A 57,671-nucleotide genomic window follows, 5' to 3' on the forward strand; every position below is an offset into this window, starting at 1 on the left:
CTTTGGTGAGTAAGTCAGATAATCATTATTAAAACTGCCACCTCCGATAATATTTGCCTGCGTATCATATAAATACCAACCATTCACGTCTAAACGTTGCAGTGCGTCAGCAATAACATAATCATCATTAAACCACTGGGTATCACGTTCGTACGCTGCCACATACATGGTATCCCAAGCGGAGCTATCAAAAACCATTTTTGACAGCGCATCAATCTCTTGCTGAAGTTGAGACTCCACTCGCTGAATATCAATCCTATCGTTTTGCTTTGTCATCGCTTCAAAGGTTGGCAATATCCATAATTGCCTGATGATTGTTTGCGCAAGCAAAATAGCAATACACGCTGCTGTAAAAGCGAGCAATAAGCGTTTTCTTATCCTCGAGCCAATCACCATAAAATACCAAACCAAACTGCAATCTAAAGACGATAGTATTAAAAAGTATAACCTTGTTTAGTAGGTTTGCTTGCTAGCCTTTAATTAATAATCAAATTAAAAGCTCTAGCCACACAAAAATTGTAAGTAGAGAAATTGTAAAACCCTTGTTTGTATCTAAACTTTTAGTATGACGTTTTATTGAGTTACTTTATGAAAGGTATCGTCTTTACCGAGTTTTTAGAAATGGTTGAAAATGAGTTTTCTTTTGAGGTGGCTGACAAAATCATTGAAGAAAACTCACTTCCTTCAAACGGCGCCTACACCAGCGTTGGAAATTACGACAATAAAGAACTGCTAATGTTGGTCAGCTCATTAAGCAGACATATCAATAAACCTGTTAATGAGCTGGTTCATGCCTACGGTAAGTATTTGTTAAAACGCTTTTTTGTTTTGTTTCCACACTTCTTTAATAATGTCGAAAGCACTTTTGACTTCCTTGATACCATCGACCGGCACGTGCATATTGAGGTTAAAAAGCTCTACCACGATGCTGAATTACCAAGTTTTGAAACAAAACGAATTAGCAAGAACGAGATGAAAATGTTTTATCGCTCAGGTAACCCATTTGCTTGTTTAGCTGAGGGCTTGATTGAGGGAGCCTGTGAACATTTTAATGAAGTAATTACAGTTAAAAGCGAGATTGACGAAAACTTCCAATCTGCCATTTTTACCCTAACAAAAGAAGCTTAATGTGGATGAAGAACTCTACAAACGAAGAATAGAACGAGAGCGCAAGGCCAGAAAAGAAGCCGAAGCACTTTTAGAACAGAAGTCCTTAGAGTTATATGAAGCAAATATGACGCTAAAACATGCGGCCGAAAATCTAGAAAAAGAAGTCATCACTCGCACCCAAGATTTAAATAAAGCAAAAGAATTAGCCGATGCCGCCAATCAAGCTAAATCGATGTTTTTAGCAAATATGAGTCATGAAATCCGCACACCTATGAATGCAATTTTAGGTATGGCCCACCTAGCTCTCAATAGCGATTTGACTGACAAACAGTATGATTACGTCGAAAAAATCCAGCTTTCAGCTAAATCGTTGCTTGGTGTTATCAATGACATTCTCGACTTTTCTAAAATAGAAGCCAATAAACTCGAACTTGAAAATAGTGATTTTAATCTAAATGACTTCCTCGCAAATCTAGCAAATCTAGTCAGTAGTTTAATTGAGCAAAATAACACTGAAGTAATCTTTGATATTGATGATGGCATTCCTGAGTTTTTAATCGGTGACACTCTTAGGCTCAATCAAGTTTTATTAAATTTACTGAGTAATGCAATTAAGTTTTCAAATCAGAAAAACGTTATGCTTAAAATGGCGATAGAGTCACAAACAAATAAAAGTATTTGTATTAATTTTCAGGTGATTGATCAAGGTATTGGCATGTCTGAGGAGCAAGTAAATAATGTGTTTAAGCCCTTTTCACAAGCCGATGTTTCTACAACACGTAAGTTTGGTGGTACAGGCCTTGGCCTTGTTATTAGCAAAAAGATCCTCGAGCTTATGGGAGGTAACATTGAGGTTAAAAGCCAATTAAACAAAGGCAGTTGCTTTAGTTTTACAGTGTCATTCGCTAAATCATCCAAACAAAGTACTCACGACACAAACGTTTTTAAACAAAAGCATGCTCTTATTATTGAACAAAGCAACCGCCCTGAAGCAGTTTTACGGAATATGCTCAATACATTAGAAATCAACACCCATACTATTAACTGTAAAGATGAAAGACTGTTAGAAATCAGTATTAGCCATGACTATGACTTTATTTTTTTAGACTGGCATGTTCTAAACTATGAGCAAAATAACATTTTGGAGAACCTCAAACAGCAGCTTTCTATCGACATTACAAAAACCATTATTCTCGCTTCTTATGAAAACCAAGAGGTTAAAAACACCCTTAGTACACTTAATAAAACCGTTGAAGAAATATTATTAAAGCCAATTATTAAAGGAAATCTACTCAAAACGCTTGAGCATGTTATGGGTATCGCCACGAAAAAAGATAACAGTGTAGACAACACATGCTTTAAAAAGTTTGCTGGCTCAAAAATACTGCTTGTTGAAGACAACCCCCTCAACCAACAAGTCGCATCGCAAATACTGCGCTCAAATGGATTTATTGTTGATGTCGCCGAGGATGGCATAGCGGCCATTGAAGCTGTCGAAAAAGACTCTTTCGATTGTATTTTAATGGACTGCCAAATGCCAAAAATGGATGGTTATACCGCTGCTAATAAAATTAAAAAGCAATCAAAGTATGCCCATATTCCTATTATCGCCATGACTGCCAATACTATGGAAGCCGACATAACTAAAGCCAAAGAATCGGGGATGCAAGGTTACATAGCCAAGCCTATAGAAGTACAAAACATGTTTGAAGTAATTGCAGCACATTTAAGCCAAAAACAACCCTAATCAGCGAGCTCTATTAATTTTTGTTCTGCTAACGAGCCGTTTTGCTTACGAAACTCATTGGGGTTTATCCCTACACTGCTTTTAAAAACACGATTAAAAGTAGCAAGCGAAGAAAAACCACTTTCAAGTGCAATACTTAGAATGCTCCAATGACTTGCTTCGTCTTTTAGGAGCAGCATTTGCGCATGCTTTACTCGATACTGATTAATAAATAAATTAAAATTAGTGGCTTTAAAATGATGGCGAATAGCGCGGCTAATTTTATACTCAGGTACTGCTAAAGCTTGTGCAAAGTCAGAAATTTTCAAATTAGTTTGCAAATAAACCTGTTGCTTAATAATAAGTGCTTCTATGCCCTTGGTCAGCTCAGGCTCTATTTCTCTATTTTCTGACGGCTCAATTTTTTTAGTAGCTTGAACTGCCCTTTCAGAGTTCACCTCTTCAATTTCAGCAGATTCAGTTACACAAGGATGGGGACGCTTTTGCAAAAACATCACTAACTGCATTGCAAGTACGATTAACAAGGCGGATGAGGTAATTATAAGTGGCTCAAACTGTTGAAATTCGCTTTCACTAAATAAAAACTTAGGCAGTATGCTGGCATTAAATACTGCTAAAAAGTAACAACTAGCAAAAATAGTTGCCTGCCACTTTTGCGTTCGTGTTTTACCTTTATAGCCTCGTAATGCTTCCCAAAAGGACAGCACCAGAATACTCGAAGATAGCAGCACAGTTATTTCACCCATACCTTGCTTTAAACGCCACATGAATTGGCTATCTGGGAAAATCTGCGCATCAACACTTACCAAATAATGCCAAGTTTGATTAAACATAATCAAACCTGCAATAGTGCTGGCTACAGCAATATGCACCATGGAAAAAGGCTTGTGCTCACGAAACAAAGTGCGTGATATAAGCCAAGACATATTACATGTTGCACAAGTAAATAAACCGATTAAATAGCTGTAAACACCAATACTCGGTGCACTGATTTTTTGCACCCCAACCATGCAAAGCGAACCACAAAAGACAGCAAACAGATAATGAATAAGCTGCTTATCTTTTTTCATGCCATTTAGCAACATTAGCCCCATACAAACAAAAACGAGTAAGTAATAAGGGGAAGTATTTTGCATAACTCTGCATACCTTAAATTGGGAGTTTGATGAATAATTTGCCAATCAGGTAAGTTTACTTTTTCAAAATCAACATGGCAAAAAGAGTTTGTTAGTGAATGTGTCAAACCCTGCATTGGCGGTCATAAATAAACACAATATTTCATTGATCAAATTCCGAATTTGATAAGAAATATTTCTCTAGCCCTTTATATTTGCGGTATTAGCAAAATGTAATGGAATTGATGATGTTTAACAAAAATAGCAAACTTACACCTTTGAAGGCGCTCAAATACAGTAAAAAGCTTTGGTTTATTTGCTTATTACTGGCACAAATTTGCTTTGTGGGTTATCTCATTCTTGGTTATGGAGTGACAAGTATGACCACAGGTCTATCTGGTTGGAATCGACTTAACAACACCGCTTATGTAGCAAATGATACCACGGGGAATTTGATGTATGCAGTGCATGTATTATTTGCTGTAGTGATGATTCTTGGCGGAAGCTTACAGCTTATTGAAAAATTACGTGCAAAATACAAAACCTTTCATCGATATAATGGCCGTGTATTCGTTGTTTTAGCTTGCTGTATTTCATTTGCCGGCATGTATTTAATGATAGTAAGAGGCACCGTTGGTAACACCTTGATGCATGCGCTGACAATGTTTGGCGGCTTAGTGGTTATCATCTCAAGTCTATTTGCAGTGAAAACTGCGCGGGCTCGTAACTTCAATGCGCATAAAACTTGGGCGATACGTTTATATCTCGCTGCTAATGGTGTGTTGTTTTTTAGATTACTGATATTTGCATGGTTTTTAGTATTTGGCAGCTTAGGGGTCGATAGCAAAACATTCACAGGACCTGCCGTGCTTGCCGTTAGTCTTTGCTCTTACCTGATACCTCTTTTCATAGCCGAGCTTGTCCGCTATGCAGAACAAACTAACCATAAATTTATTACAATCGGAACGGCATGTTTGATGGCGTTTATATCTGTCGTGTTCTTAATCGGTTTATTTGGAGTAACGCTGGCAAACTGGTACCCCGCTATCATTGCTTAACCAAGCTTTAAAGCTAAAAAAGCCACCCAAGTAGGTGGCTTTATGATCTGAGTTTACGGCTCTATAAAGTTAATAGAGTTCAAATAACGGGCGACCATTTTCGTCGTACTTCACTTCTAACACACGTGCGTGACGGTTTGGATCATAAAGAGGATCTTTTATAATCTCCTCAAGTGGACGGGTGTCTGTTTTTGGCACCACACTCGGCTCACCCACTGCGTGCTCATAGTCACGAGCATGGTAAATACACAGTGGCGTTTCACCATCTTCAGCAACAGTAAAACAGTTGTGACCCGGACCAAAGATTTTCTTTTCAATATTCGTCTCTAGCACTGGCGTACGTGTTTTAGTCCACGAATTGCGATCAAGTAAATCGCTATTTTCATCTGCTTCCATATAGCCCATGCAGTAGCATGCACCCGTTGCGCTTGCAGAGAAAGCAATGAAGATTTTACCGTTATGTTTTAGAACTGCTGGGCCTTCGTTAACCCAAAAGTCCACGCGCTCCCAATCGTAATCAGGCGTAGTCAGCATAAACTGTGCAGTTTTTAGTTTAATTGGTGATTCCATTTCAGCTAAATAAAGGTTTGATGCAGCAAATTGGCCGCCTGTTTTTTCTGCCCAGCAGAAGTAACGCTTACCGTTATTTTCAAAAATGGTGGCATCTAAAGAAAAGTCAGTGAACGACTTTTCATCACCTTCAGCAGCTTGCATCATGCCAAGTTCAACCCACTCATCATTAAGTGGATCTTGACCTTTACACTCAAGTACATATGGACGTAACGCCCAAATATCATCTTCTTCACTGGCTGCAAAGTAGATATACCACTTGCCATCAAGATAATGAATTTCAGGCGCCCAGATATGACGACTCATTGGTCCGCTGTCGTGTTTAAACCAAATATCAAAGGTTTCAGCATCTTTTAAACCTTCTAATGTCTCAGACTTACGAAGCTCAATACGGTCATAAGTTGGTACAGAACCTGTAAAATAATAAAAACCATCGCTGTGCTTATGCACAAATGGGTCGGCACGCTGCTCTACTAACGGACTGTTTGTTTGTAATGTCATCTTGAAACCTGATAGTTATATTTATAATTTGTATTATTTTATTACTTTTTAGCGAGAACACAAATATAACATTATTTTTAACAGACAGTGAAAAGAAATGTAAGCTGCTCTGTGAGTTTCAATGTACGAGGAATTAAAAAGTATGAACCTAGCTCGTTATCAAACATTTATGGAAAAAGGGGGCTTCCCCCCTTTGTTTGGGATCACTAAAACGAGTCTTTTTTAAAACTCCTCTTAGATTTTTTAGATAAGACGAGATCAACTGCCATTACGTCACCCGATACCTTTTTCACTATTAAAGTGTGTGCTCCAGCTGATAAATCATGTTTTTCAAATATAATACTTTGCACTTGACGGAAGTTATTTTCATCAAAAGTTGAAAACTGTCCTTGATATTGACCATCGATGAGAATCTCAACAGTACCTTGATCAGCAGCTTTTGATGTAGCAAATACAATACTTGAACCTTGGAAATCATAACTAAAGTAAGCACCATTAATCATTGTAATGTGCCTATCTTGCATATACTCACCCATATTGGTTTGGCTCGCGCTGATCCAATATCCACTTTCGCTATAACGTATCCTTGGATCATCATCATTTACCAACTCGAGGCTTGAATAGGTGGTGTCACTTGTTGTGCCAAGTGCATTACCAATAGTCTGAATTTGCACCAGACGATCAGCAATCCAGCTGCCATCGGCATTGATAGCCACATCTAACGTTATCAACCCACCTTCATCAACAATTAGCTTTACTCTGTTAGCTATTTCTGTGTTCGAATACTTTAAGCTGCTCTTTACTTGTCCCCACCCCCCTAAAGAGGTATAGGTAAATCCATGCCACTGCACTTTTGAACCTAAAGCTGTTATGACTTTTTTAGAAGAAGGTGCCTTAGGTAACTCGTTAGTTTTACCTGATGTGTATTGGCTGTGTGGTTCTTTGGGTGCAAAGCTATGCTCATCACCAGCATGAAAACTGATCGTCGCATTTGGATTGCCACTTCGAACAGACTGAGCAAGTTGATCAGCAACGAAATAAGCATTCTTTGCCTCGAGTTTTCGTTTCGATTCATCTGCTTCAAACCAATTATCAAACCACCAGCCAGCGATGTTGGCTCCCCAAGCCTGTGATCTTTCGCTGATAAAACCGGTTATAAACCAATCAGGGTAAGGTGCTTTGGTTTTTGTACCCGTCCACCTATCCCCTAAGTGCGAAGGTATATAAGCAATTAGCTTAATGCCTTTTCGTTTAAGTGCTTTGGCTAAATCCAAAACAAGGTCACGGGTTGGCGTGTAATCAGCCTGATTTGAGTTAACTTGGGTGATACAACCAGGCGCAACTTTTTTGCTTGGGCATGCTGGCGAGTGTAAGTCGTAAATATCACTCGGGGTCGATAAATAACCTCTATTTTGAGTAATCGTAAAAATTACATAGCTATAACCAAGCTTGACTGCTTTATCTGCATAATCGTTGACATCAAAACCATTAACGTAGTGATTCCATTCGTTGTAGTCTGTTATTTTATACCATGCATTATCTAGAGTACCTCCAGCAAGGTAATGATGACTTATCCCCCACTTTGCATCTTTCATCCAGTTAACTTCGCCTGGTAACTGGGATGCACTCGAACTTAAACTGGCAATGACTACTGTAATAACAAATATAACTTTAGAGGAGCGACTTTTCATCACTACTAAACCACATGAAAGCTGACACTTGCACGAGTTTAACCATTTACATTTAATCAACAATAAGCTTGCTCTAGGAAATCGTCATCCAATTCGCTACATCACTCAATAGTAAAAGATTAAGTAGTTGAAAATTAGACATTAAAAAACCTTGTACTATGTGAATTTTCTGATTCGTAGACAAACATTAGATTAGTAAAAATGTTAGCGCTTTAGTTATCAGCTGAACTTCTAAATAATTATGTTGTAGGTGATGAACCTACACTAAAGCCTCCTTCTAGATGCTTTTTTTGGGGTATAAAAAAAGCCGCTACAAATGTAGCGGCTTACTACTAAGCAAATCTTATTTAATCAAAACTATGTTTAATTAAACGAGTGATGATGCCATCTCTTTTTAAACCATAAAACTGATTATTAACATCAAGTAAATGGCCGCTAGACTGAGAAGCGATACTGTCTTGCTCAACAAAATTAGAAAGGTTTAGACGAATGACCTTTGAATCAGTTAAAACCAGCGCAAGATTTTGTGTTTCATCGAAAACAACTTCAATGATATCAGAATCTAACCCAGCAATAGCCATACCATGGGTCATGTCGCTACTGTAAAACACATCACCGCCACGACTTATAACGAACTGACCATTAGGTGTAACCCAAACACGACCATTTATTTCATAATCGCCATGATAAGGGCTGTCTCCCAATGCTTCTATATTCTCACCACTTATGTCAAATTTTTCAAAATCTGACGGGAATGATCCCGTATCGGCAGCGAAAACAGTATTACCAGTTGGGTGTAAATCTAAAACCCCTTTTTGATAAATATCTGTGTAGCTGAATACATTGCCATTAAGCCCGTTAAGTGCGTATATTCTAGTATGTTGCCCTGATCCCGATGAAACAATGAGTTTGTTTTCTTGATTTATAACAAGATCAAATGGGTCAGTTGGCACTGAATAGACATTTATTTTCGCTTGTTCAGCTAAGTCAAAAACAGCAATGTAACCACTTTGCTCTTCTGCAAACCAATACATACTGTGCTCTTGTTTAAGCAAAGATACATAAAGTCGCGAGCTATCTTGAGACACCGTCATATTTTCAGGCATAAAGTCGAACTCAAAATATTTCTCGGTTTCACCTGTTAATAAGTCAACTAAATAAAGTCGCTTAGCTTGTTTATCTGTGACATATAGCTTTTGCCTCACCGAATCAACAGCTGTATCTGTAACTCTAAATTGCAACTCAAACGCTGTGCTATCAGTCACTTGTGTTCCATAGTCAGTGCCTTGAGCTACCTCAATTGTAATCATTTTACTATTGGAAGCACCTGCAGTGTCTTTGACTTGCAGAGTAATATTTTTGCTACCAGAAAGAATATACTTTTTGCTAATGAGAGGATCAGAGCTAAAGCCAGTATCCCATAGATTATCGCCATCAAGGTCCCAGCGATATTGTAAGTTTGCACCATCTTCTGCATCAGTACTTACTGCAGCATTAAATTCAAAGTTATCACTCGTTGTGCCATTTTCTGGTGTATAGGTAAAATCAGCCACTGGCGCCATGTTAGTACCACATATGGAACAAGGATGCTCAACCAAAACCATCGTTGTTACTGCCGACTCTGCACTCAACACTATTACTTGGTCATCATTAACAATCACATCGAATGCATTTTCTACTTCAATACTGCCAGCTTTAAACCACGTAGACAGATTAAAATAAGGCACTTCACCTTTATCAGTAACAATAAAAGCTAGATTTTGTTGAGAGTCAAAATTCAATGCTGTAATCAGCTCATCCCCTTCTTCAAAACCTTCTAGCGTTTGTACGTAAGTCATATTGTCGGTACGGAATACATGACCACCACGGCTAATTAGATAGTTACCATCAGGCGTTATCCAAACACGGCCTCCTATAGTGAAATCACCATGATATGGAGAGTCTCCAACAGAGGTAATGCCAGCTCCACTAATATCAAACTTTTCAAAGTCAGATGGGATAGAGTCAGTATCTGCAGCAAACACATAATTACCCGATGGGTGCAAAGTTAAACGTGCAGCCTGATAAATAGAAGAACTACCAAGAACATCACCATTTTCAGCATCAAACGCATAAATGTAAGTCCATTGTCCAGAGCCTGAAGAAACAATCAGTTTGTTTTGGTCATTTATGACTAGGTCATAAGGGTCAGTTTGAATTTCAAATAAATTGACTTGGCTTTGCTTTTCTAAATCAAACACCGCAATGTAGCCATTTTGTTCTTCACTCCACCAAAATGAACTATGCTCTTGAGTAAGAAGAGCAACATAAAGTAGCTTACCATCAGGTGATAATGTCATTCGCTCCGGCATAAACTCAAATTCGAAGTACTTTTTAGTTTCGCCATCAGCTATGTCTACAACATATAATCGCTTAGCTGATTTATCTGTGACATAAAGCTTTTGTCGAGGTACGTCAGTAATTTTTGCTGTTACATTTAATTGTAATTCGTAAGCAGTGCCATCAGTTATGTCACTGCCCGAATCTTCCCCTTGTGCAACATTAATTTCAACCGTAACACTGTCAACAGCACCAACCGTATCCATTACCTGTAATGTTACGAAATGAGTACCTGCAGTTATGAACTTTTTACTTGTATCAGAGCTCGTCGTAAAATCAGTATCCCATTGACCATCATCATCAAAGTCCCAGCGATATTGTAGCTCAGAGCTCTGTGTGTCATAGCTACTCGAAGCATCAAATTCATATATATCAGTTGTTAAACCAGTATCTGGCGTATAAGTAAAGTGAGCTACAGGAGCTGTATTGCCGATACAATCAGCGCATTGATAAGGAGTCTTAATCACATAAAGAGTGTTATCGCTTTTAGTGACTGAGTATGTGAATTGCTCAGCAAGAAACACCTGCTGAACATCTCCAGGCTGAGTAATCGTTCTGAAAACTTCTAATGACTGAAGATTTAGTAAATATGTATTCCCATTCGAAATGGCAAAAGCAACGTTGTTTTGTTCATCAAACTGAATATCATCAATAGCAAACATTCCGAGCACTTGCGAAACGTGAGTCATATCAGAGATATTAAAAATATTACCCCAACGAGAAAACACGTAGTCTTCTGAAACCCAAAGACGTCCTCCAATACCATAATCACCATGATATGGAGAGTCACCGCGTGAAATGATGCCTTCACCACTAATATCAAATTTCTCAAAGTCACTCGGACTTAAAGCTGTGTCTGCAGAAAAAACATAGTTCTGGCTAGGGTCTAGTCTTAAGTAAGATTGATGATAAATTCCTGCAGACCCCACTTGGAAGCCTGTATCAGCATTGTAAGCAAGGATTGATGTCCATTGATTGGAGCCTGACGAAACAATCACTTTTCCTGAATTTGTCGCTACAATATCAAATGGATCTACGGCAACACTAAAACGTTTTTTTTGCTGGAATTTATTTTGCGATAAGTTATAAACAATAACCTCGCCACTCCCCTCAATTTCTGAGTAATATTCAAAGTCTCGATCAAGTAGCGACAAATAAAGCGTATTATTTGCTATTGCCATTCTTCTTGGCATTTTTTCATACTGCAGTGTTTGAATTACGTTCCCTGTATCAGGGCTAACAATATACAAAGACTTATTAATTTGGTCGGTAATGAATACTCTGTTTGTAACTTTATGATAGAGCATATGAGTAATATTTTTGATCGACGAATCGAGCGCATTACTCATACTCAGTGTCGTATCATTAATATCATCAATACCATCGTTATCATCATCAGTATCAGCATTATCGCCTATGCCATCTAAATCAAAATCTGCACTCTCACTATTATCCCAAGGGAATAAATCAGCCCCATCAGAAACACCGTCGTTATCATCATCTGTATCAGTCGCATTACTGATGCCATCTGCGTCTGAATCAATAACCTTAGAGCTGGATAAAGTGCTCGAAAAGTGGGAAACCGCAAATTCTTTCGTTACAAAATCAGTATCAGAAACGGATACAAAAAGGCCTTTTTGTATTAATAATTGAGCAAATTCCTCAGTTGACAACGTCAGGTCATCATATGAAACACCTGCGCTTTCAAGTTGTTGAACTAGGTCACTATCAAGCGTTATTGAATTTGACGGGTCCTTGTCTTCATCTAAAGATTGCAACAATCGAATTGTATTGAGTACGACTGGAGTGTATAAGTTTTGGCTGTCTAAAACATCTAGTGGCGTGACTAGGCTTGCAGCATTAATTGTAGGAAACTCGATACTCGCAAGGAAAAAAGTAACATTGTCGCTTTCTTGGTATTGGAATTCTCCCGCGCTATTTGTAACACCAGACTCACCTGAACTTGTCGTATAGCTAAGGCCTGCAACAGCCGAATCTAAAAAAACGCCTGTCATTAAGACCGGTTCTGGCGTTGGTGTTGGGTTATCTATTATAGGTTGTTCTGATTTAGAGTCTCCTCCACCACCGCCACCGCCACCGCATCCGGTAAGCAAGGCAACAGAAAAGATCAACGAAAAGAGTATTTTTGAACGAGTTCCATTCATAAAACAATTCCACTTTATGTAATCATTATTGGCTGTTTAGTATACATTTGTTCCTAAAAAAACAAAATACAATTAACATTTATTAACAAATGAAATTTAATTTTATGGGGGTGAAATTTTACAACTCATTCTGTTTTATTGAATGGTTCAAATGTTCTAAAAAATCTATTTCAAATTATCTAACATCATCTGTGCATTATTCACTGCTTTGCTTGTTTCAGACAATCCCACTTTTGTGGCGCCACCCACAAGCCAAATTTGGCCTTTTAACGTGATGGCCCCTAAGCCATGACGAGGCGTTTGCCATTCGAAAGCTTTGCCCCATTGCTGCTTGGTTAAATCATATTTAAAAACCTCACGGTCAACCCCTTTGCTATGTTCACCGCCAAACACATAGATAGCATTATCAATAACTGCCGCTGCATGCCCGGCACGCGCTTTGGGTAATGCTGCATGTGCCTGCCAAATGTCTGTATCTGGTAAGTATTCGAGCATTTCTGTGATTGGCTCGCCACCTACTGTCCTGCCACCAAGCACAAACCACCGGCCGTTTACTTGTGCACTTGCCGCACTGTTTCTCGCTGAAGGTAAAGGTGCCGCTTCTGTAAATGTGAAGCTTTTAGGATCAAAGACTAGATGCGCTCTAACATCTAAACTATGCTGCCATTGTCCATTTTTCTCACTGCTTGGGCTGCGGCCGCCGGCTAAATGTACTTTTCCATTTAACACTGCGCCTACGGTTTCACTTAATGCAAAAGGCAAGCTTGCCACTTTTTGCCATGCTTTAGCGCCTTCATCTAGCATTAACACATCACGGCTATTGGTCCATTGGCCTTGCGCATTAACGAAACCTCCGAAGGCAAATAATCTTTTTTCTACTGCAATTAAATAAGTATGATGACGCCCCTCGGGCAAACTAGGAGCGGATTGCCAACTTAAGTATTCTGGTGACCAAAAATGAACTTTTGCAGTCATCTTACCCGTTGATGCTGGCAGTTCAGTAGAGATACCACCTGCAACCCAAACTTGTTGATTCATTACTGTAGGGTAGATTTCTTGTATAGCCTCAGGAAGCTCAGGTGCTGAAACTTCATTTGCCGATAAAGTATAAGGTAAACAAGTAATAAAAAGCGGTAACAACCGTGTGGCTAAGCGCATATAAATCCTTAATAAGCAGTTAATTAGCTAAAGGTTAAGCCAGCCGTACTTATTAGTACACTGCCAAATAGTCTTACTTATTCTGTCATTGTTGTTATCAGGAATTGGCATTGCTTGACTACCAGCAATAGACAAATCTACTAGCTGAGAAAGAGTAGCAGTCCTCGCTCGTATCTATTCAAATACTTCGTTTTACGGGGCAGTTTTAATTGCTTTCTTAAAGCAACCTGGCTGTTTTCATCCTTTTTACATAAATCAATAAGCGCCGGGTGAATATAAGAATTACGTGCTATCGTTGGCGTATTACCCAAATGGCTCGATACCGTTTCTAGCATGTCGCACAAAGGGAGCTTTTTCTTTGCATTATAAAAAGCTTCGAATGCTAAAACACTTGCACGCCAGGTTCTAAAGTGTTTTGCACTAAACTCCTCTCCCATTACATGCTGAATAAATTGATTAACTTCACGTGAAGTTACGGGAATACATTCACCATCCTCTTTGTATTGAAACAGGTTTTGTCCGGGTAAATCTTGCAACTCTTTAATAATGGTGCTCAAAACACGATCTGTAAGGTTAACCTCTCTCACTTTGCCAGATTTAGCTTTATATTCTAAGCGAATATTTTTCCCTGTTATCTTCGCATGGCGGCGACGTAAGGTTGTCGCTCCAAAACTATTATTTTCTTTCGCGTTTCGTTTAGATCCTATCCTCAAAGAGCCTAAATCCATCAATCTAACAACTGCGGCTAATGTCCTTTGATAGTCAAGTGTATTACCTTCTAAATATTCAGCTAACTTTGCTCTAAGTAAAGGTAATTTATTTCCGAAAAGCTCACACACTTCGAACTTTTTTAGTTCCTGCTGCTCTCTAAAATCTGGATGATAAAGGTATTGTTTTCTTCCCTTTGTATCGTAACCAGTTGCTAAGATATGGCCATTTTCCTCAGGACAAAACCAAACATCTTTGTATGCAGGAGGGAATGCTAGTGCATCTAAACGGGCGATTTCACTTTTATCATTAATCCGCTTACCTGTAGGGTCGTAGTAAAGCCAACATTTAGAGTGACTTTTTCGAGTAATACCGGGCAAATTATCATCAACATAAATTAATTTCACTGCACCTTCTCACTATATAAATAATCATTACTCAAGGCGAGTAGCCCCCGCCTTGAAAGATGAGTTATCGTTGCCAATAACGAAGTTGTGTTAGTGTCTGAAGAAAGTCACATGCCTTGCACGTTTCTAGGTTAATTATGCCGTCGTCTTGGTTTCCATTTAAGCCAACAGCTTTTAACAACTCCATAGAGCTTTCAGTAAAACCAATAAACTTTTTGTGTGAGTACGCATCTGAAACGAAATCTCTCGCCTCTGGAATTTTAATTAACTCTTTAGCACCTTCCTCTGATGTCAGTAAAACAACTGCATCATACAAAACAGAAGGGCCGCCGTTAATAACTTGCTCAGCTCCAAGATGAACACCAGTAGAACTTTTCGCTCCACCTATCTGGGCTGCAATGATTTCAAAGTTCGCACCTTGCTCGTTTAGTTCACTAACTAATGAATTAAATAGCTGATCGTCAAAGCCATCACTAACGAGAATACCGAGCTTCCTTCCCTCAAAAGTATTTAAAGCACTTTTTTGAATACTCAGTGCATCAGATACAGGTAAATCTTGGCGAGTTTTTAGTGCAGCTTCAGCAGGGTCAGGGATTGTTTGCAAGCCCAAACCAGAGGCCACTAATTTAGCTAACTCGCTATCAATATTTAGTAAATGAGACACCACACGCTCCCTAATAGCTAAATGTTCCACTTTTGAAAGTTCAAAAATCAATGCGTCCTGAATATGTGATTGCTCTATCTTAGTTTGACTTATATAAAACTGCCTAGCTTGGCTGTAATGATCGCTGAAGGTTTCTGATCGATACCTTAGCTTGCTACCTTGCGTTTCTTCATCAGAACTTTTAAAGCCATGAACAGGACATTCTCTTGGATTGTTTTCATCACTTTGCCAAGAGTTTGGCTCATAATTTACTCTTCCTTTGGGGTTATGCATTGCCATGTGACCATCCTGGTGAAAGTGGTGCATTGGGCATTTAGGTGCATTAATAGGGATATGAGTGAAATTTGGCCCTCCCAATCGCTTGGTTTGCGTATCTAAATATGAGAAGTTACGCCCTTGTAATAGTGGATCTGGCGTAAAATCGATTCCGGGAACTATGTTCTGTGTGCAAAAAGCAACTTGTTCTGTTTCTGCAAAAAAATTATCAACCACTCTATCTAAAACCATTCGACCAATGATCTTAACGGGTACTTGTTCTTCAGGGATAAGCTTTGTTGCATCAAATACATCAAACTCAAAGTCATCAGCAAAAGCTTGGTCAAATACCTGTACGCCAAGTTCCCACTCAGGGTAATCGCCATTTTGAATTGATTCCCACATATCGCGACGGTGAAAGTCAGGATCTGCTCCATTAATTTTAACAGCTTCATTCCAAACCACTGATTGCATGCCTGATTTAGGTTTCCAATGGAATTTAACGTACTTTTGCTCACCATTTTTATTGATAAACTTAAATGTGTGAACGCCAAATCCTTCTATAAAGCGTAATGAACGTGGAATAGCTCTATCAGACATTGCCCACATGACCATGTGCATAGATTCAGGCGATAAACTAATAAAGTCCCAAAAATTATCATGAGCCGTTTGCGCTTGCGGAAAACCACGATCAGGCTCAGCTTTAGCGCTATGGATCAAGTCTGGAAATTTCATCGCATCTTGGATAAAAAACACAGGAATGTTATTACCAACTAAATCCCAGTTTCCCTCTTTTGTATAAAATTTAACAGCAAACCCGCGCACATCCCTTGCTAAGTCAGGTGAGCCCTTACTACCAGCGACCGTTGAAAACCGAGTAAATACAGGTGTTTTTTCGCCTTTTCGTTGAAATATATCCGCGCATGTCAGCTCTTCAAGTGTTTCGTAAGTTTCAAAGTAACCGTGTGCCCCATAACCTCTAGCATGCACCACCCTCTCAGGAATACGCTCATGATCGAAATGAAACATTTTTTCACGAAAAATATGGTCCTCCATTAATGTTGGACCACGCTTACCTGCTGACAATGAATTTTGATTATCACTAACAGGACAACCTTGTGCTGTAGTCATTGTTGAATACTGATTATTTGCATGTTGATGTAGCTCACCACCATGCCCCTTTTGACCTGAATATTTAAATGACTCCGGCATAAGTTTCCCTTTATTTTAAACTCGTTAAATTGTTATTACGTAAATTTAGGAAAACTAATAAGCAAGTAAAAAGCCAAAATTAAAACAAACAATATCAACAAGTTAAGACGGAATTAAATAACTTGTAATTAAACTTATTACACAACTTGTGTAATTTTTTCTAGCTAAAACAATCTGAACCACCTATTTTAGGTTTACCCTTCCCCCCATAAAAAACACTCAACATTCGGCATTTATTAACTTCGTCTTCTTTGGCAAGCACACAATAAAAGCTCAGATTTCACTAATAAACAGCAATGCGATTGCGTATTACACTTCACTACCGTGAATCTTTATCTTGCATTAATACATAACAGCTATTCCTAACCGCCTCTTTATTGATATATTATAACAAAACATTTAACGATTTTGTTTAATCTAATTAAGGGTCACTACCATGAGCAAACTTCCCGTCACCGTGCTCTCTGGCTTTTTAGGTGCAGGTAAAACCACTGTGCTCAGCCATATTTTGAATAACCGTGAAGAAAAAAAAGTGGCTGTAATCGTCAATGATATGAGCGAAATAAACATCGATGCAGCGACTGTTAAAAACGATGTTTCGCTTAGCCGCGGCGAAGAAAAACTAGTAGAAATGAGCAATGGTTGCATCTGCTGCACACTGCGTGAAGACTTACTCATTGAAGTACGCGCTTTAGCGCAAACAGGCCAATTTGATTATTTGGTTATTGAGTCAACCGGTATTTCAGAACCTCTTCCTGTAGCCGAAACATTTACCTTTGCCGATGAAGATGGCGTATCACTTTCTGATGTTGCTAGGCTTGATACCATGGTCACGGTCGTTGATGCCGTTAACTTTTTAAAAGACTTTAACGAAGCCAAGTTTTTACAAGAAACCAACGAGCACTTAGGCGATGAAGATGAGCGAAGCGTAGCCGACTTACTCATTGATCAAGTTGAATTTGCCGATGTCATTTTAATTAGTAAAACAGACTTAATTAGCGCCGATGAACTTGAGAGTTTAAAAGCCATTTTAAGCTCATTAAATACCTCTGCAGAGCTGATTGCCATTGAAAATGGTCAAGTTGATATCAATGCAATTCTCGGCACAGGCCTGTTTAACTTTGAAAAAGCTCAGCAAGCACCTGGCTGGCTAAAAGAGCTGCGCGGCGAGCATACCCCAGAAACCGAAGAATACGGTATTAGCAGCTTTACTTACGAGGCCCGCCGCCCTTTTCACCCTGAGAAGTTTTATAACTTTATTCATAACAATCAACCCGAAGGCAAATTACTTCGCTCCAAAGGCTATTTTTGGTTAGCCTCTCGACCGCAATTTGCCTGCCAATGGAATCAAGCAGGCGGCATTGCTCGCTATGGTTTTGGCGGCATTTTTTGGAAAGCCTTACCGAAAGATCAGTGGCCAACAGATATCGAATACTTAGATTCAATTAACCAAGTATGGCAAGAACCCTTTGGTGATATGCGCCAAGAGCTGGTTTTTATTGGCCAAAACCTTAATCAAGCAGCGATCACACACGCACTCGATAACTGCTTACTCAGCGACGATGAACTATTAGCAGGCAAAGCGCTTTGGCAAACCTTGCCCGACCCATTTCCTGTTTGGGAGGAAGCATAATGACAGTTTACGCATTTGAACATGATACTGATAACTTACCAACAACAGTAGCAACGGCATTAAGCCCTGTGGTGTTTTCGCATATTTATAAACCAGAGCATAACATTGCAATTTGGCAGCGCAGCTTAGCTGAACAGCTGCAAAAAGAGGTAGCCGAGAGTATTGCAACCAATCCTGATCTCAGTATAAACGCTGTGATCAACGAGGATTCTATTCGAACTGACATTGATAAAGCCCTTGAAAAACTTCCATCAGCGCAGGAGTTAAAAGCTGATTTGGCAAAGTTAGTTGATATGTTTTGTTATTTATTTGAGTTAAAGCGCACCGGATTACGCCTAAGAGTACTTGAACGTGCCATGTGCCCACGTTTTCATGTCGACAGAGTTCCTTGCCGGTTAGTCAGTACATATTATGGTAGTGGTTCACAATGGTTGCAAAATGCAGGACTTGATCGCACTAAACTTGGCGCTGGTCATCAAGGGTTAAGCGATGAAGAATCAGGATTAATGACAGCAAATACTAAAATTCACTCTCTTAATGAGGGTGATGTAGCCCTATTAAAAGGCGAAACTTGGCAAGATAACGAAGGTAAAGGGCTTGTGCACCGCTCACCTGTACTTGCTGCTGGCGAAAAACGGCTACTTGTAACCCTCGACTTTATTGCTTAATACAAGCGTACCAGCTGCGTCTATTAATTCTAATAGGCGCTATTTCACTCAAGAACACGCTATAACTGCACATGGCTTTAAATTAATGAAAAGCATACTGAGCGCACTTGCAATTGCCGATAGAGCAAACATCCTTAGTAACAAAATTAAGACATTCCCTGCACCACCAGCAAAAGTGCCTTTAAAGCTTAAAGGATAGCCATGGAAAACCATTTTTTATCATTTAAATTCAGTTCGAGTGAATGCTTAGCCATCGAGCCCATAAAAACTCCTTTTGTAATAATGCTTAATAGAAGCAACCTTTCTGTTCCTTAAAATCACACACAACCCGACCTTACGAGTAAATACGCTAAGAGCTAATAAGTTAGGTTCCCCTTCGCTAATGATGCATGCTGTATTTAATCAAAAACCAGCTAAGCTTCGTATAACAAAGAAATTAATTTGTGTGAGTTGATATGGAGCGCCTTTTTCAAAATAGCCGGTTTTTAGTCATCATCGCGATTATCACAACAGCAATTTCATCGTTACTTGTTTACATAACCTGTGTGAACATCGTTTTTAATGTTGTTAAAACGACAGTTATATCTTTGCCTGACTCTGCTAAGGGAGGGAAAGAGATGATAGTCGAGCTTTTAAAAATTCTCGACCTATTACTTATCGGTATTACTCTTCAAGTTATTACCATCAGCCTGTACCGGCTATTCATTTCGCCTGCAACCACAAAGAGTAGCCAGTTTTTGGCCGCCTTTCATATCGAAGATTTTCATGATTTAAAAATTACCTTAGTACAGGTAACATCCGTCATTTTAGTGATTCTGTTTTTAGAACACGCCGTTGAATTCGGCGGCACAATAGAAACCCTCTACCTTGGTATTTCTATTGCGATTGTGGTTGCCGCTTCGACCTTTGCATGGCGCTCAATGAAATAACCTTTAGTTTGGAAGCAAGAAAGTTGTTGCTGCAATCAAAGCTTAGTTATAATCGACTTTTCGACTCGATTTTGGTTTTTAAATGAAAAAGCTTTCTAAAGTACAATTAAAACAGCAAGCCCTTGTATTAAATGTTGCCGATACCCTTGAAGAGCAAGGCCGTGCTGAGCTTGAAGGCATGTTGCAATGCTGGTTTGATGTGGAATACCACTTATTCCCAGGCTCATTGCTTTTATGTTTTCAATTTGAAAACCAGCAATCACTCGATGCAGCGACCCCAGAGCTATTAAAATGGCAAAAACGCCTAAGTGGCGCAATGCTGAAAAAAGGTGTGATTTTAAAAGACATGCGCAGGCATTTAGTATTTACCCTAAAAGGCCCAGACGATTAAATGGGATGAGTTAGCAAGAGTGTAGCCGCGATTTTATATCGCGTAGGGATGGTGCTAGGTGCTAGGTGCTAGGTGCTAGGTGCTAGGTGCTAGGTGCTAGGTGCTAGGTGCTAGGTGCTAGGTGCTAACATCATAGCGTTGGTTTTGGGTTGGAATACCCTCCCCTTTGACTTTTTTCGGCGTTAAAACGCCTCCTACACCTCGCATCTTGTCCCTCGAAACTCGCTAACTTATTCCAACACCTGCATACTTAACACCAGATAACAACGCCATATCTTTGTGCCATGTTGCTAGATCATTAGCATTGAACTTAGCTAAAGAGTCATGACCACATGCCCTTGCCATAACCGACATTAACTCAGTTGAAGCTTCAAAAAAGTTCTTCAATTGATTTGCTGACTTTTCAATATTTAAGCGCTGACGTAAATCTTGCTTTTGTGTGGCAATCCCTGCTGGGCAGTTATTGGTATTACACATACGCGCAGCAACACAGCCAATTGCTTGCATTGCACTATTCGAAATCGCCACCCCATCAGCACCAAGGGCAAGCGCCTTTACAAAATCAATCGGCAAGCGTAAGCCGCCTGTTATGATCAAAGTAACATCACTTGCACCTTGTTCATCTAAGTACTTTCTTGCTCTGGCAAGTGCAGGAATAGTTGGTACGCTAATATGATCTCTAAAGATCTCAGGAGCTGCACCCGTGCCACCACCACGACCATCAAGAATGATGTAATCGGCACTTGCATCGAGTGCAAATTGAATATCTTCCTCAATATGATTAGCACTTAGTTTAAATCCGATTGGAATACCACCCGTTACCTCGCGCACTCTGTCAGCAAACTTTTTGAAATCGGCCGCACTGTGTAAATCTTTAAATGTTGGTGGTGAAATCGCCGAAGTACCCGCTTCAATTCCTCTAACCTCAGAGATTTTGCCAACATTTTTGTTGCCCGGTAAATGCCCCCCCGTGCCTGTTTTTGCCCCTTGCCCGCCTTTAAAATGAAAGGCTTGCACGTTTTTTAATTTATCTTCGCTATAACCAAAGCCTGCACTTGCTAACTCATAAAAATAGCGTGAATTGGCTTGCTGCTCTTCAGGAAGCATACCGCCTTCACCTGAGCAAATACCCGTACCAGCAAGTTCAGCTCCTTTCGCTAAGGAAACTTTGGCTTCTTCTGATAAAGCACCAAAACTCATATCAGAAACAAACAGCGGAATAGCCAGTTTTAATGGCTTTTTCGCTCGCGGGCCAACCACAAGCTCAGTATTAACAGCTACATCTTCCATTAAAGGTTGCGTTGCCATTTGTGCGACCATCAACTGTAAGTCATCCCATTTAGGTAATTGATATCGTGGCACCCCCATCGACACCATAGGACCATGATGACCAAGCTTTGATAATCCTTCTCGAGCTAATTGATGAATAAGCTCAACGGTAGGTTCCTCTTTAGTTGCTGTAGCAACTGGCGAATCAGAGGCTTGAATTTGCACGCCCGGCCCTTCTTGACCAACTAGGCTTTGATCAAATTGTTTGTGACTACCATCACAAAATGGCGCATTGGCAGTGTGCTTACATTGGCATAAATAGGCATCGCCCGACTCTTCTGCTGTAAATGCTTTGGGTTTGAAATCGGTTCCGGCATGTGAGCCGTCACAAAATGGCTGGTTTTTAGAACGCCCACAGGCACAAAAGTAATACTCTTGCCCCTGTTCTAAGGTGACTTTTTTCGGCGAAACGGCTGCAATTATAGGTTTGCTCATTATTGTTCCCTCACGGTTGCTATATTACATTGCTATGTTCAAAGTACAGCGATTGAGGTAAGTATTAATTTAAGGCTTACTTGCTTTACAAAGGGTAGTTCAGCTCAGTTAAAAAACGAGCTCGTAAGCGTCTTAGAATTTACTTAGCTATCACTAATCGACTATATAACCGCAACAAGCAGCCAAGATATCAGCCATTTCATATTTTAAGGTAAGAGGCAAATCGGTTTATGAACCATTGTGGGAGTAATTATCACAAAGAGGATAAGAGTCACTTCGCTTCAGAGGAATAATTAAAAACAAATTTGCTGTTTTTATTGGGTTACTCATTCACTTCTCACTCTCTTTTCTTTGTGCAAAAAATATTGAACCACAGAGTACACCGAGGCGCTTCGCGCTACACAGAGAAAAACAGGGTTAAAAAATAATATTCACAAAGAGGATAAGAGACGCTGCGCTTAAGAGGAAGAGCGGTAGAAGCTTTTAGGTTGATTCTTTATCTTCTCGTTCACTTCTCTTTATGCTTAAAGATTTGAACCACAGTACACCGAGGCGCTTCGCGATGCACAGAGAAAAACAGTATTCAATACACGCGAAATAAATTTCACGCCTACGGGTGAGCATTTCAGCTCATCTGTTGGGTTTTGAGTCTGAAAGCTAATAGCTTAAAGCTGCTTTTCCACCCCTGCTTGCTTAACATGCTCAATCAGCTCGGGGAAAAACGCTAAAAACACAGCGTCTAACTGTTGATAATGGCGGGCAATATCTTCAGCGGCTCCTGCAAAGTTGTTGGTAAAACGAATACGTCTGGCGATGTTATCAAGGGCAAGGCTAACCCCATCGAGCGTTTCATATTCTTTAAACCAATCATTGTTTGTAATACTGGTAACAACTTGCTGCATGCGTGAAGGCATCATGGCTTGGCGCGCATTTAAAAGGCCATAACTGTGCTGTTTGAAATCAGCCAATGGTAGGTTATTAAACCGCTGCCAATGCTGAATAAGAAAGTGATCGAACGCCACATCAATTGCAACACTGGCAAAGCGTTTACGCGCTGGCGAAAAATACTGCTTAGCCTCTTTTACAAGTGGATGTGAGTCGGTAAACCTATCAACCAAATAATGATTTTCAAGGCCATTTTTAACCGCATCGGATAACTGCTCTGAATATCGACGTCCACCAAAATCACCCAGCAGATTACCAAAGTGTGAATCTGCCGTCGGTTGTGCTAAATAAAGGTGAGCCAAGTAGTTCAACGCATTCTCAGAATTAAGTCATTTTAGGTATTGTAAAAGAATACTTGTGAAAGGGTCTAGAGATCGAGTTGCAAGTAAACAAATTATAGCCGCAACTTTATCTTGCATAGCAATGGTTTGTAGGTATTTTCTGGCATTGAGCGTTTTAAATAGATCATCGCGCTAAATAAATTTCAGGCCTACAGTAACGTGTTTAACCATAGCGATATGCAGGCACAATCAACTAAAAGCTTAAAGCTCTTTTGTTTTAATCTGACTTCTTACGACTGATATCTAATATCTCCATTTTTGTTCGGCGTTAAAACGCCTCCTACACCTCGCATCTTGTCCCTCGAAACTCGTATCTTTCCCCTTACAACTCGCTAACTTAAGTACTTTAAGTCTGATAACTTTATAAATAGCTCACCTTTATGACTTTAAATTAAAAGCCAACATTACAAGAGCCGAAATGATCGCAGAAAGAGAAATTAGCCGCATAATCAAAATCACAATATTACCAGCACCACCTGCAGTCGTGCCTTTAAAGAACAGCGGGTATTGATAGAATTTTAAAAGATATAACACATCAAAAAGACCCACTCGCATATTATCTAGTGTAACAACCTTGCCATCTTTTTGATGAATTTCACAAGCGTGTAAATTGGCCGTTTTATCGTCCACAATACGGCCACTTCTGCCATGAAAAGTATAATTAAAAACGATTTCTTTGATATCGTCTTTAGTTATATGCAAAATTTTTGAAGCTTTTCCCTTTACTGCTTGCCTATCTATTTCGAGTGAGTCTTTTGATATGCTCATAACCCACTTACGACCAAAGCCAAACTTGTTATAAATCATGATTCGCTTGGTAATAAATACACAAAGGTAACAACTCACACTAGTTACAAAAGCGGATATCGGCTGTATCATTTCTTGTAACACTAGGCTCATTACAGCAATAGCGATAGTCATAAAGAAAAACAAAAACTCAGCTCCACCCGACAACACAGCTAAGCCCGGTATCGACATAAGTTTTGTATTAGAATCAGCCTGCAAAACGGGCTTTTTATAGAAAGTTGAAAACCTAAACCAAACTCGGTCGCTCAGGTTTAAATCAAGGGAGTGCTTCGAAAGTGGCTGATTATAATCCATTATTTAAGTTTCCATTTTTAAAACACAATTCTGCCATTACTTTTCCATTAAGCCAACCTATCTACTTGAAGGTACATTTCCTTTACGTTCAAGCACTAAACTAACTGCCCAACAAAGTTCACCATATTGTGCGCCACAATTGGAAAAACAAGACTGCCAGTACGCTCCCTTAACCACAGCAAAATAAATCCATAACTCCCAGTTAATACGATTCTGAATGCAGACAAATGCCACTCACCATCGATATACATAACCCCATGAACTAGACCAAATAATAAAACTAAAAGTAAGCCTGCAATGTTTATTTGCGAGCCAAAGAAATTAATTCGCGATGAAACAACAGCCAATGAAAAACAAAATAATAAAACACCTCTAAACATTGGCTCTTCATCGAGCCCTGGGATAAGAGCTTGATAGAGTAATGTTTCAAAGTCGTAATTTGGTCCATCGCCTAGGCTAAGCGTTACAATAACTTGCAATGCTATAAACAAACTTAAAACAAGCATTGCTGGCTTTATAGAGCCTTCATTCTGACTAAAAGTAAAACCTGCCTCCTTGATTTTAAAGTCACTTTTAAAAGCGGCTAATGAAACTAAAACTAAAGCCCAAACAGTAATAGCGACTATTTTCCCTGACCAATTCCATTTAAGATCTGAAAAGACTAAATCCAGTGAGATGAGTTCTTTACCTTTGAATAAGGCCAAGAAATAGCAAAATAGAATAAAAAGAGTTCCAAACAACCAAGTTAGGTTTATTGTAACTTTATTGAGTGTTTTTAAAATAAAAACGAGTAATAGAACAACGCCTAGATTGGCGATCATTCCAAAATACATATCTGGCATAACCATCCTTGGTGAGCTTATTAGCTCAAACTTTATTATTGTTTAATTTCTATAATAAACACAAAAACAACCAACTAAACAGATATTTGTTTGTGTTCAAATTCAAACTGAGCATATTTTTAACTTCCCAAAGCAAATGAACTAAAGAGAAATAATTTTCACAAAGAGGATAAGAGACGCTGCGCTTAAGAGGTATTATTAAAAACAAATTTGATGGTTTTCTGGGTTACTCATTCTCTTCTCATTCTCTTCTTTTTGTGCAAAATATATTGAACCACAGAGTACACCGAGGCGCTTCGCGCTACATAGAGAAAAACAGGGTTTGAAAATAATAATCACAAAGAGGATAAGAGACGCTGCGCTTAAGAGGAATTATTAAATACAAATTTGATGGTTTTGCAGGGTTACTCATTCTCTTCTCACTTTCTCCTCTTTGTGCAAAAAATATTGAACCACAGAGTACACCGAGGCGCTTCGCGCTACATAGAGCAAAGCAGAATTGATTACGCGCGAAATAAATTTCACGCCTACGGGTGAGTATTTCACTTTAACTATATGCAGGCACAATCGGGGTCAGAGCTTACAACTTTTTCTCCTTTCCCCTTGTAACTCGCAAACTTGTTGGGTTTCGCTTCGCTCCACCCAACATACGATAAGAACTCCCCTTTATTCCCCTGCAAACTTTAACATTCGCGTTTGGTCGGTAAGCTCAATATCCACCAGTTCGAACGGGGCTTTGGCTGCTTTAGTGACCGCGAAAGGCATCGTGAAACTGCCATAACTATCAATCTGTTTTGCAACTTCAACCGTTGCTAGTTTAATGCGTTCACCTTTATCACCTTTACCAGTTAAGGTTGCACGAATAGCAAAGCGGCCTGATTCAGTCACTTGCACAGGTACTTTAGCTTGGTATTTATTATTGCCAAGCGCTGTTACTTTGGCTTTATCCATACTAATGGTTTGTGAGCTGTGTACAAACGGCATTTTTATTGAGCGTTTTACCGTTTGACCATTCACTTTAGTATTTACACTAGCCTCAAGCTCATAGTAACCATTTACTGCACCTAAGGTTTCAAGTGGGTAATTAAATACGGCTTCACCATTTTCGTAACGCACATCAAGCTTTTCGCCATCTGGGCTTGAAAGTGTTAACTGCACATCGCTATCTTTAAAGCGTTTTTTGCCCATACTGAGCTGCATAGCGACACGTTGTTGATGATCTTTTACTTTAAACTGCGATTTAGCATGCAAAGCATTACTCGAGCCCTTTTCAATCACATGCAGCAAGTAGGTGTCGTTGTCGTTAAGTGCTTGGCTTGTTCTTAACATTGCCTTGCCATTGACCTGACCAAGCTTTAACCCAACACTACCATCGTTAAACCCAGCATTTTCCATTTGCTCTTGTGCAACCATTGTTTGCATTGGCATTTGTCTAAAGTTGTCATCACGTACCGACAGCTTATCAAGCTGTAAGCCATGAGGCTTAAATACTTCACCATTATCAAAACGTGCTTTTGGCGCGATACGAATAAAGTTATCAGCTTGGTTTACAAATACTGGCACACCTCGCTTAAGTTCCTTGCCCGAAACCTTCTGCCAATACTCAACGCTGTCTTTTTCAAGTGTTTGCAGCTGAGCGCCTAACGCAGGTTGAACTTGAGGAAACTGATAAACCGTTTGATCATTTGCTTGTGCTGCTGTGCTTACAAGCATGATTGCAGCTGTAAGTGTGGTTAACTTATTAATCATAGCTAGCTCCTAAATTCGATTTTTAAGCATGTTTGGCAAGCCAAAGCAGTTGCGTCGACTTTGCTGATGACTCAAAGGCTCACTGCCTTGGGTCCGTGATTTATCGGTAAACCACACTACCCCAGCTAACGACTGAGAACTGCAATTTAAAAAGCCATCTGAGCAGCTGTCTAACCAGTTTTGTGTTACTTCAAGACCCACTTGGTTTTGGTAACCACCGCAATAGCTGTCGCTATCCCATACAGCTGATTCAACATCACTGCCCACCACAGTTTCGAATCGAGACGGTAAACTTGGGCGGTTTGGAGTGCCATTCAGCCATTGTGCGTTATACGACGCCATCCAAGATACTTGCTGTTGTTTTACTGCATCGCTGCCGTAGCCCAAAAGCCAACCTAAGCTTTGCTCGAACGAATTACCTGCAATAACCGCATCAGCCAAAGGCGTGCCACCACTTGAAGGTGCCAGTGCAATAGTACGCGTTACTTTGCTAATAATATTTGGATAACGGCTATCCCATGTTGGATTAGATAAAATCCAACGCACCACATTACCGCCATTAGAATGGGTGATCAGGGTTAAATCAGTGATGTTTTTATTATTGATAAATGTAGTGAGCTGCCCAGCTAAACAGCCAGATGCAGCATCTGCCCACATGTACTGATCAAAGTCACAATTAATGACCGTGTAATTACTACTGTTGGGCAAACCTTGGCGAACTGTGTCAACAAAGCTGCCTGTCCAATAGTCATTATACGCATCGCTTTGCTGGCCTGTACCGTGCACAAATGCGACTCCTTGCGCAGCAAAAACATTGTGGCTGATACCCGCTGCCAACATTAAAGCTGGCACTAGTGAGAGTGTTTTTATTTTCATGTGTGTTCCTGTTGATTGTAATCTTATCTATCAGGTTGGAGGAGTGACCTCCGACCAAAAACATAGACCAAACAGGTACGAAAGCAAGAAAATATTTACAATAATTTAACTTTTGGGTGTTTTTTAAGTACAAATTATTAGATTTTAGGAGAAAAAAGTGAGGACAAGACTCGAGTTGCTTTCCCCCTCTACTCTCTCTAACTTGCTAACTTTCAATCTGATAGCTGACGGCTGAAAGCTGATAGCTCTTTTGTTCATCGCGCGAAATAAATTTCACGCCTACAGTGCTAGCAAAATATAAACTCATACATTGCACAATGCTAAATAGTGCCGCTGCACGAAAGTACTATATCCTGCCTTGTTTAAACTTCATACATTGTAAATTAAATGTTAAACAGGAGAATACACAATGAGACGCCTATTGACGATGATTACGCTATGCGCAGGTATGAGCACAACGGCTCTTGCAGCATGCAGAGATAATGTTGTACTTGTACATGGAAATACCGCCTCCCCTTCTAGTTGGAGTAACACAATTAATGAATTAAAACGAAAAGGTTACGCCGACAGTGAAATTTTCACCCCAGATTGGGGATCTAAATCTTGCGCGAGCTGCAACGATCATAATGGCAGTGAAGAAACACCAGTGCGTAACGCCATTCTTACTGCAATCAACCAATCTTGCACAGGTAAGATTGATATTATCGGCCATTCAATGGGTGTAACACTCGCAGCGCAGCAAATTTATAAGTTAGCAATGGCATCAGATGTTGATACCTTTGTAGGTGTTGCAGGTGCCGCACGGGGCCTATTAAGTTGTGGTGTTTACCCATACAACGTGTGGAATAACACTTGTGGCTACTATGGCTTATCGGTTGGTAGCCCGTTATTAAACAGTATTTATGGTGAAGCATTAGGCGACAAAGTGTATTCAATAAAAAGCTACTCTGATCAAATTGTCTGCTCAACAGGCACTTGCTATGTGTATGGTATTCACAGCAGCCGTTTATGGAATGAAAATGCCACCTACACTTATGTACTAGGCCACTTTGGTTTGCAAACTGACACCTATGTTAAACAAGTGAGTTTGATTCAATAGCTGCTAACAGCATATTGTCAGTTCTGGGTTGATAAAGGGGTTAGGTAAAAGAAACACCAAACCCCTTTATGTTTTAATCAAACAAGATGCAAGTAGGTTCAGGAACATTTACTGTACTGTTGGTTCTATACTGAAGTAACCCTGTTGTTTGCTCAATCTTAAATACAGCCACAGTATTAGAATGCTGACCTGCCGCTAATAACCACTTTCCTTCAGGGTCCATATTAATATTACGAGGAAACGCACCACGAACATGTTCTGTTTCAAGTAGTCTTAAAGAGCCAGTTGACTCATCGCTTGCAAATACACTCACAGAATCATGACCGCGATTAGCTGAATACACATATTTACCTGTTGGATGTACCAGAATTTCTGAAGCTGAATTAAAGTCTTCCTGCTCTTTAATTGCTTTGCCTAACGTAGGCACTACAAACTCTCGTTTAGTTTGACCAGTTTGTGCATCATACGTAAAGGTAGAAATGCTTAAATCCAACTCGTTTAATAAATAAATGAACTGGCCATTTTTAGAAAAACGCATATGCCTTGGACCGCCTCCTGCTATTGTATCCGCTTGTCCATGCCCGATTAATTCAGCTGCATTGTCTGCTACACGATAGATCATTACAGCATCCAACCCTAAGTCTGGAACAAAGGCAAATTTTGCATCAGGTGAAAAACCAACCCAATGAGGGTGAGGGTTATTTTGGCGATCTTTAACGACTTTTGAGCCACCAGTATGCTCTATTAACTGACTACGTTTGATAACTTTACCGTCAGCAGCAAGTGCAAATACCGCCACAGAGCCGCCGCCATACTGAGCTGTTAATAAAAAGCGCCCAGAAGGGTGAACAGCGATGTGTGCCCCACTACCGTCACCAATTTCAACATGATTAAGCAAAGCAAGTTTTCCGTTAGTTAGCTTGCTATATGCAGCTACTACAGGCGTTTTGTCTATTGTCGCTGCTGCATATAATACATTCAGAGTTGGGTGATTAGCTAAGAAGCTCGGCTCTTTGATTTTTGCAACAAGAACTGGTTCAGATAACTTTCCTGTTTTTTTATCTAAAACCGAATGATAAATACCATCACCAGATACTGAGCCTGTACCAAAATAAACATCTTGCTTTGCATAACAAGATGAACCAAAAATAATAGACACGCTCATTAATAATTTGATGAGTGTTTTACAGCAGAACATATTTATTCCCTTTTCATAATTTTTTAAGCAACCAGCAAATATTAACAAACAGATGGGGCCAGGTCTTTCTATTTGACTTTACTCTAACTTCTTCGCGCGAAATAAATTTCACGCCTACGGGTGAGCATTTCGCTTTAACTATATGCAGCTACAATCTAACCTAAACCTTATGGCTTAAAGCTCTTTTGTTTTAATCTGATAGCTGACGGCTGATAGCTCCTTTCTCCTTTCCCCTCGCTAACTTATCGAGTTTCGCTGCGCTCTACCCTACACGCTGGTATTAATACCCTTCAAACCTTGTTGCACAACCAATGCCTATGCACTCAACACGGCTGTCGAGTTCTAACAGCTCTAAATTATAGCTTTTGCTAACATCTACCTTTTGTAGTGGATTATTAAAAAGGCTGATATCAACTAAATTTTCATGTTCACGTAAATCAATATTTTTTAGTTTGTTATTCGACAAAAAGAGCACTTGAAGCATGGGGTTTGCTGTTAAATCGATAGTGCTTAAGTGGTTATTACTGGCGTAAAGTGCAGTTAACTTTTTATTATGGCTTATGTCTAAAGAGCTAAGCTGGTTGGCATCTAGGTTTAGTTCGCTAAGCATCTTGAACTTGCTTAAATCTAGGTTTTTTAACTGGTTATTTGCAAGCTCAAGGTTGCGAATACCACTCGGTATATTTACTTTTGTGAGCTTATTGCCCGACAGATTAAGTTGATACAGTTCAGAATTAACAAGCGTCAATTCGCCAGTCAGCTTATTATCATTAAGATCAAGCCATGTAAGTTTACTGTTAGTGCTTACATCAAGCTTTGAAAGCTTATTGCCACTCAGCATTAAAGTCTTTAACTCTTCGTTCTTACTTACATCGATTTTCGCAAGGCTGTTTTGCCTTAAATCAACAAAGAAAAGCTGGCTGTTGTGGCTTATGTCGATTTCGGTCAGCTGGTTTGGCACTTTCTTATCGGCAGGCCTACTTGTAATGCCACCAATTTCACCAACTATGAAGCTATCTCCTTCATTACTGAGGACGAGTTTTATTAAGTTACTAAAATGCTCAAGCCCTTTGGCTGAGGTAATACCGCGATCTCTGCAATGTATTTTTGTCACCTCACCCACCGTTTTATAGCCACTTTCTTGTAAACACGCTAAGAAATTAGCATCTGCAACCACGTTCTCTATTGGTGTATCGTCATTAGCAGAAGCACCAGCAACCCCAAAATTTAACACAAGCAAACAGGCCAAAGCCATGTTAATGCGCGCAAAGTTCCCTTTTAACATTATTTCACCTTCAATTTTAAACAACAAAATCAGATGGTTAAGTAAGAGCTCTCACCATCTAAAATCAAAGAATACATAATACAGGTTATTTGACGATTGTACCCGCAAAGATTACAAAGGTTGATTGCTTATTAAAAAGTAGGGAGCTTAAAAGTTAGTATTCTGATGGAAAGCAAAGCCCACTAATGTGGGCTTGCGAGTTGAACAACTACTTCAGTACATACTCCACTTTGTGAAGCTGACCAGTAAAAGCAAAAGGAGCTTTACCATAGTAGCTTCGTGAAACAGTGGAACCGAGATCTTTTCCGATATCAAGCGTTTCTGTCGCTGAGTAACGAACAGGTGGTACTTTATCTATCTTACCGGTAGCAATCTTCTTACCGTTAACTAAAAGAGTCGCTTGTCCACCATTTGGTGCTTCACCTTGTTGAATATAATCAAGTGTCAAAGTGACCTCACCCGCTGGTAATGGCTCCTTAGATTTTAAGTAATAGTGATCCTCGTTGAAGAAATTCATTACATAGACAGGTTTATTATCTTCAATGTATAGACTATAACCAGCACTACCACCGCCTACAGCTACTAATACACCCTCTGCACCATCTTTAGGCATATTAAACGTTGCAGTAATTGTGTGAGAGCGACCATAAACAGGAGGTGCACTACCCTCTGGCACGCGACTAGTACCTGGTAGATAAGTGAATTTTGATTTCCCTTTGGTCACACTTGGACGTTCAGGGTTGGATGCACGCTCAACAAAACGATCATCAAGTGGATAGACGTTATATTTTTCTGCTTCTTGATCGAAAATAGAGATTAACTTATTAAGTTTATCTGGGTATTTATTCGATAAATCTACCGCCTCAGAAAAGTCTTCTTCAATATTATAAAGCTCCCACTTATCGTTACCAAAGCCAGCTGAGCCACTTAACTCCCATGGCACACCGTGGAAAGAGGCTGCAACCCAACCGTTATGATAAATTGCACGGTGACCACCAGTCTCAAAGTACTGAGTCTTACGCTTACCTTCAGCATTTTTATCATTTAGTGAATACAACATACTTACACCGGCTATTGGAGTCTGCTCTACTCCATTCACTATTTTTGGCTCAGGTATATGTGCAGCATCTAAAATCGTTGGCACGATATCAATCACATGATGAAATTGCGTTCGTAAGCCACCATGCTCTTTAATATAGTTAGGCCATGAAATAACAAGCCCATTTCGCGTACCACCGAAGTGTGAAGGTACTCGTTTCATCCATTGGAATGGTGAAGAGCCAGCCCAAGCCCAACCAACCGGAAAGTGATTTTCGTGAAGAGGCCCACCGAGTTCATCGATTTTTTCAAGTTGCCCTTCAACAGTGTCAGCAATACCATTCTGAGTCATCATATTGTTAAGCGTACCAGTAGCACTACCTTCAGCACTTGGGCCATTATCACCAGCAATAAATATAATCATGGTATTATCTGCATCGGGTAATTGTGAGATAGCATCAAGCAACCGGCCTACGTGATAATCGGTATGTGCAGCAAAACCCGCAAATACTTCTTGGTGTCGACTGAATAGCTTCTTCTCGTTGGCAGACAGAGAATCCCACGCCTTAATTTCTTTAGGTCGTTTTGTCAGCTTGGTATTCTGTGGTACTACACCAAGCGATTTTTGTCGTGCAAGTGTCTCTTCACGGACTTTATCCCAGCCCTGATCAAACTTACCTTTAAATTTATCATTCCACTCCTGCGGCGCATGCAAAGGAGCGTGTGTTGCACCCGTTGCAAAGTACATAAAGAATGGTTTATCACTATCGATAGACTCTTGTTGGCCTATCCAGTTTATAGCATCATCAACAAGATCTTCCGTTAAGTGATACCCTTCTTCCGGTTTTTTAGGTGGCTCAACAGGGGTGGTATTTCTAAATAATTGAGGCTCCCATTGACTTGTTTCGCCGCCTTGAAAACCATAAAAATACTCAAACCCAAGTCCTGTAGGCCAATGATCAAATGGTCCTATAGGGCTTGTCTCCCAATCAGGAGTATTGTGCCATTTACCCCATGCAGCCGTATTGTAGCCATTACTTTTTAATATCTCAGCAACGGTCGCTGTTTCATCGGGCCAAACACTGTGATAACCCGGGTAACCTGTTGAAAGCTCGGTAATCGTGCCTGAAGCAACCTGATGATGGTTTCTACCTGTCAGTAAAGCGGCACGAGTTGGTGAGCAAATCGCGGTAGTGTGAAAGCGATTGAACTTTAAACCTTGATTAGCTAATTCATCGATTGAAGGGGTCGGTATTGGCCCCCCAAAGGTGCTGGGGTGGCCGAAGCCAAAGTCGTCAAGTAAAATCACTACGACATTAGGTGCGCCTTTTGGTGCCTGAATTGGCTGCGGATAATCCTGTTTTGAAGTTTCAAATGTTTTGCCTATTTTTCCTTCAAACTTCCCATTACTTATAGGTATCACTGTTCTATCTATTTCGCTAGCATATGCTTGTGGTAGTCCCGAAAGCAGTAATACTGAAATAATAGCTCCCACTCGACTTAAACGATTCATTCCTTTCTCCTTGAAATATCTGAGCTCGATACAGTTTCTAGTATAGATACTTTTTTTTCTTTTTTTCTTTTTTTGCGAGTGTTTTTTAAACAAAGTAAAAACTGCTGTAATTTGTTTTTAAATCGCATTTTTATATAGCTTTGTGCATTGAAACCATTAGTTAAAAAAACTGAATAATATCCATGTATCATTTTCAAACCCCAAATATTTTGCCTCTGAATTATTGTTGTTATTGAAGATATTACTGCTAACAAACTATTTCGATATTTAGGATATTAATAAGCTCAGCTGAAGATTTAAAAGCTGGTAGCATATTTTCTCAAGGGCCTAACAAAAGAACAGCGTCGAAGTGGCTTGGAGTGTCAAAATAATCATCAAAAAGTCTGAAGTTACGAATATTAAAGTGAAGTAAGAACGCAATTAATCGTGTATCACGCAGGGTTTCTCTTATCTGTATGGCAGATACTTTCTACGAAAAGGCGAGCCATCGCTTCGCCATCTATATTTAGTGAATATTTAACCTAAATTGTGTTTGTATGAACTTGATAACAGAAAGATAACAGCTCCATATATTCGCCAACAAAAAAGCCGTTGCATTGCAGCAACGGCTTTTTGTATTTGAATTAAGTTAAAACTAATTTCAGACTTCTCGATTATTTATAACTCATTACTAGACAAAAACGTTTTAGGTCATCGGCTGTATTAGGTGAATTTCGGAATAAAACCTCTGAAGTATTCAGTTGTGTGATGATATTAGAATACTTATAAAGTGTTTCCATTCTCTGCTTTAGCCATGCATTATGTGTTCAAAGAAACAGAGGCTTTATCGTTAATATATAAGTTAACTTACTTTAAAATCCTAGAATTACGAGTTTGCATTACTCCCTATCAGTTAATCTAATACTCTTTTCATTCTTCAGTTGGCTTGGGTTATATCCAAAGCGCTTTTTGAATGAAAAGGAAAAATGTGACAGGTTTTCAAAACCGAGTTCCAGATAAATATCTGAAGGTTTCTGCTGTTTTTGCTCAATCAAAAAATGCGCTTCATCTAGTCGTTTAGACGTTAACCAAGCCGCTGGTGAGAGCTGAAATATTTCCTTAAAATCGCGTTTAAAGGCAGCTAAGCTCCGTCCGCTAAGATAGGCAAAACGTTCAAGTGTAACGTTAAACTTATAATTCTGCTGCATGAAGGCTTTCAGATCGAGCTTACCGGGTTGCCTGAAATCAAACAAAATACGGCCTAAATCCGGCTGCTGTTGCAGTAAAATCAGTAGTAGCTCTTCACGTTTTAACTCTGCAAAACGCTGGTTGATATTTCCCGCGCCTTGATAGTAAGGGGCTAAAGAATGAATAAAATTCTGCAACAACGAACTAAGTTGGACTTCCACATAAGCCTGCTGCGGCACAACGTGCTCTAAATTAATTGGATACTTATCTGCAAAGCCTTGCAAAAAAGACTGCTCAAAAATTACGACCACTTTTTCAAAATGCCCGTTAATAGGTTGTTTATTGTAACGTATCAGATGATTTTTACGCACGACACAACACTGCCCAGCGTGTAATTGATGGCGATTTTTACCATCAAAACCCGTGAGTACACCCTGCGCTAAGAAAATAAACATATGCTCAGGCACAAACTGCTCTGGGGAAATTTCTGGCCCCAAATAACAAGACTTAATTTCATTCAGTTTCATCATGTTAAAGTAACTTGTAGTGAACCAACGACTGAGCAGCGGCCAACACGGCCTGTTCGTTTGAGCGCGGCTGCCAACCCAACATGGTAAGGGCCTTTTTATTAGACGCCTGTCGACAAACCCCTACCAAAGGTTTAATCGCACGTGCTTTAGGATTGAATAGTGCCACGATCTTTAATAAACAGGTAGGCAATGCTTTGGTTGAAATATTAGTACTATGTTGCGGCATGGCTTTTTTCAAATAATGTGCAATATCCATCAACGACATACTCCCCCCAGCCAGTGCCAGAAAACGTTCCCCTGCCGCCTGCGGTGACAACATGGCTCGTATATGTAAATCCGCTACATCACGCACATCCACTATGCCCATGATAATATCTGGCAACCTCTGCATTTCGCCGCTCATCAGTTGGCGAAGTATTGTATGTCCAGCAGACAGACGTTGATTAATCAAAGGACCAAAAATTCCCATTGGGTTAATTACGGTCAACTCTAACCCTTTCCCCTCGTTATGAATATAATCCCATGCAGCCCGCTCTGCCAAAACTTTGGATTTATTATACGCAGACAAGCCCTTCTGCTTGGGGTTGGTCCAGCTTTGCTCTGTAATTACTTGTCTAGTGTCGGTGTGGCTGTAGCCCACTGCACCAAAATTGGATGTCATCACCACACGTTTAATACCAGCCTGTTTGGCGAATGTTAAAACTCTGAGCGTGCCCTCAACCGCAGGTTTAATAACATCATCTTCTGTATTTGGCTCGCCCATGGGCAACGGTGATGCAACATGCAGCACATAATCACAATCTTGCATTGCACTTAGCCAATTGTTGTCATCTAGCAAGTCAGCTTCTATGAGACGTAAGTTATCTTGGATTTCTAGAATACCTGCATGTTGCAGCGTCTCAAACAATTGGTTTTGACTACCCAAATTGCGCACTGTGGTGTTTACCCGATAGCCCTGCTGCAATAATTGTAATATCGCTTGAGTAGCGACAAATCCAGTGCCACCGGTTACTAATACTGTTTGTTGCATGCTGACCTCATTAAAGTTCAATATCTTACCAAGCCAAACCGTATAGCCTGCGCGGGTATTGTCATTGTAGAGGTATCTAATAATTTGATGGTTTGTTCAAAAGCTCAGTTTTATTTTATCGATTGGCTCACTAAACTAGATACGATAAATCCTCAGCACATGACGCCCGCCTAAGAGATTTAAAATGTTTGCCTAAAGAAGTGGGTTCAGGTCTTGCTTTTTAACTTTACTCAAACCTACTCGCACGAAATAAATTTCACGCCTACGGTAGCGAGTTTAGCTTTAGCGATGTAAAGGCACAATCTAACTTAAAACTTATGACTGAAAGCTGATAACTCCTTTATTCTTTCCCCCTTATAACTCGCTAACCTGTTGGGTTTCGCTTCGCTCTACCCAACCTACAAGCTCCTATGTTATTCGGGGTTAAAACGCCTTCTACAACTCGGCATTTTTGCGAGAATACATTTTATGTAAGTTCAACAGCTTATCTTTTAGCCGCTGTGAATAGGTTACGAAATTTGTCAGCGTACCGGCATCCTTTCTGTTGGTATCAGCAAGTAGCATTAATAATTTTCGCTGCGCCTGATTCAGATGCAGTTGCAATAACCTAGCCGCTTTATCTATTTCGTCATTTTTAGGTTGTTCTAAATTCTCGCTTGTATGAGTAAACAGGGTTAGCGTATCACTTGAAAGCTCGCGAATCATAATCAAAATATCGCTTTCTAATTCAATAAATTGTTCATTCATAATCCGCTTACTTTCAAACAGATCAATGATGGAATCATGAATTTGGAACAAATAATCAAAGCGATTAATTTGCAACATTAACTCTCGTGACTGCTCTTCATCATTGATTTTACTAACAATGGTTGTGAAATAAGTGATGTATTCCTTCTCAACAAAACTGACATATTCCAAGCGTTTTTGTGCAGTATCTTGAATACCTTTGTAGTTGGTCTCTAAGCTCAGCGTGACCTGATTGTAGTTTTCCTTTAAGAAGTTAAGCAGTTGTTGGTTACCTGATTCTAACTTATCGACGACGTGCTGAAACTCTTCATCTTCTTGGTAAGTCGGCAATTCAAGGCGCTCAAAGTCCATTTTTCCTTCACCAAGCAGAAAATCAACAAAGCGCGTAAAAGGGTTAACAAAAACAATAAAAACTAAACTAGCAACCACATTAAAAATAAAGTGGATGTTTGCCAGTGCGACAGCGGGATCAAGCGTAATTTCACTTAACTTATCACCAAACAATAAAATGAAGGGCAAAAACAAAAGCACCCCACCCACATTAAACAACAGGTGGCTCAGCGCTGCTTTCTTAGCTGCGATATCCATACCAAACACCGAGATCATAGCAGTTGCTGTGGTACCAATATTCGCCCCCATTATAATGGGTACCGCGTTCTCAAGCCCCAAAATACCTTGCTGAGTAAAAACAATGGCAAGCCCGGTAGTCACCGAACTCGACTGCACCATAGCAGTAAATACACAGCCCACTAAAATCGCTAAAAGCGGGTTTTGCGGCTGAGTTAAAATCTCAATTAATGCAGGGTTGTTTTGTAATGGTGCAAGTGATGAAGAAATCAGGTTAAGGCTAAAAAACACAAAACCGAAATAGAAAATCGCCTTACCAAAAATAGAAAAGCGATTGCGAGTCAGCGACAGAAAAAAGCCAATTATAATGATCACAGGAGCAAATACCGTCAGCTTAAAAGCCACCAGCTGAGCCGTTATGGTGGTGCCCACATTTGACCCAAAAATAATACCGACACTATTTTTAAACGTTAACACCCCCGCATTTACCAAGCTTATCGTGATCACCGACGTCGCAGAACTCGATTGAATAAAGGCCGTCACCACAGCACCAATTAACACCCCAAAAATAGGAATGTTAGTCGCGCGACTTAACGATTTACGAAAGCGCTCCCCCGATATACTTTCAATTTCCCGAGAAAAGTTCTCAAGCCCAAAAATAAAAAGGATAATGGCGGTTAGCCCAGCCATGGCTATGTTCAGATTTTCCATTCGCTTATAAAGTGCTGATATTGTTAATCAAGATCGATACAAAAAGTATAGATTTGAGTACCTTATAGCGCAATGATCGAAAACAAAGTAACTGGTTTTAGGGTAAGTTGCTAGGAACGAGATTCGAGGTTTAGGAGGCGTTTTAACGCTGAACAAAAACAGAGATATTAGATATCAGTCGTTAGAACTCAGATTAGATTGTGCATGCGCATAGTTAAATTGAAATGCTCATCCGTAGGCGTGAAATTTATTTCGCGCGATGAACTATTAGATTAAGAACACAAGTTAGCTAGGTGCTAGGTGCTAGGTGCTAGGTGCTAGGTGCTAGGTGCTAGGTGCTAGGTGCTAGGTGCTAGGTGCTAACAGCATAGTGTTGGTTTTGGGTTGGTAAAGGGGTTAGGCAAAAAGAAAGAGCTAACTCCTATTTTCTTAAATCATAAAACCAGCAAAAAGACAATCAAGATCGCTCACGATCAATTGCTAACTCCTCAATTTTCTCATACTATCAATTTGTTCACATACAGAGATTAAACATGGCCGATGATATTTTGACCATTCAAGAGGTCGCCACCTACCTAAAGCTAAATGAAAAGACGGCATATCGTCTTGCAAGTGAAGGCAAATTGCCTGGTTTTAAAGTGGGTGGAAGTTGGCGCTTTAAGCGCATAGATTTGGAAAAGTGGATTGAAGAACAAAAACAAAAATAAGGAATGTTATGAAATTTAATGAAGATTCTCGCGTTAAGATTCCAGCTATTTTGCATTTAATGCGTTTAGGCTACCAGTACTTATCACTTAAAGGACAAAGCTGGGATCTAGATACCAATATCTTCCCTGAATTATTTAAAACCGCTATCAGCAAAATTAACCCAGGTATTGAAGAAGCTGAAGCTGGTCGACTATTAGAAGATGTAAAACTACTGCTTGATAATGAAGACCTAGGTAGAGCTTTCTTTGAGCGCCTGTCTGAGCGTTCAAATACCAAGTTGATTGACTTTGAAAACTTTAATAACAACACCTTCCATGTTGTCACCGAGCTAACGTGCCAGAATGGCGATGAAGAGTTCCGCCCAGATATCACGCTGCTAATCAATGGTATGCCGCTTGTGTTTATCGAGGTGAAAAAGCCGAATAACCGCGAAGGTATTTTGGCCGAGCGAGACCGCATCAATAAACGCTTTCAAAACCCTAAATTTAAACGTTTTGCCAACATCACCCAGTTTATGATTTTCTCTAATAACATGGAGTACGATGATGGCGACCCAGAACCAGTTCAAGGTGCTTTTTACGCTAGTAGTTCTTATCACAAGCCAATCTTTAACTATTTCCGCGAAGAAGAAATCTTAAATTTAACCGCCCTGCTAAAGCCTGTGGCGGATGATGACGAGTTAAAAGTTCTAAAAGACAACAATCTGGAAGTAATCCGTAGTAACCCAGAATTTCAAACTAACAAACATCCTGAGCGACCAACCAATCGCATATGTACTTCGTTGTTATCTCGTGAGCGTTTAGCTTTTATTTTACGTTACGCCCTAGTCTATGTAGATGAAACCGACGGACTACAAAAGCATATTATGCGCTACCCGCAGTTATTTGCGACCAAAGCCATTGAGCATAAGCTCAGCGAAGACGTTAAAAAAGGCATTATTTGGCACACCCAAGGTAGTGGTAAAACCGCACTGGCATTTTACAATGTACGTTTTTTAACTGACTACTTCCAACAGCAACAAATCATCCCTAAGTTTTACTTTATTGTTGACCGGATAGACCTGCTAGAACAAGCACAGCGTGAATTCAACGCCCGAGGCTTAACTGTTCATACTATCAACTCACGAGAAGCCTTTAGCCGAGATATAAAAGCGACCCAAGTGATTCATAATCACTCGGGCACACCAGAAATCACGTTAGTAAATATTCAAAAATTTAAAGATGACCCACACGTAGTAAGTACTAAAGACTACAACGTGGCAATACAGCGCGTATACTTTTTAGACGAAGTACACCGCAGCTATAACCCTAAAGGCAGTTTTTTAGCCAACTTAAGTCAGTCAGACAGTAATGCTATTAAAATTGGCTTAACAGGCACCCCGCTATTGGGAGATGACTACAACTCTCGTGCTTTGTTTGGTGAATACATTCACAAGTATTACTACAACGCATCCATTGCCGACGGTTATACTTTGCGCTTAATCCGTGAAGAGATCAGCACACAGTACAAAATTGAATTACAAAAAGCCCTTGAAGAAGCCGAAGTGAAAATGGGCGATGTTGATCGTAAGCTGATATACGCCCACTCAAGTTTTGTTGAACCTATGCTCACTTACATAGTGAACGACTTTGAGAAAAGTCGTGGTGCATTGAATGATACTAGCATTGGTGGGATGGTGATATGCGATAGTTCAGAGCAAGCAAAACTGATGTTCGAAATATTCAATGAGGTTTATGCCGAAACGCCTATTCTTCCGAAAAAAGTGGGCGCCTCAAATAGTCAAATACTCGAAGTCACTGAACCTGCCCCTACTGCTTATACCGAATCAGCAAAACAAGCCCAAAAAGTAAAAAATGCCGCCTTGATCCTGCACGACATCGGCACAAAAGATGAGCGTAAAAACTGGGTAAAAGATTTCAAGGCAGGCAAAATCGACTTTTTGTTTGTGTACAACATGCTACTCACGGGTTTTGACGCCAAGCGCCTGAAAAAGCTCTACCTTGGCCGAGTTATTCGCAAACACAACTTGCTTCAAGCCCTCACGCGTGTAAACCGTACATACAAAGATTTTCGCTATGGTTATGTGGTGGATTTTGCCGATATTCGTAAAGAATTTGATGCCACTAACAAGGCCTATTTCGACGAATTACAGTCGGAACTTGGCGATGAGATGGAGCACTATTCAGACCTGTTTAAATCTCAGGAAGAGATCAAACAAGAAATCGAGCATATCAAAGATGTTTTGTTCCGCTTTGATACTGAGAACATGGAAGAATTCTGCAACCAAATCAGCCAAATACAAGATCGAGATACGGTACTGTCACTCAAGAAAGCCTTAGCCGATGCCCGCAGCTTGTATAACCTCATTCGCCTGCAAGGTGAATATGACTTTCTGGATGAGCTGGATTTTGCCAAGCTCAATGTGCTTTATCGCGAAACCAGTAACCATTTGGACTTACTAAACCTTAAAAACGATTTAGAAAGCGGCCAAGACACCAGTAACCTACTCAACCGCGCGTTAGAAGACGTGATCTTCAAGTTTGTAAAAATCGGCGAAGAAGAACTGGTCCTGGCCGACAAGTTGAAAAATACCTTGCGCCAAACCCGTGAAGCACTAGCAAGCAACTTTGACCAGCAAGATCCACAGTTTATTAGCTTGAAAGAAGAACTAGAGCGCTTGTTTAAGAAGAAAAATCTCAGCGAAGTCACCCAGGACGAAATGGTTGCAAACATTGACGCGCTCAATAAAATTCACGACCGTGTTAAAGAGCTCAACCGCCAAAACAACCAGCTGCGACAAAAGTATCTAGGTGATGCTAAATACACGCGTATTCATAAGCGCTTGCAAGAACGTGGGGATATTTCAGACAGTGAGCGAAAAATATTCGAGGCATTAGCTGGCGTGAAGCAAGATGCCGATGAGCAAGTGCTCAACAACAGCCAAGTATTGGATAACGAAAGTTACTTCGAGCGCCAAATGATGCCGCTGGTAATAGCGCGCTTTATGAAAGAACAAAATATCAAACTTAACGCAGACGCATCTCGTTATATCAACCACCTTGTCGTCGCGGAATATTTAAAAGAATTTAATACCGGCAGCCAAATTTGGTAGTGCCGGTAACACTAATTAGGAAACACAATTACAATGGTTGAATTAGAATTTCAGCAAAAAACCAAAACCCTGATTGATAGCCTAAAAAGCATCTGTGCCAACTATGGTTTAGGGAACGACGGTAACGAATTTAAAATCATTACCCAAACCTTTTTATATAAGTTTTTAAACGACAAGTTCGCCTTTGAAGCGAAAAAGCTCGACGACAACATCGCCAAGGCCAACAAATGGGAAGAAGCACTAGCAGCCATGTCAGAAGATGACCTCGACATGCTGCAATTGCAAATGGGCGGCGATACCGCACGGTTAAAACCGCAGCACTTTATTAGCTACCTGTTTAGCCAGCAAAATGCCCCTGACTTTGCCAAGCTGTTTGACGATACCCTTATCGACATTGCCATTACCAATAATGATGTGTTTGCAGTCAAAACCGATGGCGGCGCAAAAGTGGTGCTGTTTGACCGAATCAGCCAATACATTGCTGACGACTCAAAACGCGATGCCTTCTGCCGCGCGATTATCAATAAACTAGTTGAGTTCAGTTTTGAGCGAATTTTTACGCAAAAATTCGACTTCTACGCAACCATATTTGAATACCTGATCAAAGACTATAACAGCAATTCTGGCGGTAAATACGCCGAGTATTTTACCCCTCATGCAGTAGCACGCATTATGGCGGAAATCTTAGTACCCAAAGAACAGCGTGGTACAGTACGCAATGTCAGTTGTTACGACCCATCGGCAGGTTCGGGCACTTTGTTAATGAACGTCGCTCACGCCATTGGTGAAAATCGCTGTAGCATTTACACGCAAGATATTTCACAAAAATCATCAAACCTGCTGCGTTTAAACCTGATCTTAAATAATTTGGTGCACTCAATCCCGAATGTGATCCAAGGTAATACCGTTTGGCACCCATACCACAAAGACGGTAAAGAGTTAAAACGCTTTGACTATATTGTTTCTAACCCGCCATTTAAGCTCGATTTCAGCGACTTTAGAGATGAGCTAGACAGCAAAGAGAACAAAGAACGCTTTTTTGCTGGTATTCCTAAAACACCAGCTAAAGCCAAAGATAAAATGGCAATTTACTCGCTGTTTTTACAACACATCATTGCTTCGCTTAAACCTAATGGTAAAGCGGCTGTTGTAGTACCTACCGGCTTTATTACTGCGCAATCGGGTATTGATAAAAAAATCCGTGAACATTTGGTGAGAAACAAAATGCTGGCGGGCGTTGTTTCCATGCCATCCAATATATTCGCAACTACCGGCACTAACGTGTCCATTCTATTTATCGACGACAGCAACGATGGCGAAGTAGTACTGGTAGATGCTTCAAACTTGGGCGAAAAAGTCAAAGACGGCAAAACCCAAAAAACCGTATTAACAACAGTTGAAGAACAACAAATTATTGATGTGTTTAATGCCAAAGAAACCATCGAAGATCTTTCGGTAACGGTTAGTTATGACGACATAGAAGCTAAAAATTACTCGTTAAGTGCAGGCCAATACTTTGATGTCAAAATCGAATATGCGGATATTTCCCCAGAGCAGTTTGCAGATAAAATACAGGGCTTTACCAGTAGTTTAGATAACCTGTTTAGCAAGTCACGTGATTTGGAAACTCAGATTAAAAAGCAGTTAGCGGGGTTAAAGTATGAGTGATTTCTTGCAAGTATCAACCCATCAAGCCAGTTTTAATGGAAATACGGTACCGCTTGAAAATTTATGCATTTCTATAACAGATTGCCCTCACTCAACCCCTAAATGGACTGATGATGGTCTCATTGTTTTAAGAAGTAATAATATAAAAGGTGGAGTATTAGACCTTTCAGCTCCATCTTATACAGATCCACTCGCGTTCCAAGAAAGAATTAAGCGAGCTACGCCTGAAGCAGGCGACATCGTAATCACCAGAGAAGCCCCCATGGGAGAAGTATGCTTAATCCCAGATGGCCTAAAATGCTGTCTCGGTCAGCGTATGGTTTTATTAAAAGTCGATCCAACTAAAATATCGAGCCAATATTTGTTATTTGCGCTTCAATCTGAGTTTGTGCAAAAGCAGATTAGAAAAAGTGATAGAACTGGCTCAACTGTCAGCAACCTATGTATCCCTGATCTAAAAGCTTTAGAAATACCGATTCTTTTCAACACGGATGGGATTGCAGCAATACTTAAGTCGATAACAGGAAAAATCGAACTCAATAATCGCATCAACGCCGAGCTGGAAGCTATGGCCAAAACCCTGTATGACTATTGGTTTGTACAGTTCGACTTCCCCGACGCTAACGGCAAACCCTACAAGACCTCCGGCGGAAAAATGGTCTACAACCCAACCCTAAAGCGAGAAATACCTGAGGGGTGGAGCGACTGTATTCTTGGAGACCATGTCACATTTAAGCGGGGAGTTTCATACAGAAGTGGTGATATTCAAGATGAAGGAGTTCCATTTTTAAATTTGAATTCGTTCTCCTTATCAGGTGAATTCAAGCAGACTGGAACTAAATATTTCAATGGCAAGTTTAAGCCAGAGAGCAAGCTTGATGCGGGTGAATTAGTTATTGCAATTACAGACGTAACGAGAAATGCAGATATTATCGGAAAAGCCTTTGTTATACCTGATATTTTTGATGAGAAACCTCTAATTTCTTGTGATGTTGCGTGTGTATCGTCGAAAACTTTTGGGGTGGCTTATCTTGAACAGCTTTTCAATTCGAATAGTTACCATAAGTACATAAAGCACTTTGCTTCTGGAACATTGGTTCTTCATTTAGATTTACAAGGTGTAAAGTGGTTTAAAACTCATCTCCCACCTAAAAATCTACTCGATAATTACAATAAGCATTGTAGTTCACTGTTTAAGCAAAGAGATATCGTATTAAAAGAAAACGTATATCTTGAATCGCTTCGAGACTGGCTTCTCCCTATGCTGATGAACGGCCAGGTAACAGTAAAATAAGGAAATTGGGCGATGTCTATAAGCCAAATCGAGATAAGGAACATCAAAGGCATTTCGCATGAATGCTTTAAAGTGCAATTAAAAGCCTGCAAACCCAATCTTTTAGTTGCGCCCAATGGCTTTGGTAAAAGTTCAATCGCCACAGCATTTTCATCCATGAATACCAAGCGAATCGATCTCGCGGAGAACGACCAACATAAAGGGAACGATACCCTTGCACCTGAGCTGACCATTACCATCTACGGAAAGAAATTTACTGCTGACAGAACCCAAAATCAGATTCGACAACAGTTTGATGTGTTAGTGGTAAATAGTGGACTGACTCCTAAAGCGAAGAAAAATTACGGTCGAAATCCGTCCGCTAGCCTTGAAATCAAGCCTATAACAATTTGTAAAATTCCCCCAAAAGCAGAATTTTCCTATAAACCTACTGATGCTAAAGCCAACTTTGGTCAAAACGGTAAGATTCTTCCTAACATTTATGGCTTATTAAAAGATCCTAGACTTTTGGATGCAATTCAAGGCGTAGATTTATCAAAATTCGCCCAGGTTCGCATTCAGTCAGCAGTTCAAGCTATAGTCGACAAGGTGAACCAACGGAGAGGAAGTACAGCCCTCATATCCCAATGGATATTGGATAACTGCATTCAAGAACTCAGAGATGTGCCAATTTTTAATAGCATATCGGAACGGTTAGTCCAATATGGTTTTGCTGATTCTGAGATTACAGGCTTCTTCGCCGCTTATCAGATAGCCAACCTATACGCGGCCGATTCTAAAGCGTTTACCGCCGCGACAGTCTGGCTACATTACATTACGGTTAAAGCTCGCTATCAAGCCTTATTGTCCAATTTTAAAAGCTCTAATTGGCAATGGGCTAAGGTCGAAGAAATCAAAAAAAAGAAAGAGCTGGCCATTCACTTCCCCAAAGCCCACCAGTTATCGAACGGACAACGAGACATCATCACGCTTGTGGTTCAGCTCCATAAAACCTTGTACGAGGGTAGCAAAAAACCACTCATTTTGGTTATCGATGAGGTGTTTGACTATCTGGATGACGCTAATCTAGTAGCGTTTCAATACTTTGTGACTTCAATTATTGAAGAATACAAAGCACGTAGCCAAGTAATTTACCCTTTAATACTGACACACTTAGACCCCGGTGTATTTTTCGACTTCTGCTTTAACAAACATAAGATCCAGATTAATTACCTATTATCAAAACCGGTTGGCAAGTCTAAGGATATTTTGAGATTGATAGAGTTCAGAGATTCTGTTCAGTATGCAGATATGGTGCAAACGATCAGGGATTTCCTCGACAAGCACTGGTTCCATTTTCATCCTGATGCACATGAGATAACTGATGGCTGGCCCGATTTTCTCCCCAACGAATGGAAAAATTCTAATGCTTTCAAAGATTATTTCAGCAATGAGCTTAACCGCTATTTGGCCAACAAAAACTATGATGCTGTAGCCGTTTGCTTTGCTGTACGGATTGTTATTGAACACCATATTTATTACCTTTTACCAGATGCTGATTGGCAAGAAAAGTTTATTTCGGAACACGGAACTTCCAATAAACTAGACGTGGCCTCAAGTGCTGGAATTGATATTCCTGAAAGCTATTTCTTACTAGGCATAATCTACAACACCAATTTACATTGGAATCAAGGGCGTGATTATGTATCTCCACTGGTATCTAAACTTAACCACCCAACAATTAGACAGTTAATTGCGCATGTAGCATCGGCAGCTAAAAATTAAGGAAACCTAAAATGAGTTATCAAACAGAGTTTACAGGATGGGATTCCCTTACAATAGAAGATCTTCTTGTTGCCTACCGAAAAGCAAAAGCCGACTGTTTCTTCGAAAACACCTTTCCAACAGCAATTAAATTCGCTGAATACGAGCAAGATCTACTCACAAACCTAAAAGCTCTGTTAGGTCAATTGCAAGCCGATGCTGGTTTTGCTGAAAATGTAGAATTACTTGGGGATTTTCGTTTACTGCCCAAGAAGCTATCCACTGAAAGAAAATCAGATTCAGGCGAAAATGGCCACGTTCATTTCTCAAAACCTGATAGAGCGGTTGAAAGCCTGTTTAAAAATTACAATGTAGTGCCTGAGTTTAGAATTGTGGGCGACTTTCCTGTAAATACCCACATTATTTCTGCATTGTGGATCAATATGATTGGTCACAAGTTTGACGCTAAACTCGACGATAGCTGCTACGGCGCCAGACTGAAACGAATTCGTAATGATGAACTGTTTACAGAAGATAATGAAAAGCCATTTCATATCAGCTCTGTAGGCTCATTTGTACCGTATTTTCAACCTTACCAAAAATGGCGTAACGATGGCTTAAAAACAATAAGGGAAGAGTTGGAAAAAGACCGAGATATAATTGCTGTATCTCTGGATTTGAAAAGTTACTACCATTTTATCGATCCGCTAATTACCTCCGCTTCAGCACTTATAGAAGCTCTAGATTTGAACTTATCTGATGAAGAAAAATCCTTCACTAAGCAGCTATCACTATTTCTTAATGAGTGGGCTAGCGGCGCCACCAAATTTGGTAAATCTGTTGGCGGCAAAAAAGCAAAAATAAGCGGTGGGTTAGTCATCGGCCTGACATGTAGCAGAGTCATTTCAAATGCTTTATTGCATAAGTGGGACCGACTTGTTATAGAAAAGCTCTCACCTATTCACTATGGTCGTTACGTTGATGATATGTTCCTTGTGTTGCGCGACACGGGGAAAATCTCAAATAGCCAAGACTTTATGCTTTTATTACAAGAGCGAATGAGTGAAAAGTGCATTACACAAAGTCCCAAAAACAATAAAGTATGGGAAATTAATCAAGGCAATGACGTACAGGGCAACTCCAAAATATCGCTTCAGTCAGACAAACAAAAATTATTTATCCTGCAAGGCCGTGCTGGCTTAGACCTGTTGGATAGTATCGAAAAGGAAATATACGAATTATCTAGTGAGCATCGCCTCATGCCCTCGCCCGACCAATTGGAACATTCAACCGCAGCTAAAGTACTCTCAGCTGCTGGAAGTGTCGGTGAAAATGCAGATACTTTAAGAAGAGCCGATGGATTAACGATCCGTCGTTTGGGTTGGTCACTACAATTGCGTCACGTAGAAACACTGGCTCGGGATTTACCGCCGAATCAATGGAAAGAGCAAAGGGAAGAGTTTTACCAATTTGCTCATAATCATATCTTGCGCGCAGACAATCTATTTGCTCATTTTAATTACTTACCTAGATTGCTTGGATTTGCAATCAGCATGAATGAATGGGAACAAGCTGAACAAATCGCAGTGAAGTCCTATCAAGCTATAGATATACTCGCCAAAGAGGTAGGTAGAGGACAGAAAGTTCGAATCAATGGATGTGACGCTAAAGTCTTGAAAGATCTTTGGGGCTACATTAAAGGCACCTTAACCTGGTTATTTATTGATGCCGCTACACGCTACCATGATCCAAGTAAACTATTCCTTGGGGAACGTTCGAGCAAGAAAAAGCGTCTAGCTAACTTATTCTTAAAACAAATTGTCGAAACACTGAGTAGTTTCGAAGCTCTACTAGAGCTTAGTTTTGATGTGGCTGAATTTGAAAACAAAGCGCCTTTAGTCGCATCAGCAGACCTTGCAAAAGAAGCATATAAGTACATCATAAATAGTCGTTCCGCTGAGCAGTTAGTCGGTAAGCGAAATGCAAAAAAAGAAAAACAAATTCTGGATTTGCTCGGTGATTCTGGGCTCATTGATGTACCTATATTCGAGCAGTTTATAAACTCTACCCGAAAAACGAGACTAGGCAACGTCACTAAAGGACAAAAGAAAAACGATAGCTTCTTGCCGTACCTTTTCCCAACCAGACCATTATCTCCACTGGAAATATCTGAGCTAGCCCCTGAATGTGTCGGTTTACCCTCTGCATCCGGAAAGCCTCCAGTATTTGGACCCTCTGTTACATGGGCAAAATACACGCAAGTACTGCGTGGTGTATGGATAAAGCCAACCCTACTTGCTGCTGAGCAAGATGCTGATGAAAAGCCTTCAACACGCCGAAAGAAATTCATTAATGTAGGTACGGACAGCAAAGACAAGGTGATCGTTGCGCTAACTAATCTTCGCACTGAGGACAACGACTGGGCATCGACAGCATGCAACAAACCAAATTTAAGTCGAAAGCGTTATCAAAAAATTTCTAAATTGGTTAACGATGTTCTGAAATTAAAACCAAAACCTGATTACGTACTTTTTCCTGAACTATCAATTCCACTGAAATGGCTTAACAGTATTGCTGCTAGATTAAGTAGCGCGGGGATAAGTATTATTGCAGGAACAGAGTACCAACACGTTGGAGCTAATAAGATTTACAGTGAGGCCTCAATGGTTTTGGCTGATAACCGTCTCGGTTATCCTACCTTTGTAAAAATTAGACAACCTAAACTTGAGCCAGCTGTTGGTGAGGACAAAGAGCTTACTAGTAAGTTTGGCAAGCAATGGGACTCATTAGGGAAATCACCAAAACCTGTATATATACATAACGGCTTTAATTTTGGTGTTATGGTTTGTTCAGAGTTACAAAACAGTAAAGCAAGAGTTCGCTTCCAAGGGGCCGTTGATGCATTGATGGTGCTTAGTTGGAATAGAGATCTTGATACTTTCGCGTCTCTAATCGAATCTGCGGCTCTAGATGTTCATGCTTATACAATTTTAGTTAACAATCGCAAATATGGTGACAGCCGAGTTCGTTCACCAGCAAAAGAGGGATTTTTGCGTGATATCGCGCGTTTAAGAGGTGGTGATAATGATTTCGTTGTAGCTGCTACGATAGATATCGCAGCCCTTCGGGCTTTTCAAAGCAGAGCTAAACGCTGGCCCGAAAATAACGATAAATTTAAGCCCGTACCTGAAGGCTTTCGATTGGCCAACAACCGAAAAGTACTTCCTCCTAAATAAGACTCTACGAAAACAAAAAAAGCGAACCACTTCTGGTTCGCTTTTTCATTTTTACTGACCTCAGAATTCAACTATCGGTTGCAAACTTCATTCGAGTTGCTGAGGTCGTGCAATTAAGTTGGTTATTTATAGGCGAAATTTTCAAAGAGTTACATAAACTTTATTGTAAATAAGTTGGTTAATTTCTATAAATAAACCAACAACTCCCAAAGCCGTTATTTTAATTAAGTTGGTTAACTTTAAATATTTAATGATATGCATTAAATTTTAATGTCTCAGGAAAAAAAACGCTCAATATCAGTTAAAACAGCTAGTACATTTGCACACCCGAAATAATTCGCAATTCGCCAACAATCAACGTCCATTTTAGTGTTTCAGCAAAATACGTTTTTCTTGGATTACCACCCTTACTTAGCATGTTATTGAATAAGTCTACTTCATCAAGCTCTGCCGCCAACATCAATGGATGTGTATCCTTTAACAGGAGCTGAATGTTCAGCGTTAACATCAGCACCAGCTTCGATCAATTGATTCGCAATCAATCTCATATTTGCAATGTCAATTCACTTGTCTAACTCTCCAGACATAATACTACGTAGTAATTCTAAGATTTGTCGAAATCGAGTTTACACAGCTTCCTAACTAGTTTGTTGATATCTTTATCATTACTATACTTTTTCATAGCATATCGAGATGCGGTTAAACCGCATCTCCCCCATCTTACTTTGTACTTTTTGATGGACCATTAACGCGACCACCACCTGAAGGCTTTCCAGAAGTGCTAGGCCAGTTTCCACCCGGTCCCGGATGCGATGATGGGCCACTACTACTTGATGTTGGTGGACCTGATGGACTTTTTGTAACTGTTAATACAGACATAGTTAATTACATTTTGTTTTTAGGTCCGACATTGGACAGAACAAACTGTAATTAACTATGAAAAAAATTGCGGTAATCTAAGTGGCGAGAAAATTTTTATTTTTAATCCTCAGGTTTTATTAAACTTTCAAGTTTCTGTTTTAGCTTATCAAGTTTGTCTTTATTGATGGATCTATCTTGCTCTAACCCTTTAATATTCATTTTTTCGATAAGACTGGAGTCTTCTCTAAAATTTTTTACTATAAAATGGTCCGCTCTATCTTCAATCACAAAGAAATCAAACAAATATGAAAGTCTTTTAGTATTATCACTTGGCAACAAGTTAATTAATGTTAGAAACAGTTGCTCAGGGGTGTTATCACTTTGTGAGCGCAGCTCCGATAAAACTAATATCTTTAAACACCTGTGAAAAGAATCTTCCTCTAACTTATCTTTAAACAGCTCTAAAAATTTATTTAAATCGATACCTTGAAATAAATTATCTGTTGTTTTTTTAATTGTGTTTATCTCTTCACTACTCATATTATTTAGAGATTCTTCATATAAATGATTAGGTGTAATGCTGTACCAAACTTTTTGTTCAAAATACTCGATTAACTCAACCAAGTGCTTGCTTGTAAAGGGGTTAACTACCATTGCATATAGAATTTCTTCTAAGTGGCCTTCTATGGCAACAAATCTAATTAAATCTCTTACAGAGGAGCCTTCAAAAAAATAAGTGCTATCCCCTTTGTAATGTTCAAGCATTGAAAAAATAAGAGATTTACTTTTTTCTGCCCCACATCTCAAAATGATAGATTTACCAAATCTAATAAATGCTTCTTGCCACCTAGGGTCCCTACATAATAGTTGACCTAGCTCATATGCCTCCTGTTCTTTAAATGCTTTATATGCATGTTGATCACTAATCTCTTGTTCTGAAACACATTCTAATAAAATTCTTTCTAGATAATTAATGTAATCAAGTCTAACTCCAAGATGCTGTTCATTTGTTTGCAAGCTCTGTATCCTATTTGTATTCAGCTCAGAATCAATGCTATCATTTAGATTGAGCATTGCTTGAAACAACCCCTTGAAATTATGGATTACATACTCATTGCTAACATGTCGCTCTATAAGCTTTGTAATTTGTTGATCTAGACTTAGTTGAGAACCATCCTCTAATGTAGCCCTCGGTAGTGACTTACCAAATAGAATCCATTTGTATTGATTTGTGAAGTCAGCAAATAGTGATGAATTTACTTCTCTCAATGTTGTACAATATACTAGTGATTCAAAGTCCACTTCACCAAGTAAACGTTCTTCTGACCAACATTTATCTACTCTACGCATTATCCTTTTTAGCTGTCTAATAGAAACAACCAAGCCTTCGAGCACCATTGGAAGCTTATAAAGGTCTAAATGATATTTACTACCATGTCTTTTTATATAGCTATCAAAGTTATCAAATTGACCTTCACTAATTAAAACTCTTTTTTTATCAAATAATTCTTGTTTACAAAGTTTTGACCATACATATGTCAAGTTTCTAATGGAAGGTTTACCTATTACTTCAACATAGTCTGCTGCTTTACTAATAACTTCTACATACTCTTGAGAGTCACTTCGTATAGCAATAATAAAGTTTATATTTGTTAGAACACTGTCTTTCAAGCGATCAAGCAAAGAAGCTACTTGGTTTAGCCTTACTTCATTTGATGAATGTTCGCCTCTATCAACATCCTGTAAAGTAATCAATAATTGATAGTTGTTTGCTTTCAAAAAGCCATTTAATCGAAGAAACTCTTTTTCTATGTCAATGTGCTTAGAAAGGAAGGCTGTTATTATTTTAAATGTGCCTCCACTTTCTTTCATTGCCGCTAAATAGTGTTGAGGTAAAGCTCTGAACGAACACATTTCTATATGTTCGTTGATATCATCAACGACATTATTCAGTATCATATGAGCTGCGTTCTCTGCTCCCCATGTAGAAATATCACTATGGATCCATTTAGCTACGCTTTCATCATTCAACAAGTTATTAGCTATACACTTTATAACGCTGCTCTTGCCACAGCCAAAAGGGCCACATAATGCTATGTGTTGTGCCAAGTTACTCTCATCTCCTGATGAGTGTTTTCTCAGCAAGTTATCTGAAATTCTTTGAGTATGTATTTTTAAATCTGGTTCTAATTGTTCAATACTTTCAATAATAGAGTCATCTTTAAACCATTGTTTAAAGTCTTCTAATGTTTTGAGTTGCTCTATTTCAATTTTTTCTTTCTGGCTTTTTTCAATATTTTTTTCCATTGGTAGGCCAAAGACGAGTAAGGAAAATACTATAAGAAAATAAATTAATAATGTTTTTAGAAGAATTGGCTCAACAAAAATAGATATGAGAAATAACAGAGTACCAACATTAATTAAAAATATTCTTATAATCTTTTTTTCAGATAATTTATTAAACCCATATTGTTGAAATATTACTGAACATACACCCAGCATTGTTAGTGTGAGACTTTCTATAGACCCCTTCAAAGCTTCGAACTCAGGTAGTTCAAACCCCATCTGAAATATATTTAGTAAAACTAAGCACATTACAATTGAAGTAACCAATGATGGGAATTCTTTAGTCCCTAATAGATTTAAGCGCTTTTGATGAGTTACATACATTCGGTCCAAAAATAGCTTTATTCCTACCCCAGCTAGAAATGAAAATAAAATGTAAAGAATTTCATGTGTCTGGAGAAAGCTTCCAAATTCAGTGTAAATTTTTTGTATTGACTTTAAGCTAGCCAAATACATGACAATCATTGAAGCTACGAGAGCATTTAGAGTAATTGAAACCCAACGGTTTAATGTCGTTCTGTTGTTGTGAGGCACTCAAATATCCATTTGATAAAACGCTTTGTGGTGAAGCGTTGTAATAGGTAGAAATATGTAAAAAGCTTACCCTAAGGCTCTTTAAATTAGAAGTTTTACTCTTATTTTATATGGAGTTAAAGTCAATTTTTCTTTTTAGGCAGCCCCAATTCAAGTGGTGATACACCTTGCTTCAGTAGCATAAACTCCTTTATATTTGCTCTCACAGTTTTGCCATCACCTATAACAACATAAATCGTTCCGCTTTTAGTTTTAAAACTATTAGCTTTCTGATTAAACTCTTGGATTGGTGAGGTACATATATAGTCTTGAGGTTGAAAACGGCCCGTTTTATCTTGCACGACTATTCCCCACAAGTTTTCAGCTAATAACTCATTATCACAAAATGTTTGAATTACATACCAATCTTTAATTTGCACATCCATCACTTTACTCCATTTTCCTAGGCCAATAAATTCGTTTAACCTTCTCAGGTAAATTTGCAGCTAGCCATTCTTTGTCATGGCGATAAAGCCACATATAAGAAGCGCTGTTAGCGTCTCTAAACTGTTTTCTTGTGTGCTGAGGGTTAACCTCAAAATATGATTTAAGTATTGCTCGGTGGTTGCACAGTTCTTTATAGGACCAAATTTTTTTTCTTAGTGGCTTCAGGTACTGATGTTTACGAAGAATCTGCTCCACTGCACCAACTGATATTTCAAACTCTTTTGCTATTTCTGTACAAGTTTCACCTACAACAAGTTTTCGCCAAATGTCACGCTCATCAAAAGAAAATATCTTTGAGGGGCGCTTATCCACTGCAATCTGATTATTAGCTGCAACTTTTTTAATGTAAGTAATGCTTTTGACTGTTTTTGCAGCGATTTTCCTCATGCTTTCTCCATCTTTTAGGCATTTGATGATGAGTGAGTTATCAATGAGTGAGGAAGGACACTGAGATGGCTCTATGGGCGTTTTAGGCTCTTCCTCAGGCAGAGCCTCCATCGCAGCTTTAAAACTTTCCCACGAGCCAAATAAGCAGTGAATTAGAAAGTAGTATTTCAGTGGATGGTATTGGTGATGAGGTTGATAAAATAGATTCGCAGGATAGCTACCGCGCATTAAGCCGCACGCTAGTCGTTTAAAATGGACACAATCTGAAAGCTTTCCTATCTCTTCAATCATCATTGGCACCAGCAATCGCTTTCGGATATTGCCACAGGCCGTCACCATGCCCATTTCCAATAATCGGTTCTTAAGCACGCGCACTAAATCATCTTTTGCAAAAGAAATAGGCTCATCGATAAACGCCAAGGCGATACAGGTAGAAAGGTTGAACTCACTTATACTGGCATCAACAACCTCACTAGTCTCTGGTTGCGCAGCAAAGGAACGTATACGTTTTTCTGAGTGAAGCTTTACGCCATGCAGAGGGCAGCAAGTCACACCTGCCAGTTGATGAATTACATGCCAATACGCAAATCCATGCTGTGCTTCATCATACGTCACGCAGGCAGGGCACGATTTAAGGACAGGTTCCGTTAACAAGCGGTTCGCTACCATGCCATAACGGGAGTACGTGGAGGCAGTATTACCACTGAGTAAATCTGTTTGAAGTTGCTGGAACTGGGCTTGGGTTTGAAAAGGTCGGTAGTAGTTAATCCCGGTCATGAACTGAACGATCCATTGTTCATCCACACAAGAGCTTTGTGCCAGTTTTGCAATATAGGAAGGAAATTCGGTGCTAGCTAATTCGGTTTTTATCTGAAGAGCTTTTAACGATTGGTTGCGAAAGCTCGGATAACCAGAGTAACTATGCGCACGCGCTACCCAGCTAAAAACCGTTTCACCTTTAATTGGTGTGGGGTAATAAACTGGGTAGCTCATAGTTTATTAGCTCATCAAATTCGGGATGTTTTCAATCTCACCAAATAACATCCTTATCATCAGCAAGTGACATATCGGTAACGTGAGTTTGTCCTTGTATGCTAAATACGACACGAATAATTCTCGGAATTTTCGGTTTCCCTGATAACCGTCAAGTATCAGAAGACGCTCATATAGCTCAGGTGCAAAGTGGTTATCCAACGCCCGTTGTGCCTCAGCAATTATTAGGGTGTCCTTGCGTGAAGAAACGTTAGTGAACGTATCTAATCCAATATAGTCCCGATAGGCGCGTTGCAGTCGCTGCAAGTTCAAGTTTGGAAACTCATGTTTGAGCAGCCTTGCGGATGTCCTTAATACCCAATCGATATCATCATCCATGTAACCATCAAGGTTATCGTACCCCATATCGCACTTAGGACAGTTGCTACCATGCGGTAAACCAATACTATTGAGATAGCGCCCAGAATCATGGCATCTATCACAAGCGACAAACAACGGTGTCTGATGCTTAATGCAATAACTCATACCAGCTAATTGATGTTCTATGTGATAGTAAGTTTCACCAATAGTGTCCATATCCTCCTTAACGCACTCCGAGCAATGCCGCCAATGGGCAGCATACTTAACGCGATTGATATTGCTAACAAACAACGGCTTATCGCCAGATTGTGTTAACAGTGTTGCTGGTAAGAATGGAGCGTAATACCGATAAAGGGTGTGTCTTTCTAAAAACGTTTCATAGTCGATGCTAGGCGAAAATGCATCGTAAACATCTCGATATAAGGGCCTCAATACATAATGTGGCACCACCGTCTTATAATCAATTGAGATCGGGTTAGTCGCGTTATCCCATCGCCTAATACCTGAATATTGATGATGTCTAACCATCAAGCTGATGACATGCTCGCCCTCAAACGGATATGCATTGATTTGCGGTTTGCGTACTACACTGCTCATGATTTCACTTCACCCAACTTGGCAGCAATTTCCTGCCGACTTAATCCTGATAAATTTCTAAAATCATCAGCTGGTATCAACGTACTTTTAGCCGCTGGCATATCAATCACTACGCCTTCATCACTCATACCCGGTGGGTTAGGTACATCACTGTCAATACAATACTGTTCAACAACGTCCGCTGTACTCATATCTTCACCCGCTTTTGCAGGGTTAAGCAGCTTGATATGCGGTTTAATCAAATCCTCAAATGTGCTTACTTCACCTTCCCTCAATGCATGAAGTGCGTCCGCCAACAGGTAAAATTGATCGGCATAGACATCACGAATAAGATCTACTGAAATAGTTTCTAATCCAGAGTAAATCGCTTCTTCATAGCAAAGCTTTATCAGACGAATGAATAGTGCGGGAATACCGCAACTATAGAAATTTAACGCTGAGGTTATCTCATTAGTAAACGTGAACGGATTTCGCAGCAAGTG

The 57,671-nt window shown here is 39.7% G+C and carries 41 protein-coding genes (2 of these 41 cut by a window edge); 14 read left to right on the forward strand and 27 right to left on the reverse strand.

Features of this window, described 5'->3' with window-relative positions:
* A protein-coding gene (locus HCZ11_RS07320; protein ID WP_167658058.1) for a diguanylate cyclase crosses the window boundary here: on the reverse strand, nucleotides 1–396 show its 5' end (the start). It extends 1,224 nt beyond the left edge of the window; the window shows 396 of its 1,620 coding nt (coding positions 1–396); it begins with the start codon at nucleotides 394–396; its stop codon lies beyond the left edge, outside the window.
* Between the two features lie 192 nt (nucleotides 397–588).
* Between HCZ11_RS07320 and HCZ11_RS07325 the strand changes: the two genes are divergently transcribed.
* Together HCZ11_RS07325 and HCZ11_RS07330 are read left to right on the forward strand one after the other, a co-directional pair.
* Entirely contained in the window at nucleotides 589–1,128 is a 540-nt protein-coding gene (locus HCZ11_RS07325) for a heme NO-binding domain-containing protein (RefSeq protein ID WP_130050889.1), read from the forward strand.
* Nucleotide 1,129: 1 nt separating this feature from the next.
* Nucleotides 1,130–2,857 (forward strand): response regulator, encoded by a 1,728-nt coding sequence (locus tag HCZ11_RS07330; RefSeq protein ID WP_167658059.1) that lies wholly within the window; start codon nucleotides 1,130–1,132, stop codon nucleotides 2,855–2,857.
* On the opposite strand, the gene HCZ11_RS07335 is transcribed toward HCZ11_RS07330, so the two are convergent.
* Nucleotides 2,854–3,993, reverse strand: coding sequence for an AraC family transcriptional regulator (locus HCZ11_RS07335; protein ID WP_240701305.1), 1,140 nt, complete (start codon nucleotides 3,991–3,993; stop codon nucleotides 2,854–2,856). The genes HCZ11_RS07330 and HCZ11_RS07335 overlap by 4 nt on opposite strands.
* Nucleotides 3,994–4,208: 215 nt before the next feature.
* Here HCZ11_RS07335 and HCZ11_RS07340 point away from each other — a divergent pair, with 215 nt between their 5' ends.
* Nucleotides 4,209–5,030 carry a DUF2306 domain-containing protein gene (locus HCZ11_RS07340; protein WP_254869120.1) on the forward strand — a complete coding sequence of 274 codons (822 nt, stop codon included), beginning with the start codon at nucleotides 4,209–4,211 and terminating at the stop codon, nucleotides 5,028–5,030.
* Between the two features lie 69 nt (nucleotides 5,031–5,099).
* On the opposite strand, the gene HCZ11_RS07345 is transcribed toward HCZ11_RS07340, so the two are convergent.
* The 6 genes from HCZ11_RS07345 to HCZ11_RS07370 all read right to left on the reverse strand — a co-directional run bounded on the left by HCZ11_RS07345 (nucleotide 5,100) and on the right by HCZ11_RS07370 (nucleotide 16,740).
* Entirely contained in the window at nucleotides 5,100–6,101 is a 1,002-nt protein-coding gene (locus HCZ11_RS07345; protein WP_167658061.1) for a glycoside hydrolase family 43 protein, read from the reverse strand.
* A gap of 206 nt (nucleotides 6,102–6,307) precedes the next feature.
* A complete protein-coding gene (locus tag HCZ11_RS07350; RefSeq protein WP_167658062.1) occupies nucleotides 6,308–7,792 on the reverse strand; it encodes an alpha-L-fucosidase in 1,485 nt (494 codons plus the stop codon).
* A gap of 347 nt (nucleotides 7,793–8,139) precedes the next feature.
* The gene (locus tag HCZ11_RS07355; RefSeq protein ID WP_167658063.1) at nucleotides 8,140–12,336 is read right to left on the reverse strand and encodes a PKD domain-containing protein; all 4,197 of its coding nucleotides are present in this window, start codon (nucleotides 12,334–12,336) and stop codon (nucleotides 8,140–8,142) included.
* Nucleotides 12,337–12,501: 165 nt separating this feature from the next.
* A complete protein-coding gene (locus tag HCZ11_RS07360; protein ID WP_167658064.1) occupies nucleotides 12,502–13,494 on the reverse strand; it encodes a kelch repeat-containing protein in 993 nt (330 codons plus the stop codon).
* A 140-nt stretch (nucleotides 13,495–13,634) separates the two neighbouring features.
* Nucleotides 13,635–14,609: a DNA topoisomerase IB gene (locus tag HCZ11_RS07365; RefSeq protein WP_167658065.1), complete on the reverse strand. Its 975-nt coding sequence runs from the start codon at nucleotides 14,607–14,609 to the stop codon at nucleotides 13,635–13,637.
* Between the two features lie 64 nt (nucleotides 14,610–14,673).
* Entirely contained in the window at nucleotides 14,674–16,740 is a 2,067-nt protein-coding gene (locus HCZ11_RS07370) for a catalase (protein ID WP_130050882.1), read from the reverse strand.
* Between the two features lie 436 nt (nucleotides 16,741–17,176).
* Here HCZ11_RS07370 and zigA point away from each other — a divergent pair, with 436 nt between their 5' ends.
* From zigA to HCZ11_RS07390, 4 genes are all read left to right on the forward strand, one after another.
* Complete coding sequence (gene zigA, locus HCZ11_RS07375; RefSeq protein WP_130050881.1) at nucleotides 17,177–18,373, forward strand: zinc metallochaperone GTPase ZigA; 1,197 nt, start codon at nucleotides 17,177–17,179, stop codon at nucleotides 18,371–18,373.
* On the forward strand, nucleotides 18,373–19,041 hold the full coding sequence (locus HCZ11_RS07380; protein ID WP_167658066.1) for a DUF1826 domain-containing protein: 669 nt from the start codon (nucleotides 18,373–18,375) through the stop codon (nucleotides 19,039–19,041). Before zigA ends, HCZ11_RS07380 begins: the two co-directional genes overlap by 1 nt.
* Nucleotides 19,042–19,496: 455 nt before the next feature.
* A complete protein-coding gene (locus HCZ11_RS07385; protein WP_062564998.1) occupies nucleotides 19,497–19,970 on the forward strand; it encodes a YqhA family protein in 474 nt (157 codons plus the stop codon).
* Between the two features lie 82 nt (nucleotides 19,971–20,052).
* On the forward strand, nucleotides 20,053–20,361 hold the full coding sequence (locus HCZ11_RS07390; protein ID WP_130050872.1) for a hypothetical protein: 309 nt from the start codon (nucleotides 20,053–20,055) through the stop codon (nucleotides 20,359–20,361).
* Between the two features lie 225 nt (nucleotides 20,362–20,586).
* Here the strand turns inward: HCZ11_RS07390 and HCZ11_RS07395 are convergent, their stop codons facing one another.
* The 6 genes from HCZ11_RS07395 to HCZ11_RS07420 all read right to left on the reverse strand — a co-directional run bounded on the left by HCZ11_RS07395 (nucleotide 20,587) and on the right by HCZ11_RS07420 (nucleotide 27,979).
* The gene (locus HCZ11_RS07395; RefSeq protein WP_167658067.1) at nucleotides 20,587–22,125 is read right to left on the reverse strand and encodes a glutamate synthase-related protein; all 1,539 of its coding nucleotides are present in this window, start codon (nucleotides 22,123–22,125) and stop codon (nucleotides 20,587–20,589) included.
* A 665-nt stretch (nucleotides 22,126–22,790) separates the two neighbouring features.
* A complete protein-coding gene (locus tag HCZ11_RS07400; RefSeq protein ID WP_167658068.1) occupies nucleotides 22,791–23,381 on the reverse strand; it encodes an ACP phosphodiesterase in 591 nt (196 codons plus the stop codon).
* A 408-nt stretch (nucleotides 23,382–23,789) separates the two neighbouring features.
* Nucleotides 23,790–24,512, reverse strand: a complete 723-nt coding sequence (locus HCZ11_RS07405) for a hypothetical protein (RefSeq protein WP_167658069.1) — start codon at nucleotides 24,510–24,512, stop codon at nucleotides 23,790–23,792.
* Nucleotides 24,513–24,607: 95 nt separating this feature from the next.
* Nucleotides 24,608–25,354 (reverse strand): CPBP family glutamic-type intramembrane protease, encoded by a 747-nt coding sequence (locus tag HCZ11_RS07410; protein WP_167658070.1) that lies wholly within the window; start codon nucleotides 25,352–25,354, stop codon nucleotides 24,608–24,610.
* 666 nt (nucleotides 25,355–26,020) lie between these two features.
* Nucleotides 26,021–27,103: a DUF4785 domain-containing protein gene (locus tag HCZ11_RS07415; RefSeq protein ID WP_167658071.1), complete on the reverse strand. Its 1,083-nt coding sequence runs from the start codon at nucleotides 27,101–27,103 to the stop codon at nucleotides 26,021–26,023.
* Between the two features lie 9 nt (nucleotides 27,104–27,112).
* Entirely contained in the window at nucleotides 27,113–27,979 is an 867-nt protein-coding gene (locus HCZ11_RS07420) for a hypothetical protein (protein WP_167658072.1), read from the reverse strand.
* A gap of 409 nt (nucleotides 27,980–28,388) precedes the next feature.
* Between HCZ11_RS07420 and HCZ11_RS07425 the strand changes: the two genes are divergently transcribed.
* Complete coding sequence (locus HCZ11_RS07425) at nucleotides 28,389–29,078, forward strand: alpha/beta fold hydrolase (protein WP_130050868.1); 690 nt, start codon at nucleotides 28,389–28,391, stop codon at nucleotides 29,076–29,078.
* 73 nt (nucleotides 29,079–29,151) lie between these two features.
* Here the strand turns inward: HCZ11_RS07425 and HCZ11_RS07430 are convergent, their stop codons facing one another.
* The 6 genes from HCZ11_RS07430 to HCZ11_RS07455 all read right to left on the reverse strand — a co-directional run bounded on the left by HCZ11_RS07430 (nucleotide 29,152) and on the right by HCZ11_RS07455 (nucleotide 38,864).
* Nucleotides 29,152–30,276 (reverse strand): lactonase family protein, encoded by a 1,125-nt coding sequence (locus tag HCZ11_RS07430; RefSeq protein WP_167658073.1) that lies wholly within the window; start codon nucleotides 30,274–30,276, stop codon nucleotides 29,152–29,154.
* Nucleotides 30,277–30,556: 280 nt separating this feature from the next.
* Nucleotides 30,557–31,561, reverse strand: coding sequence for a hypothetical protein (locus HCZ11_RS07435; protein ID WP_167658074.1), 1,005 nt, complete (start codon nucleotides 31,559–31,561; stop codon nucleotides 30,557–30,559).
* Nucleotides 31,562–31,769: 208 nt separating this feature from the next.
* Nucleotides 31,770–34,112, reverse strand: a complete 2,343-nt coding sequence (locus tag HCZ11_RS07440; RefSeq protein WP_167658075.1) for an arylsulfatase — start codon at nucleotides 34,110–34,112, stop codon at nucleotides 31,770–31,772.
* A gap of 878 nt (nucleotides 34,113–34,990) precedes the next feature.
* Nucleotides 34,991–35,809: an AraC family transcriptional regulator gene (locus tag HCZ11_RS07445; RefSeq protein ID WP_217702830.1), complete on the reverse strand. Its 819-nt coding sequence runs from the start codon at nucleotides 35,807–35,809 to the stop codon at nucleotides 34,991–34,993.
* Nucleotide 35,810: 1 nt separating this feature from the next.
* Nucleotides 35,811–36,839, reverse strand: a complete 1,029-nt coding sequence (locus tag HCZ11_RS07450; RefSeq protein WP_167658076.1) for an aldehyde reductase — start codon at nucleotides 36,837–36,839, stop codon at nucleotides 35,811–35,813.
* 435 nt (nucleotides 36,840–37,274) lie between these two features.
* Nucleotides 37,275–38,864, reverse strand: coding sequence for a Na/Pi cotransporter family protein (locus HCZ11_RS07455; protein ID WP_167658077.1), 1,590 nt, complete (start codon nucleotides 38,862–38,864; stop codon nucleotides 37,275–37,277).
* Between the two features lie 533 nt (nucleotides 38,865–39,397).
* Between HCZ11_RS07455 and HCZ11_RS07460 the strand changes: the two genes are divergently transcribed.
* The 6 genes from HCZ11_RS07460 to HCZ11_RS07485 are packed head-to-tail and all read left to right on the forward strand — an operon-like array spanning nucleotide 39,398 to nucleotide 50,625.
* A complete protein-coding gene (locus tag HCZ11_RS07460) occupies nucleotides 39,398–39,571 on the forward strand; it encodes a helix-turn-helix domain-containing protein (RefSeq protein ID WP_167658078.1) in 174 nt (57 codons plus the stop codon).
* A gap of 8 nt (nucleotides 39,572–39,579) precedes the next feature.
* Entirely contained in the window at nucleotides 39,580–42,684 is a 3,105-nt protein-coding gene (locus HCZ11_RS07465; protein ID WP_167658079.1) for a type I restriction endonuclease subunit R, read from the forward strand.
* A 33-nt stretch (nucleotides 42,685–42,717) separates the two neighbouring features.
* Complete coding sequence (locus tag HCZ11_RS07470; protein ID WP_167658080.1) at nucleotides 42,718–44,352, forward strand: class I SAM-dependent DNA methyltransferase; 1,635 nt, start codon at nucleotides 42,718–42,720, stop codon at nucleotides 44,350–44,352.
* Entirely contained in the window at nucleotides 44,345–45,646 is a 1,302-nt protein-coding gene (locus HCZ11_RS07475; RefSeq protein ID WP_167658081.1) for a restriction endonuclease subunit S, read from the forward strand. Before HCZ11_RS07470 ends, HCZ11_RS07475 begins: the two co-directional genes overlap by 8 nt.
* A 12-nt stretch (nucleotides 45,647–45,658) precedes the next feature.
* Nucleotides 45,659–47,410: a hypothetical protein gene (locus tag HCZ11_RS07480; protein WP_167658082.1), complete on the forward strand. Its 1,752-nt coding sequence runs from the start codon at nucleotides 45,659–45,661 to the stop codon at nucleotides 47,408–47,410.
* 11 nt (nucleotides 47,411–47,421) lie between these two features.
* Entirely contained in the window at nucleotides 47,422–50,625 is a 3,204-nt protein-coding gene (locus HCZ11_RS07485) for a hypothetical protein (RefSeq protein ID WP_167658083.1), read from the forward strand.
* 310 nt (nucleotides 50,626–50,935) lie between these two features.
* On the opposite strand, the gene HCZ11_RS07490 is transcribed toward HCZ11_RS07485, so the two are convergent.
* From HCZ11_RS07490 to HCZ11_RS07520, 7 genes are all read right to left on the reverse strand, one after another.
* A complete protein-coding gene (locus HCZ11_RS07490; protein ID WP_167658084.1) occupies nucleotides 50,936–51,133 on the reverse strand; it encodes a hypothetical protein in 198 nt (65 codons plus the stop codon).
* 212 nt (nucleotides 51,134–51,345) lie between these two features.
* Nucleotides 51,346–51,504: a hypothetical protein gene (locus HCZ11_RS07495; RefSeq protein WP_167658085.1), complete on the reverse strand. Its 159-nt coding sequence runs from the start codon at nucleotides 51,502–51,504 to the stop codon at nucleotides 51,346–51,348.
* 102 nt (nucleotides 51,505–51,606) lie between these two features.
* A complete protein-coding gene (locus HCZ11_RS07500; protein WP_167658086.1) occupies nucleotides 51,607–54,366 on the reverse strand; it encodes a P-loop NTPase fold protein in 2,760 nt (919 codons plus the stop codon).
* 122 nt (nucleotides 54,367–54,488) lie between these two features.
* Nucleotides 54,489–54,791: a hypothetical protein gene (locus HCZ11_RS07505; RefSeq protein WP_119231774.1), complete on the reverse strand. Its 303-nt coding sequence runs from the start codon at nucleotides 54,789–54,791 to the stop codon at nucleotides 54,489–54,491.
* 4 nt (nucleotides 54,792–54,795) lie between these two features.
* A complete protein-coding gene (locus HCZ11_RS07510; protein WP_167658087.1) occupies nucleotides 54,796–56,232 on the reverse strand; it encodes a TnsD family Tn7-like transposition protein in 1,437 nt (478 codons plus the stop codon).
* 6 nt (nucleotides 56,233–56,238) lie between these two features.
* Nucleotides 56,239–57,189 (reverse strand): TniQ family protein, encoded by a 951-nt coding sequence (locus tag HCZ11_RS07515; RefSeq protein WP_119231776.1) that lies wholly within the window; start codon nucleotides 57,187–57,189, stop codon nucleotides 56,239–56,241.
* Nucleotides 57,186–57,671 carry the 3' end of an AAA family ATPase gene (locus HCZ11_RS07520; RefSeq protein ID WP_119231777.1) on the reverse strand. It continues 990 nt past the right edge of the window, so only the last 486 of its 1,476 coding nucleotides appear in the window; its start codon lies beyond the right edge, outside the window; its stop codon occupies nucleotides 57,186–57,188. The genes HCZ11_RS07515 and HCZ11_RS07520 overlap by 4 nt, the downstream gene beginning before the upstream one ends.

The sequence above is a fragment of the Pseudoalteromonas sp. HF66 genome, assembly GCF_011806445.1.
GTDB classification, from domain to species: domain Bacteria; phylum Pseudomonadota; class Gammaproteobacteria; order Enterobacterales; family Alteromonadaceae; genus Pseudoalteromonas; species Pseudoalteromonas apostichopi.

Excerpts from the sequence above, each read along its gene's own strand:
- HCZ11_RS07325 (WP_130050889.1), top strand. The coding sequence starts at position 589 with ATGAAAGGTATCGTCTTTACCGAGTTTTTAGAAATGGTTGAAAATGAG.
- HCZ11_RS07335 (WP_240701305.1), bottom strand. The coding sequence starts at position 3,993 with ATGCAAAATACTTCCCCTTATTACTTACTCGTTTTTGTTTGTATGGGG.
- HCZ11_RS07340 (WP_254869120.1), top strand. The coding sequence starts at position 4,209 with ATGGAATTGATGATGTTTAACAAAAATAGCAAACTTACACCTTTGAAG.
- HCZ11_RS07345 (WP_167658061.1), bottom strand. The coding sequence starts at position 6,101 with ATGACATTACAAACAAACAGTCCGTTAGTAGAGCAGCGTGCCGACCCA.
- HCZ11_RS07350 (WP_167658062.1), bottom strand. The coding sequence starts at position 7,792 with ATGAAAAGTCGCTCCTCTAAAGTTATATTTGTTATTACAGTAGTCATT.
- HCZ11_RS07355 (WP_167658063.1), bottom strand. The coding sequence starts at position 12,336 with ATGAATGGAACTCGTTCAAAAATACTCTTTTCGTTGATCTTTTCTGTT.
- HCZ11_RS07360 (WP_167658064.1), bottom strand. The coding sequence starts at position 13,494 with ATGCGCTTAGCCACACGGTTGTTACCGCTTTTTATTACTTGTTTACCT.
- HCZ11_RS07370 (WP_130050882.1), bottom strand. The coding sequence starts at position 16,740 with ATGCCGGAGTCATTTAAATATTCAGGTCAAAAGGGGCATGGTGGTGAG.
- zigA (WP_130050881.1), top strand. The coding sequence starts at position 17,177 with ATGAGCAAACTTCCCGTCACCGTGCTCTCTGGCTTTTTAGGTGCAGGT.
- HCZ11_RS07380 (WP_167658066.1), top strand. The coding sequence starts at position 18,373 with ATGACAGTTTACGCATTTGAACATGATACTGATAACTTACCAACAACA.
- HCZ11_RS07385 (WP_062564998.1), top strand. The coding sequence starts at position 19,497 with ATGGAGCGCCTTTTTCAAAATAGCCGGTTTTTAGTCATCATCGCGATT.
- HCZ11_RS07390 (WP_130050872.1), top strand. The coding sequence starts at position 20,053 with ATGAAAAAGCTTTCTAAAGTACAATTAAAACAGCAAGCCCTTGTATTA.
- HCZ11_RS07395 (WP_167658067.1), bottom strand. The coding sequence starts at position 22,125 with ATGAGCAAACCTATAATTGCAGCCGTTTCGCCGAAAAAAGTCACCTTA.
- HCZ11_RS07405 (WP_167658069.1), bottom strand. The coding sequence starts at position 24,512 with ATGGATTATAATCAGCCACTTTCGAAGCACTCCCTTGATTTAAACCTG.
- HCZ11_RS07410 (WP_167658070.1), bottom strand. The coding sequence starts at position 25,354 with ATGCCAGATATGTATTTTGGAATGATCGCCAATCTAGGCGTTGTTCTA.
- HCZ11_RS07415 (WP_167658071.1), bottom strand. The coding sequence starts at position 27,103 with ATGATTAATAAGTTAACCACACTTACAGCTGCAATCATGCTTGTAAGC.
- HCZ11_RS07420 (WP_167658072.1), bottom strand. The coding sequence starts at position 27,979 with ATGAAAATAAAAACACTCTCACTAGTGCCAGCTTTAATGTTGGCAGCG.
- HCZ11_RS07425 (WP_130050868.1), top strand. The coding sequence starts at position 28,389 with ATGAGACGCCTATTGACGATGATTACGCTATGCGCAGGTATGAGCACA.
- HCZ11_RS07430 (WP_167658073.1), bottom strand. The coding sequence starts at position 30,276 with ATGTTCTGCTGTAAAACACTCATCAAATTATTAATGAGCGTGTCTATT.
- HCZ11_RS07435 (WP_167658074.1), bottom strand. The coding sequence starts at position 31,561 with ATGTTAAAAGGGAACTTTGCGCGCATTAACATGGCTTTGGCCTGTTTG.
- HCZ11_RS07440 (WP_167658075.1), bottom strand. The coding sequence starts at position 34,112 with ATGAATCGTTTAAGTCGAGTGGGAGCTATTATTTCAGTATTACTGCTT.
- HCZ11_RS07445 (WP_217702830.1), bottom strand. The coding sequence starts at position 35,809 with ATGATGAAACTGAATGAAATTAAGTCTTGTTATTTGGGGCCAGAAATT.
- HCZ11_RS07450 (WP_167658076.1), bottom strand. The coding sequence starts at position 36,839 with ATGCAACAAACAGTATTAGTAACCGGTGGCACTGGATTTGTCGCTACT.
- HCZ11_RS07455 (WP_167658077.1), bottom strand. The coding sequence starts at position 38,864 with ATGGAAAATCTGAACATAGCCATGGCTGGGCTAACCGCCATTATCCTT.
- HCZ11_RS07460 (WP_167658078.1), top strand. The coding sequence starts at position 39,398 with ATGGCCGATGATATTTTGACCATTCAAGAGGTCGCCACCTACCTAAAG.
- HCZ11_RS07465 (WP_167658079.1), top strand. The coding sequence starts at position 39,580 with ATGAAATTTAATGAAGATTCTCGCGTTAAGATTCCAGCTATTTTGCAT.
- HCZ11_RS07470 (WP_167658080.1), top strand. The coding sequence starts at position 42,718 with ATGGTTGAATTAGAATTTCAGCAAAAAACCAAAACCCTGATTGATAGC.
- HCZ11_RS07475 (WP_167658081.1), top strand. The coding sequence starts at position 44,345 with ATGAGTGATTTCTTGCAAGTATCAACCCATCAAGCCAGTTTTAATGGA.
- HCZ11_RS07480 (WP_167658082.1), top strand. The coding sequence starts at position 45,659 with ATGTCTATAAGCCAAATCGAGATAAGGAACATCAAAGGCATTTCGCAT.
- HCZ11_RS07485 (WP_167658083.1), top strand. The coding sequence starts at position 47,422 with ATGAGTTATCAAACAGAGTTTACAGGATGGGATTCCCTTACAATAGAA.
- HCZ11_RS07490 (WP_167658084.1), bottom strand. The coding sequence starts at position 51,133 with ATGTTAACGCTGAACATTCAGCTCCTGTTAAAGGATACACATCCATTG.
- HCZ11_RS07495 (WP_167658085.1), bottom strand. The coding sequence starts at position 51,504 with ATGTCTGTATTAACAGTTACAAAAAGTCCATCAGGTCCACCAACATCA.
- HCZ11_RS07505 (WP_119231774.1), bottom strand. The coding sequence starts at position 54,791 with ATGGATGTGCAAATTAAAGATTGGTATGTAATTCAAACATTTTGTGAT.
- HCZ11_RS07510 (WP_167658087.1), bottom strand. The coding sequence starts at position 56,232 with ATGAGCTACCCAGTTTATTACCCCACACCAATTAAAGGTGAAACGGTT.
- HCZ11_RS07515 (WP_119231776.1), bottom strand. The coding sequence starts at position 57,189 with ATGAGCAGTGTAGTACGCAAACCGCAAATCAATGCATATCCGTTTGAG.